This is a genomic window from Swingsia samuiensis (genome assembly GCF_006542355.1).
Lineage (GTDB): Bacteria > Pseudomonadota > Alphaproteobacteria > Acetobacterales > Acetobacteraceae > Gluconobacter > Gluconobacter samuiensis.
Window position 1 is genome coordinate 1,769,144 of the sequence record NZ_CP038141.1, and the last position, 57,671, is coordinate 1,826,814.

49 protein-coding genes (2 of these 49 running past the window's edge) are annotated in these 57,671 nt (G+C 45.4%); 29 read left to right on the forward strand and 20 right to left on the reverse strand.

Going from position 1 to position 57,671, the window contains the following annotated elements; all coding sequences use genetic code 11:
- Together E3D00_RS08415 and E3D00_RS08420 are read left to right on the forward strand one after the other, a co-directional pair.
- Nucleotides 1–783 carry the 3' portion of a cytochrome-c peroxidase gene (locus tag E3D00_RS08415; protein WP_181442022.1) on the forward strand. The gene continues 663 nt to the left of window position 1, outside the view, so 783 of the gene's 1,446 nt are visible here — the last part of the coding sequence; its start codon lies off the left edge, out of view; the stop codon is at nucleotides 781–783.
- 159 nt (nucleotides 784–942) lie between these two features.
- Nucleotides 943–1,470, forward strand: a complete 528-nt coding sequence (locus tag E3D00_RS08420; RefSeq protein ID WP_141461666.1) for a Smr/MutS family protein — start codon at nucleotides 943–945, stop codon at nucleotides 1,468–1,470.
- 15 nt (nucleotides 1,471–1,485) lie between these two features.
- Here the strand turns inward: E3D00_RS08420 and E3D00_RS08425 are convergent, their stop codons facing one another.
- Together E3D00_RS08425 and hemF are read right to left on the reverse strand one after the other, a co-directional pair.
- Nucleotides 1,486–2,583: a hypothetical protein gene (locus E3D00_RS08425; protein WP_246091409.1), complete on the reverse strand. Its 1,098-nt coding sequence runs from the start codon at nucleotides 2,581–2,583 to the stop codon at nucleotides 1,486–1,488.
- On the reverse strand, nucleotides 2,583–3,500 hold the full coding sequence (hemF, locus tag E3D00_RS08430) for an oxygen-dependent coproporphyrinogen oxidase (RefSeq protein WP_141461669.1): 918 nt from the start codon (nucleotides 3,498–3,500) through the stop codon (nucleotides 2,583–2,585). The genes E3D00_RS08425 and hemF overlap by 1 nt, the downstream gene beginning before the upstream one ends.
- Nucleotides 3,501–3,694: 194 nt before the next feature.
- Between hemF and E3D00_RS08435 the strand changes: the two genes are divergently transcribed.
- Nucleotides 3,695–4,579 (forward strand): S-methyl-5'-thioadenosine phosphorylase, encoded by an 885-nt coding sequence (locus tag E3D00_RS08435; protein WP_141461671.1) that lies wholly within the window; start codon nucleotides 3,695–3,697, stop codon nucleotides 4,577–4,579.
- Between the two features lie 53 nt (nucleotides 4,580–4,632).
- Here the strand turns inward: E3D00_RS08435 and E3D00_RS08440 are convergent, their stop codons facing one another.
- The gene (locus E3D00_RS08440) at nucleotides 4,633–5,328 is read right to left on the reverse strand and encodes a dienelactone hydrolase family protein (protein WP_141461673.1); all 696 of its coding nucleotides are present in this window, start codon (nucleotides 5,326–5,328) and stop codon (nucleotides 4,633–4,635) included.
- 41 nt (nucleotides 5,329–5,369) lie between these two features.
- On the opposite strand from E3D00_RS08440, the gene E3D00_RS08445 reads away from it, so the two are divergent.
- The 4 genes from E3D00_RS08445 to E3D00_RS08460 all read left to right on the forward strand — a co-directional run bounded on the left by E3D00_RS08445 (nucleotide 5,370) and on the right by E3D00_RS08460 (nucleotide 10,834).
- The gene (locus E3D00_RS08445; RefSeq protein ID WP_141461675.1) at nucleotides 5,370–5,552 is read left to right on the forward strand and encodes a DUF4169 family protein; all 183 of its coding nucleotides are present in this window, start codon (nucleotides 5,370–5,372) and stop codon (nucleotides 5,550–5,552) included.
- A gap of 141 nt (nucleotides 5,553–5,693) precedes the next feature.
- Complete coding sequence (gene groES, locus E3D00_RS08450; RefSeq protein ID WP_062027127.1) at nucleotides 5,694–5,984, forward strand: co-chaperone GroES; 291 nt, start codon at nucleotides 5,694–5,696, stop codon at nucleotides 5,982–5,984.
- Nucleotides 5,985–6,039: 55 nt separating this feature from the next.
- On the forward strand, nucleotides 6,040–7,680 hold the full coding sequence (gene groL, locus E3D00_RS08455) for a chaperonin GroEL (protein WP_141461677.1): 1,641 nt from the start codon (nucleotides 6,040–6,042) through the stop codon (nucleotides 7,678–7,680).
- Nucleotides 7,681–7,945: 265 nt separating this feature from the next.
- A complete protein-coding gene (locus E3D00_RS08460) occupies nucleotides 7,946–10,834 on the forward strand; it encodes a TonB-dependent receptor plug domain-containing protein (protein ID WP_141461679.1) in 2,889 nt (962 codons plus the stop codon).
- Nucleotides 10,835–10,892: 58 nt separating this feature from the next.
- Here the strand turns inward: E3D00_RS08460 and E3D00_RS08465 are convergent, their stop codons facing one another.
- Nucleotides 10,893–13,808 (reverse strand): ATP-dependent DNA helicase, encoded by a 2,916-nt coding sequence (locus E3D00_RS08465; RefSeq protein WP_141461681.1) that lies wholly within the window; start codon nucleotides 13,806–13,808, stop codon nucleotides 10,893–10,895.
- Nucleotides 13,809–13,994: 186 nt separating this feature from the next.
- Between E3D00_RS08465 and E3D00_RS08470 the strand changes: the two genes are divergently transcribed.
- Genes E3D00_RS08470 through E3D00_RS08480 form a run of 3 tightly spaced genes read left to right on the forward strand, consistent with a single transcriptional unit; the run spans nucleotide 13,995 to nucleotide 18,427 of the window.
- Nucleotides 13,995–15,620: a lysine--tRNA ligase gene (locus E3D00_RS08470; RefSeq protein ID WP_141461683.1), complete on the forward strand. Its 1,626-nt coding sequence runs from the start codon at nucleotides 13,995–13,997 to the stop codon at nucleotides 15,618–15,620.
- Nucleotides 15,621–15,623: 3 nt separating this feature from the next.
- A complete protein-coding gene (locus E3D00_RS08475) occupies nucleotides 15,624–17,723 on the forward strand; it encodes a lysylphosphatidylglycerol synthase domain-containing protein (RefSeq protein ID WP_141461685.1) in 2,100 nt (699 codons plus the stop codon).
- Complete coding sequence (locus E3D00_RS08480) at nucleotides 17,720–18,427, forward strand: MarC family protein (protein WP_141461687.1); 708 nt, start codon at nucleotides 17,720–17,722, stop codon at nucleotides 18,425–18,427. Before E3D00_RS08475 ends, E3D00_RS08480 begins: the two co-directional genes overlap by 4 nt.
- A gap of 2 nt (nucleotides 18,428–18,429) precedes the next feature.
- Here the strand turns inward: E3D00_RS08480 and E3D00_RS08485 are convergent, their stop codons facing one another.
- Entirely contained in the window at nucleotides 18,430–19,032 is a 603-nt protein-coding gene (locus E3D00_RS08485) for a uracil-DNA glycosylase family protein (protein WP_141461689.1), read from the reverse strand.
- Nucleotides 19,029–19,592 carry an RNA 2',3'-cyclic phosphodiesterase gene (gene thpR, locus E3D00_RS08490; protein ID WP_141461691.1) on the reverse strand — a complete coding sequence of 188 codons (564 nt, stop codon included), beginning with the start codon at nucleotides 19,590–19,592 and terminating at the stop codon, nucleotides 19,029–19,031. Before thpR ends, E3D00_RS08485 begins: the two co-directional genes overlap by 4 nt.
- 152 nt (nucleotides 19,593–19,744) lie before the next feature.
- Here thpR and E3D00_RS08495 point away from each other — a divergent pair, with 152 nt between their 5' ends.
- From E3D00_RS08495 to cyoD, 5 genes are all read left to right on the forward strand, one after another.
- Nucleotides 19,745–20,509 carry a Bax inhibitor-1/YccA family protein gene (locus E3D00_RS08495; RefSeq protein ID WP_141461693.1) on the forward strand — a complete coding sequence of 255 codons (765 nt, stop codon included), beginning with the start codon at nucleotides 19,745–19,747 and terminating at the stop codon, nucleotides 20,507–20,509.
- 441 nt (nucleotides 20,510–20,950) lie between these two features.
- Nucleotides 20,951–21,895, forward strand: coding sequence for a ubiquinol oxidase subunit II (cyoA, locus tag E3D00_RS08500; protein WP_141461695.1), 945 nt, complete (start codon nucleotides 20,951–20,953; stop codon nucleotides 21,893–21,895).
- Between the two features lie 7 nt (nucleotides 21,896–21,902).
- Nucleotides 21,903–23,891, forward strand: a complete 1,989-nt coding sequence (gene cyoB, locus E3D00_RS08505) for a cytochrome o ubiquinol oxidase subunit I (RefSeq protein WP_141461697.1) — start codon at nucleotides 21,903–21,905, stop codon at nucleotides 23,889–23,891.
- Nucleotides 23,892–23,907: 16 nt separating this feature from the next.
- Nucleotides 23,908–24,525 carry a cytochrome o ubiquinol oxidase subunit III gene (gene cyoC, locus E3D00_RS08510; RefSeq protein ID WP_141461698.1) on the forward strand — a complete coding sequence of 206 codons (618 nt, stop codon included), beginning with the start codon at nucleotides 23,908–23,910 and terminating at the stop codon, nucleotides 24,523–24,525.
- Nucleotides 24,525–24,860, forward strand: coding sequence for a cytochrome o ubiquinol oxidase subunit IV (gene cyoD / locus E3D00_RS08515; protein ID WP_141461700.1), 336 nt, complete (start codon nucleotides 24,525–24,527; stop codon nucleotides 24,858–24,860). The genes cyoC and cyoD overlap by 1 nt, the downstream gene beginning before the upstream one ends.
- 132 nt (nucleotides 24,861–24,992) lie before the next feature.
- Here the strand turns inward: cyoD and fdxA are convergent, their stop codons facing one another.
- From fdxA to E3D00_RS08530, 3 genes are all read right to left on the reverse strand, one after another.
- Entirely contained in the window at nucleotides 24,993–25,325 is a 333-nt protein-coding gene (fdxA, locus tag E3D00_RS08520; protein ID WP_141461702.1) for a ferredoxin FdxA, read from the reverse strand.
- Nucleotides 25,326–25,426: 101 nt separating this feature from the next.
- Entirely contained in the window at nucleotides 25,427–25,708 is a 282-nt protein-coding gene (locus tag E3D00_RS08525; protein WP_141461705.1) for an RNA-binding S4 domain-containing protein, read from the reverse strand.
- Nucleotides 25,709–25,711: 3 nt separating this feature from the next.
- On the reverse strand, nucleotides 25,712–28,249 hold the full coding sequence (locus tag E3D00_RS08530) for a helicase-related protein (RefSeq protein WP_246091410.1): 2,538 nt from the start codon (nucleotides 28,247–28,249) through the stop codon (nucleotides 25,712–25,714).
- 73 nt (nucleotides 28,250–28,322) lie between these two features.
- Here E3D00_RS08530 and E3D00_RS08535 point away from each other — a divergent pair, with 73 nt between their 5' ends.
- A complete protein-coding gene (locus tag E3D00_RS08535) occupies nucleotides 28,323–29,726 on the forward strand; it encodes a leucyl aminopeptidase family protein (protein WP_246091411.1) in 1,404 nt (467 codons plus the stop codon).
- 261 nt (nucleotides 29,727–29,987) lie between these two features.
- Complete coding sequence (locus tag E3D00_RS08540; protein ID WP_141461707.1) at nucleotides 29,988–30,395, forward strand: MarR family transcriptional regulator; 408 nt, start codon at nucleotides 29,988–29,990, stop codon at nucleotides 30,393–30,395.
- A 1-nt stretch (nucleotide 30,396) separates the two neighbouring features.
- Here E3D00_RS08540 and E3D00_RS08545 read toward each other — a convergent pair whose 3' ends face one another.
- Nucleotides 30,397–31,362: a glycosyltransferase family 4 protein gene (locus E3D00_RS08545; protein WP_141461709.1), complete on the reverse strand. Its 966-nt coding sequence runs from the start codon at nucleotides 31,360–31,362 to the stop codon at nucleotides 30,397–30,399.
- 117 nt (nucleotides 31,363–31,479) lie between these two features.
- On the opposite strand from E3D00_RS08545, the gene E3D00_RS08550 reads away from it, so the two are divergent.
- The 3 genes from E3D00_RS08550 to E3D00_RS08560 are packed head-to-tail and all read left to right on the forward strand — an operon-like array spanning nucleotide 31,480 to nucleotide 34,965.
- Complete coding sequence (locus E3D00_RS08550) at nucleotides 31,480–33,411, forward strand: polysaccharide biosynthesis protein (protein ID WP_246091535.1); 1,932 nt, start codon at nucleotides 31,480–31,482, stop codon at nucleotides 33,409–33,411.
- The gene (locus tag E3D00_RS08555; protein WP_141461713.1) at nucleotides 33,404–34,549 is read left to right on the forward strand and encodes a DegT/DnrJ/EryC1/StrS family aminotransferase; all 1,146 of its coding nucleotides are present in this window, start codon (nucleotides 33,404–33,406) and stop codon (nucleotides 34,547–34,549) included. The genes E3D00_RS08550 and E3D00_RS08555 overlap by 8 nt, the downstream gene beginning before the upstream one ends.
- Nucleotides 34,546–34,965, forward strand: coding sequence for a hypothetical protein (locus tag E3D00_RS08560; RefSeq protein ID WP_141461715.1), 420 nt, complete (start codon nucleotides 34,546–34,548; stop codon nucleotides 34,963–34,965). Before E3D00_RS08555 ends, E3D00_RS08560 begins: the two co-directional genes overlap by 4 nt.
- Before the next feature lie 63 nt (nucleotides 34,966–35,028).
- Here the strand turns inward: E3D00_RS08560 and E3D00_RS08565 are convergent, their stop codons facing one another.
- Entirely contained in the window at nucleotides 35,029–36,198 is a 1,170-nt protein-coding gene (locus tag E3D00_RS08565; protein ID WP_141462448.1) for an AI-2E family transporter, read from the reverse strand.
- 144 nt (nucleotides 36,199–36,342) lie between these two features.
- Nucleotides 36,343–38,262, reverse strand: coding sequence for an ABC-F family ATP-binding cassette domain-containing protein (locus E3D00_RS08570; protein WP_141461717.1), 1,920 nt, complete (start codon nucleotides 38,260–38,262; stop codon nucleotides 36,343–36,345).
- A gap of 111 nt (nucleotides 38,263–38,373) precedes the next feature.
- Here E3D00_RS08570 and ndk point away from each other — a divergent pair, with 111 nt between their 5' ends.
- A complete protein-coding gene (ndk, locus tag E3D00_RS08575) occupies nucleotides 38,374–38,796 on the forward strand; it encodes a nucleoside-diphosphate kinase (RefSeq protein ID WP_141461719.1) in 423 nt (140 codons plus the stop codon).
- A 70-nt stretch (nucleotides 38,797–38,866) separates the two neighbouring features.
- Here the strand turns inward: ndk and E3D00_RS08580 are convergent, their stop codons facing one another.
- The 6 genes from E3D00_RS08580 to purM form a co-directional block, all read right to left on the reverse strand.
- Nucleotides 38,867–39,733, reverse strand: a complete 867-nt coding sequence (locus tag E3D00_RS08580) for a DUF2071 domain-containing protein (protein WP_141461721.1) — start codon at nucleotides 39,731–39,733, stop codon at nucleotides 38,867–38,869.
- Between the two features lie 98 nt (nucleotides 39,734–39,831).
- Nucleotides 39,832–40,851 (reverse strand): LLM class flavin-dependent oxidoreductase, encoded by a 1,020-nt coding sequence (locus E3D00_RS08585; protein ID WP_141461723.1) that lies wholly within the window; start codon nucleotides 40,849–40,851, stop codon nucleotides 39,832–39,834.
- 73 nt (nucleotides 40,852–40,924) lie between these two features.
- Nucleotides 40,925–42,175 carry a hypothetical protein gene (locus E3D00_RS08590; RefSeq protein ID WP_141461725.1) on the reverse strand — a complete coding sequence of 417 codons (1,251 nt, stop codon included), beginning with the start codon at nucleotides 42,173–42,175 and terminating at the stop codon, nucleotides 40,925–40,927.
- A gap of 4 nt (nucleotides 42,176–42,179) precedes the next feature.
- Complete coding sequence (locus tag E3D00_RS08595) at nucleotides 42,180–43,415, reverse strand: hypothetical protein (protein WP_141461727.1); 1,236 nt, start codon at nucleotides 43,413–43,415, stop codon at nucleotides 42,180–42,182.
- Between the two features lie 4 nt (nucleotides 43,416–43,419).
- Nucleotides 43,420–44,001, reverse strand: a complete 582-nt coding sequence (gene purN / locus E3D00_RS08600; protein ID WP_141461729.1) for a phosphoribosylglycinamide formyltransferase — start codon at nucleotides 43,999–44,001, stop codon at nucleotides 43,420–43,422.
- Nucleotides 43,998–45,062 (reverse strand): phosphoribosylformylglycinamidine cyclo-ligase, encoded by a 1,065-nt coding sequence (gene purM, locus E3D00_RS08605; protein WP_181441956.1) that lies wholly within the window; start codon nucleotides 45,060–45,062, stop codon nucleotides 43,998–44,000. The genes purN and purM overlap by 4 nt, the downstream gene beginning before the upstream one ends.
- 79 nt (nucleotides 45,063–45,141) lie before the next feature.
- Between purM and E3D00_RS08610 the strand changes: the two genes are divergently transcribed.
- From E3D00_RS08610 to E3D00_RS08635, 6 genes are all read left to right on the forward strand, one after another.
- Nucleotides 45,142–45,858, forward strand: coding sequence for a DnaA/Hda family protein (locus E3D00_RS08610; RefSeq protein WP_141461733.1), 717 nt, complete (start codon nucleotides 45,142–45,144; stop codon nucleotides 45,856–45,858).
- Nucleotides 45,859–45,999: 141 nt separating this feature from the next.
- Complete coding sequence (locus tag E3D00_RS08615) at nucleotides 46,000–48,231, forward strand: RNA degradosome polyphosphate kinase (RefSeq protein WP_408909369.1); 2,232 nt, start codon at nucleotides 46,000–46,002, stop codon at nucleotides 48,229–48,231.
- Between the two features lie 5 nt (nucleotides 48,232–48,236).
- The gene (ppx, locus tag E3D00_RS08620) at nucleotides 48,237–49,715 is read left to right on the forward strand and encodes an exopolyphosphatase (protein WP_141461735.1); all 1,479 of its coding nucleotides are present in this window, start codon (nucleotides 48,237–48,239) and stop codon (nucleotides 49,713–49,715) included.
- The gene (locus tag E3D00_RS08625; protein ID WP_246091412.1) at nucleotides 49,715–50,473 is read left to right on the forward strand and encodes a CDP-diacylglycerol diphosphatase; all 759 of its coding nucleotides are present in this window, start codon (nucleotides 49,715–49,717) and stop codon (nucleotides 50,471–50,473) included. The genes ppx and E3D00_RS08625 overlap by 1 nt, the downstream gene beginning before the upstream one ends.
- Nucleotides 50,474–50,555: 82 nt before the next feature.
- Nucleotides 50,556–51,698, forward strand: a complete 1,143-nt coding sequence (locus E3D00_RS08630; RefSeq protein WP_141461737.1) for an MFS transporter — start codon at nucleotides 50,556–50,558, stop codon at nucleotides 51,696–51,698.
- 23 nt (nucleotides 51,699–51,721) lie between these two features.
- The gene (locus E3D00_RS08635) at nucleotides 51,722–52,369 is read left to right on the forward strand and encodes an HAD family acid phosphatase (protein WP_246091413.1); all 648 of its coding nucleotides are present in this window, start codon (nucleotides 51,722–51,724) and stop codon (nucleotides 52,367–52,369) included.
- A 61-nt stretch (nucleotides 52,370–52,430) separates the two neighbouring features.
- Here E3D00_RS08635 and E3D00_RS08640 read toward each other — a convergent pair whose 3' ends face one another.
- Entirely contained in the window at nucleotides 52,431–55,118 is a 2,688-nt protein-coding gene (locus E3D00_RS08640; RefSeq protein WP_141461741.1) for a DUF4175 domain-containing protein, read from the reverse strand.
- Entirely contained in the window at nucleotides 55,111–56,445 is a 1,335-nt protein-coding gene (gene lysA, locus E3D00_RS08645) for a diaminopimelate decarboxylase (protein ID WP_246091414.1), read from the reverse strand. The genes E3D00_RS08640 and lysA overlap by 8 nt, the downstream gene beginning before the upstream one ends.
- 67 nt (nucleotides 56,446–56,512) lie before the next feature.
- Here lysA and E3D00_RS08650 point away from each other — a divergent pair, with 67 nt between their 5' ends.
- Nucleotides 56,513–57,262, forward strand: a complete 750-nt coding sequence (locus E3D00_RS08650; protein ID WP_246091415.1) for a trypsin-like serine peptidase — start codon at nucleotides 56,513–56,515, stop codon at nucleotides 57,260–57,262.
- A 122-nt stretch (nucleotides 57,263–57,384) separates the two neighbouring features.
- Nucleotides 57,385–57,671: the 5' portion of a response regulator gene (locus tag E3D00_RS08655; protein WP_181441957.1), read on the forward strand. The gene runs 145 nt beyond the window's last position; 287 of the gene's 432 nt are visible here — the first part of the coding sequence; the start codon lies at nucleotides 57,385–57,387; its stop codon lies beyond the right edge, outside the window.

Sequence of the window (57,671 nt, forward strand, 5' to 3'; positions counted from 1 at the left end):
ACAGCAACGGGGATTAATGGTCAGAAAGGCCCAATTAATACGCCGTCTGTTTATAATTCGACCTTTAACCTAGAACAGTTCTGGAATGGTCGTGCAAAAGATCTGAAAGCTCAAGCCGCTGGTCCTGTGATGAACCCTGTTGAAATGGGCTCTCATGATTGGGAAGGCGTTGCGACGAAAATCCGTTCTTTGCCAAACTATGTTAGCGAGTTTACAGCGGTTTACGGTAAGGACGAAATTTCTCAGAACACCGTTACAGATGCAATCGCCGAGTATGAAAAAACCTTGATTACACCTGATAGTCGCTTTGACTTGTATCTGAAAGGGCAGTCAAATGCGATTACAGATCAGGAGAAAAGAGGCTATGAGCGGTTTAAACAAATTGGATGCTCAGGCTGTCATAGTGGCGTAGCTGTTGGTGGTGATGCATTTGAAATTCTTGGATTGGAAGGTCCATATTTTGAAGATCGTCATACGAAGTTGACGCCAGCTGACGAAGGTCGTTTCTCCTTCACGAAAGATCGCTCAGACTATCAGCGCTTTAAAATCCCTAATTTGAGAAACGTTGAGCTGACCGGCCCATGGTTCCATGATGGTTCAGCAAAGACGTTGGAAGATGCTGTTCGTAAAATGGCTCGGTATGAAACACCAGATCATGATATTTCAGATCAAGATGTGGCAGATATCGTTGCTTTCTTGAAAACCCTTACAGGGAAATATCAAGGCGTGCCATTGAAAGATGTAGAGGTTGAAGCTCCTTTAAAAGTGCCCCAGTCTCACTGATTCTTGATACAATTTAAAGAAAAAGCCTCGGATCTTCCGGGGCTTTTTTTATAGGGTAGATAATGAGTATGAATATGGTACAGCTTTTAGGGTATTTTGATTAAGAGGTAGGTGGTGGCAAAAAGGGCGCTTAGGAAAGATGAAATAACGTTATGGGAGATGGTTGTGCGTGATATTAAGCCGCTATCTTCTCCACGGCGCTCATCACCATCAATGGTAAAAACTCCTGAAAAAGAAGATGTTGTTTCGATTGCAAAGCTAAAGTCTCAGGGCGCATCTAAAAGAGATACGTCATTTGAAGTTGTTTTCCGGCAGCCTGAAAAGAAAGTAACAAAGTTACAGGAGTTGAGGGTAGGTGTGCGTGCTCCAGGTTTAGATGACACAAGCTGGAGACGACTATCGCGCGGTAAGGTACGGGTTGATGCAAAGTTAGATTTGCATGGATACGTGGTGCAAGAAGCCTTCGAAAATCTGTTGGAATTTCTACATCGTGCGCGTGTCAGAAACTGGAAATGTATTGAAGTGGTTACAGGCAGAGGAAGCGGACCATCGAGTGGGCTAATCCGTCGTGAGTTGCCAATGTGGTTACAAAGACAAGAGATTAGGCCCATGATTTTGGCCGTAGTGCATCCTCATGCTGCAAATCATGGCTCGGTGAGAATTTTATTACGAACAAAGAAGCACTAAAACAGGGTCAGTTATTTAAAATAATCGCGTTTCTTGATTATCTCTCCACCGGGGGCTGTTGAAAGAAATCCAACGCTGTAAAGCAAGGCGTGCATTTAAACTTGCCGTTGCACGGGAAAGGAAGGGGGAGGCATTATCGCCCACAGCAAGAGCAAAGTGATGCATCTCAGCCCAATGTTGGATGCTGCTGTTTTGTAAAACGTCACTCGATGCTTTGACCCAATCTGCAATAAAATTATGAGGCGTGAGCATCGGCAGAGCAACAGTGAGGGCTGTATAGGCACAGGCAGAAACAGCTTGCCATGCTTCGTATAAGTTCCCTTCTGGTGTTCGGTGGCGCAATTGTTGATGCGCTTCTAAGAAGTTGGGAATACGGTCAGTAAAAGTATCAGGCAAGGTGCCCGAGTAATAAAGGGGAGCGACTGTCGGCGGAAGCTGAGCTAAAAACTCTTCTAATGAAGTGTCTAGCGTATAAGGCAGAACCTGAAAGGCATCAATTTCGTTACGCTTCAATGCCTCAAGAGCATCAGATGTTTTAGTATATCCCGGAACGGCAATAGGCTGCAAACCCAAAAGGGTTAGTCCTAGTAGGGCTCCCAGTTCGAGGCCTGTTGGATGAGAAACTGCGAGGCGAACAGAATGGTCGATAAAAAAATTTCGTAATCGACTACGTAAGCCTGTGTGAGGACTATCTGTACGCACGATGACAATAGCTGCGGAATGAGCGGTGAGAAGAGGGATCCATCGTGTGAAATCATAATGCACACGTTGATCGCCTATTAGGGAAGCAAGAAGAGTATTTCCGGGGGCAACAATAGCGCAGAGTTCATCCGTGGGAACATTCGCATCAAAAAGATTAGCGGCCCGTATGCCATCTTGCTCTAAATCAGGGGTGATTTCGATAAGGTCTGGAAGCTTTAAGGATTTTGAATAAGGAACGGCTGCGAGTTTTGCAAATTGTCCGGCAGTTGAATTCAGTGTTCCTCCCAGCAAAAGGCGAGCATTTTGTAACCCCGACGCTTGAGCATTGAGGAATGAACCTAACATTCCTAATGCACCAGTGCTCAGTAAGAAACGACGTCTGCTTAGCTTGAGGGGATGTGAGAGAGACATTATGGCCAACGTACTTCAGGTGGCATGCTCATTAAAATGGCCTCAGTATTTCCACCGGTTTTGAGACCGAATAAAGTGCCTCTATCATGAAGTAGATTAAACTCCACATATCTACCACGTCTAATAAGTTGGGCGTCTCGATCTTCTTCAGACCAAGGGGTTAACATGCGGCGTTGGACAACTTTTGGGTATGATTCAAAGAAGGCTGTTCCAACATCTTTCGTGAAAGCAAAATCTTCTTCTAAATTGTCTGTTGAAAACTGATCATAAAAAATCCCCCCTAATCCTCGGGGTTCATCTCGGTGATGTAAGTGGAAATATTTATCACACCATTCTTTAAAGCGTGGATAACGAGATGGATCGTAATTTAAGCATGCTTCTTCAAATTTTTGATGGAAAAAAGCTGCGTCTTCTTGTGCTTCCTTGCTGTCGGGGAACATAGGGGTAATATCACCACCACCACCAAACCAGCCTTTAGTGGTTATAATCATACGGGTATTGAAGTGCGCCGCACTTACATGGGGGTTACATGGGTGGGCGACTAAAGAGACACCCGTAGCAAAAAAACGGGGGTCTTCTTGTGCGCCGGGAATATTTTTACGGAATTCAGGGGAAAACTCTCCCCAAACAGTTGAAACATTCACTCCGACTTTTTCAAAAACACGTCCTCGCATGATGGACATGACGCCACCACCACCCTCTGGCCGCTCCCATGCCGTGCGGGTAAAACGCCCTGCTTCTGTGCGTGAGTGAAGAACTTGAGAGTTCTGTTTAACAGCCTCATCTTCAATTTGTTCATAAGAAGCGCAAATCCGGTCTCGGAGGGATTCAAACCAGTTTTTTGCTTCTTGTTTGAGTGTATCATGTGGGACGTCGGGGCGAATAAGGTCAGCAAATTCAGTGCTGGTTTGGCTCATCGTGTTCTCCCGTCTGTCGACTTTACTCAAAAGAATTAAATAAGATCACCTTATTAGCAAATCGTTAAGGCAACGAATAGCCATGCTCTTTTTTATGCTGCTGGTTTAAAGTCTATTACGCAAAGGGTTGCATTAAAATCATTCTGCGTGTTCCTGATAGAATGATACACATTTATCTAAAGGTATAAGTTTTTATGTCTGCACATTCTGAAGTTCAGCCTGTCATCGGGATCGTTGGTGGATCAGGGTTGTATGATATTGATGGATTAGAAAATAAGGAATGGCGTAAAGTCGAAACTCCGTGGGGTGATCCTTCTGATGAGCTCCTTTTTGGGGTTTTTGAAGGCGTAAAGTGCGTTTTTCTTCCTCGGCATGGCCGTGGCCATCCAATCCCTCCATCACGATTGAATTTTCGTGCCAATATTGATGCTCTAAAGCGGGCAGGTGTTACGGATATTCTGTCATTATCGGCAGTCGGATCGTTAAAGGAAAATTTGCCCCCTGGAGAGTTTGTGCTGGTGGATCAGTTTATTGATCGTAGCTTTGCACGGGAGAAGAGCTTTTTTGAAACAGGGTGCGTGGCGCATGTGAGCATGGCAGATCCGGTTTCTGCTCGATTGCTTGATGTTTTGGAAGCAGAAGCAAAGAAGTTACAGATTTCGGTAACGCGCGGGGGTACGTATCTTGTGATGGAAGGGCCTCAGTTCTCTACACGCGCTGAAAGTGAACTCTATCGCTCATGGGGATGCTCTGTGATTGGCATGACGAATATGCCAGAAGCCAAGCTGGCTCGTGAAGCAGAAATGAATTATGCCACCGTTGCAATGGTGACGGATTTTGACTGCTGGCACACAGAGCATGATAGCGTAACAGTTGAAAGCGTTGTCAAAGTGATGAGCGGCAATGCGGATAAAGCACGCCGTCTTGTAAAGGCTGTTATTCCGGTTCTAGGACAAAAGCGTGGTGTAGATCTTTCTGCTGAAAGAGCGTTGGATCATGCTTTAATTACAGCACCTGAGAAACGTGATCCTGCCTTAATCGCAAAATTAGATGCTGTTGCAGGACGTGTTTTGAAATAAAGGGTATGAGAGCTCTGCCAAAATAAACAAGGCAGAGCTCGTGGCTTAACGTATTAAGCCAGATTTTGTCTTAAGAATTCGACACTACGCTTCCATGCAAGATCGCGTGCGTTTTTATCAAAATCTGCACGATCGCGGCAGCCAAAACCATGGCCTGCGTTATCATATACAAAAACTTCTACTTCAGGGCGTTTTTGGCGAATAGTTTGGATATCAAGATGAGGAATTGTATGGTCTTGATCGCCAAAATGAAGTTGCACAGGGCAGTGTGGAGCGTGCTCTACGTAGTCTGATATTCCACGCCCATACCAGCTGACTGCTGCGTTAACTTGATGGGTTTGTACCGCTTCAAGCCAAGCGATCAATCCACCCCAGCAAAAACCAATGATTCCTGTCTTACGGTTATGGTCTTCTTGGCGAAGGTGTTTGGAGCAAGCTGCTATATCTTTACGAAGATGCTCTGGTGTAATTTGAGCGCGGTATTTGAGGCCTTCTTCAATGCCGTGTTGGTCGTAATTTAAGACGGTATTCGGCTTAACACGGTCAAAAAGGGCAGGAGCGATAACGTGGAAGCCTTCTTGCGCGAGTTCTTCACACGTTGTTTTGATGTGATCTGTTAGTCCAAAGATTTCTTGAATAACGATAATGGAGTGTTGAGACTCCGCAGAACCAGCTTCCCAAGCATCGAAGCTATGACCATCATCAGTTGTGAGGCGAACGAGACGCCCTTGTGTTTTCTTGGTATTCATAAGGATATATCCATCACGTAGAGAGCCTGAAAGGCAAGACAATGACAGATGTTATTAATCTTCGGCGTGAACGTAAACGCCGGAAGTCTTTAGAGGACGCAAAGCAGGCGGAAACGAACAGGCTTCTATACGGGCGTACAAAAGCACAAAAGCAATCTGATTCTCTGGAAAAATTAAGGAAAAAGGCCCTTTTAGATGGGAAACGACTCAGAGAAGAAGATTAGATTTTTCTTGACGTAAAGCATTATAATGATTACCTATTTAGCACTCTCTATACGAGAGTGCTAATTGGCGCTGCTACTATGAGCGCATAACCTGGTTGAGCTGCTTTAGAACAAGGGCCAGCCTTATTTATGGAGCGATCCATGACGAAATTTCGTCCCCTTCACGACCGTGTCGTGGTCCGTCGTCTAACAGGCGAAGAAAAGACAGCTGGTGGCATTATTATTCCAGACACCGCAAAAGACAAACCAACAGAAGGTGAAGTTGTTTCTGTTGGCCCTGGCGCTCGTAATGAGCAAGGCCAGATTGTTGCGCTTGATGTAAAAGCTGGTGACAAGGTTCTTTTCGGTAAATGGTCTGGAACAGAGGTGAAGATTGACGGTGAAGAACTGTTGATCATGAAAGAAAGCGATATCATGGGTGTGATTGGCTAATTCAGCCTCCCATTGAATAGAGTATTTTCAGAAACCTCATTTAGGATTTAAACAAATGGCTGCTAAAGACGTCAAATTCGGTGCAGATGCACGTGAACGTATGTTGCGTGGTGTAGATATTCTAGCCAACGCAGTAAAAGTAACGCTTGGTCCAAAAGGCCGTAACGTTGTTTTGGATAAGAGCTTCGGTGCACCTCGTATTACAAAAGATGGTGTTTCTGTTGCTAAAGAAATCGAGCTTGCTGATAAGTTCGAAAATATGGGCGCACAAATGGTGCGTGAAGTTGCTTCCAAAACCAATGATCTAGCTGGTGATGGCACAACGACATCAACCGTGCTTGCACAAGCAATCATCCGTGAGGGTGCAAAGGCTGTTGCAGCTGGCATGAACCCAATGGATCTTAAACGCGGGATCGACAAGGCTGTCGAAGCTGTTGTTGAAGAACTTAAAAAGAACACCAAGAAAATCACTTCCCCAGGTGAAATTGCTCAGGTTGGAACAATTTCTTCAAATGGTGAACGTGAAATCGGTGAGATGATTTCTGCTGCGATGCAGAAAGTTGGCTCTGAAGGCGTTATCACGGTTGAGGAAGCAAAAGGTCTTCATACAGAACTCGACGTTGTTGAGGGTATGCAGTTCGACCGTGGTTATATTTCTCCATACTTCGTAACCAACCCTGAGAAGATGACAGCTGATCTGGATAATCCTTATATCCTGATCCATGAAAAGAAATTGTCTTCTCTACAGCCAATGTTGCCACTTCTTGAAAGCGTTGTGCAGTCTGGCCGTCCGCTCATGATCATCGCAGAAGATGTTGATGGTGAAGCTCTTGCAACCTTGGTCGTAAACAAGCTTCGTGGTGGACTAAAAATTGCTGCCGTTAAAGCGCCTGGTTTTGGTGACCGTCGTAAAGCAATGCTTGAAGATATTGCTGTACTTACCGGTGGACAAGTTATCTCTGAAGATATCGGCATCAAGCTTGAATCTGTAACGCTTGAAATGCTTGGCCGTGCCAAGAAAGTTCATATCGAAAAAGAGAACACAACGATCGTAGAAGGTGCTGGTAATGGCGACGATATTAAAGGTCGTTGCAACCAGATCCGTGCTCAGATCGAAGAAACAACATCTGACTATGATCGTGAAAAACTTCAGGAACGTCTTGCTAAATTAGCAGGTGGTGTTGCTGTTATTCGCGTTGGTGGTAGCACAGAGGTTGAAGTTAAAGAACGTAAAGACCGCGTGGATGATGCTCTTCATGCAACACGTGCCGCTGTTGAAGAAGGTATCGTCCCTGGTGGTGGTACAGCTCTTGCTCGTGCGTCTGTGGTTCTAAAAGGCCTTGATTTTGCAAATGATGATCAGCGTATTGGTGCTGATATCGTTCGTAAGGCTCTTCAGTCTCCTCTTCGTCAGATCGCTGAAAATGCGGGTGAAGATGGTGCAGTAATTGCTGGCAAGGTTCTTGAAAACAACACGTATAACTTTGGTTTTGATGCTCAAACCGGTGAGTATAAAGACCTTGTTGCCGATGGTATCATCGATCCAACAAAGGTTGTCCGTACAGCTCTGCAAGATGCGGCATCTGTTGGTGGTCTGTTGATTACGACAGAAGCTATGGTTGCAGAACGTCCAGAAAAGAAAGCTCCAGCTGGTGCTCCAGGTGGTATGGGCGGCATGGGTGATATGGATTTCTAATCCATCGTACCCAATAGTTTCTGGGCATTATGTCCAGAAACAGCTAACGGTTATGAAACCTGCTTCGTTTGACGGAGCAGGTTTTTTTGTTGATTGCAGTAGAAACTATTTAAAGAAGCATAGCAGATGTGTTGCATTTGCAACGCTTTCTCAAAAATGTGATGAAAATATGTTAGAATCGTGTTGAGAGTAATGACATTTCATTAATGCAACGTTTAAAGTTCAAGACGAACCCGTTGTTGAGCTTTGAATAAAGAATACTCGAATGAACGCTTCTCGCCGTAATGTGCTTTTGTGTGCATCAATTTTAAGTGTTGGTGCTTTTTCATCTCCTGCAATTGCAGCCGCAGAGCATGTTCATGCGAAGCGTCATCTCTTGCATCATAAACCCCAATTACGCTCACGGGCTGTGAGTAATGCGCCTGTGGTCTCTGGGGTAACTCCTGCTTCTTCGGTGGGAACGGTTCAGAGAGCAAGGGTAGGAAAAAACACCTTGGCATCTGTTGAAAGTACGCATGCTGAAGAAGTGACAGTCACTGGGTCAATGTTAAGCACGTCCAGAAATGCGAATGCTAACCCCGTCCAGATCGTGACGAGTAAGCAGATTATGCAATCTGGTTCGACAACGATGGGAGATTTTTTGGCACGCTTGCCTTCCATCGGGTCTAATTCCACAAATAATACCAACACAAATGGTGGCGGTGGCGTTAGTTGCGCTGATATTAGAAACCTAGGTCAGCAGCGTGTGCTTGTGCTGATTGATGGGAAACGTACTGCTGTTAATGGAAGCAGCAACTGCGTAGATATGAATACGATTCCTGTGCAGTTGGTTAAGCAAGTTGAAATTCTGAAAGATGGTGGGTCAGAGCTTTACGGAGCTGACGCTGTCTCCGGTGTGATTAACATTAAACTAAGGCATGATATCAGCACGGGTAATATCACCATGCGAGGGGGTATTGCAGGCCAAGGTGATGATAAAACGGGAATGATTTCAGCGTATAAAGGTTGGAATTTTGATGATCGTAAAGGCAACATAACGCTTTTCGGCTCTTACATGACGCAAGGCGGTGTAAGGCAGCGGAATCGTTCTTGGGCTGATCCAGTGCAAAATGATCTGGGAGGATCTTCTTTTGGTTCTGCCTATACCCCACAAGGGCGTGTTTACGATGTTTCGGGCAATTTAATGCCGGGGCAGAAAACAACCCGGTATGATTTTTCCCAAGATCAGATGCTTTTGAATCGATTGCAAAATGCCACCCTGTCAGGTGATGCGCATTATAAGTTTGATAAACACTTCAATTTATATTCAAACGTTTTGTATAGTCACCGTAATAGCTATACGCAGATGGCAGCAGAGCCGAGTGCGGGAAGTATTCCTCCCTCTAATTATGCAAGCCTATTATATATTAATAAAGAAAATCCGTTTAATACCTATGGTCAGGATGTAACGTTAAGAAAGCGTTACAATGAATTTGGGCCACGTAAAACGGAAGATGCATCTGACACCTATACGGCGAAAGTCGGGTTAGACGGAGAAATTATCCATAACTGGATGTATGATGCGTCTTATACATATGGATGGAACCAAGATACTTCGCACATGGTCAATATGGGGAATTATGCCCATTTGATGCAGGTTTATGGGATGGATCAGCTTGACCCTAATGATCCTAATAGTGCGATTATGTATAATCCTGGGGTTTGCCAAGGTTCTGCCGGTTGCGCGTTAGCTAATCCGTTTGCCCCTCTGAGTGGGCAGGCTTTAGAATATGCAAATGCTACGCTGAATAATCATTCTTATTATCAGCTGCGTGATTGGAACGTGCGCATTCATAATAACAAGGTGGCTCGTCTTCCGTGGAAGAATGGTGGGGATTTTGCTGTTGCGATGGGGATGGAACGGCGCAGTGAATCTGAGACATTTAAACCAGACCCTTTAATTACTTCGGGCCAGAGCATGACAAACACTCAGAATTATACGGGTGGGGGCTTTCATGTGTGGGAAGGTTATCTTGAAGGTAAGTTAACTCTGCTCAAAAACACAACGATGGCCAAAGATTTATCGATTGATGGTCAAGGGCGTTATTCTTCCTATAATACATTCGGAAGCGCCAAGAACTGGAAAGCTGCTATTAACTGGTCCCCCGTAAGAGATGTGCATTTTAGGGGAACATTAGGAACTTCTACGCGCCAACCATCAGTCTATGAATTATATGGTGGGCAGAGCATGAGCTATGCCACGGCAATGGATCCTTGCGATATGAATCAGGTGGGGACATATGGTGCGCAATCTTCTACAGTAGCGCTAAACTGCGCACAGCAAGGAATTAACTCACAAAATTTTCAGATGGCGACGAGTTCGCAGGTTCCGTCTATTGTGGGGGGGAATTCGAAGTTAAGGCCAGAGCTTGGAAGAACCTATACCTTCGGTGTAGAGTTAACCCCTCGTTGGGTTCGTGGCTTCTCAGCATCTGTTGAATATTGGCACACACGCGTTAAAAATACAATTTCTGCTATACCAACGCAGTATTTGCTTGATCAGTGCTATACGGGTGCAAATACGGGATACTGCTCAAGTATTCTTAGAAATTCACAAGGGCAAATTCAAACCGCAACGACGCTTGATGCTAATTTGGGTGGGCTGAGAACAGGCGGTATTGATTTTGATATGGATTATCATCTGCGGGTAACCCCCCGTGATATGGTTCTGTTATCAAATAATCTTCAGGATACTATTAGCTACCAGCAGCAATATCTACCTGGTGGAGAGTGGTATAATTATACAGGCCGTTTGCAGTATAATAATGCTGTTGGTTTCCCGCGTATACGTGACTACGCAACGTTGACGTGGCAGCATGGCCCAATTGGACTAACTTACATGATGCAATATACTAGTGGGATGGTTTGGAATACTACTCAGCAAGATGTTGTACCGGGGAATGGGGTTGGCCGTTGGAAAACGCCCGGAATGTTCCAGCATGATGTGACGCTGAATTATCGTCTTAATCGGTGGAATTTTGAAGCAGGTATTCAAAACATTGCCAATAAAAAACCACCATTTGTGGCAAGCGGACAAGATAACAGCATGGGTAATCTTTACGGAGGGTTTTACCCAGGACGGTATTTCTTTACGCAGGCTGGTTTGAATTTCTAAAAGTTGTATGTGTTTAAGAAGGGCGGCTGTATAGGCCGCCTTTTTTGTGGTTAGAGCATTAGTTTAGAAATTCTTTAATATGCTCAAGCGCGTCAGTTAAAGAAAGGCGCTCGACCTGTACTCCTTCGGGGAAGGCTGAAAGCAGGCGAGAGGGCATACGTCGATCCAGCATAACGAAAACCCCGCGGTCATCACTGCGTCGAATAAGCCTTCCAAAAGCTTGACGAAGGCGCATGCGTGTAATGCGGTCGTCATATTCGCTTGGTCTCCCTTCCGATAGTAGTTTGCGGCGTTCACGATGAAGGATATCGGGGCGAGGCCAAGGTGTTTTCTCAAAGACAACCATACGCAAGGCATCACCGGGAACATCTACTCCATCTCGCATAGCATCTGTTCCGAGGAGGCAGCTTTGTATTTCGGTGCGGAAAATATCCACTAAAGTTGCGTTATCCATTGCATCAACATGCTGGGCGTAAAGAGGAATACCTTCTGTTTCTAGAGGTTCCTGAATGCGTTTATATACTTCGCGTAAACGCCGAATTGCGGTGAAAAGGCCAAGCCCGCTTCCCCCTGAAGCAGAAAAAAGGGAGCGAAAAGCATGTGCTAAAGACGCAATCTCGGAAGAAACATCCGTAATGATATAGGCGCGAGTTTGTTTGCTGTAATCAAATGGGCTCATCAGAGAAGCCCGGATAGGGGGCTTTATAAAATGTGTGGCTCCGAGCCGGAGTTCGGCGGCGTGCCATGTTTCCTCTCCGCTGGTATTTTGCGGTTGATCTCTTAGGGTTGCGGAGGTGATTAACAATCCGTGTGCGGGTGTTTGGATGGTTGAAACAAAAGGGATCGTTGGGTCGAGCCAGTGTCGATAGAGACCGATATCAAAGCTCTGATGAGGGCTTTGTTTTTGAGGGAGCGGCTCAGAACGAATAAAATCGATATAAGTTGGGATCGTATCAGGAGCTGGAGGAGTTTGAAGAGAATCCAGCATACTAATCCAGCTGGATACAGGGCTAATGGCGCGCCGATGTAAGGTGCGCAGCGTTGATTCGATGCGCTGACGCAAGGTAGAATCTATCTCATCATTATCTTCAATCTGGTGTTCGAACTGTTGGGAAAGTTGTTCTAAAGGGCGCAGAAGTTGTCTGAGCTCTTGAGCCAGAAGTTCTGAATGTTCTTCAAGAGGTGGATTAATCGGGTAAAGGTCACATTCATTCGAAAAATACTCTTGAGAACGGGAAGATGGATGCTCTGCTGTGCGGGCTTTGAGCTGATGCGCCAGTAATTTAAGAAATATTTCGGATGGGTTTTCAGGCTGTGGTGGAGCAGGAAGATCAAGAGGGAAAAGTGTCTCTGTCTCTTCGGTTGCCGGGAGATTTTCTGGAGCGGGTTGGGGTGAGGGAGATGTTTTTTCTTTGAGGCGTGCGGACCATCCCGGAGCGGGTAAAACGCGCGCTGCGTTGAGGACAGCGTGTAACGGTTTTTGGATGGAAGGGATGCGCTCGATCAGATCATCAAGGCGCCTTTGAAGGCCGCGTGCGCGTGAGCGACTGCCTTCTGCACCAAGGAGCCAGCGGCGAAGCTCAGCTGTTTCCAAGCCGGAAAAAGCAATGGAGAAAGCGCTGTCAGCTGCTTCTGGGATATGATGTCCTTCATCAAAAATATATCGGCTTGGGATGGTATCTTCGTCGGGTAAGTGCGCAGGCGTAAGGGAGTTCCACGCGGCTTGGGCCATAACTAAAGCATGATTGGCTATGACGATATCTGCCCGGCGTGCCCGGCGAATGCCGTGTTCAACAAAGCAGGTTTGATAATGGGGGCAAGAGGCGTGAATACATTCCCCGCGTCGGTCAGCAATGGCCGCAAGAGAACCGTGGCCAAAAATTTCACCAAACCATCCGGGGAGATCCCCTCCCATGAGATCTCCATCTCGGCTTTTTTCAGCCCATCGTGCGAGCAGAGATAGGGGAAGAAGAGAGGCTGTCGCATCTTTCCCGCGGGAGGTTACGGTATTAACCATATCTTCCATATTGAGAAGACAGAGATAGTTTTCGCGTCCTTTACGCACGACCACCTTTTCTCGCCGTACGGTATCATTGGGGTAAACGCGGTGTAATTCCTGCTCGATCTGCCGTTGGAGGTGGCGTGTGTAGGTACTTACCCAGACAGCCCCCTTATTTTCTTCAGCCCAAAGCGTGGAAGGAGCAATATAGCCGAGTGTTTTTCCTGTCCCTGTGCCCGCTTCTGCTAGCACTACATTGGGTGCACCAAGGGTTTCTCTCGGTTCAAATGCAGATGTGACCACAGAAGAGAAATCAGCTTGTCCAGGTCGTGTTTCTGCATGCTCGCCCAAGATATCACGGAGCCGTTCTCGGGCTTTGATAGGAGAAACGGGATAACTACTGGGGGCTGGGCGAGGGGCTTCCTCCTCCCATCGGGGGAGACGTTTCCATATGCGAAGGGATTCGTAGGAGTGGGATGCGCCTTGTGTGGAAGGTGGGCCAATAACATCGGATATAATATCGCTCCACACCCATCCCGAACGTTGGAGGGGGAGAAGAAGTGAGCGGAGGTGATTTCCTTCAGGAGCATCTTTTTTCGTATTTAGTTCTGACAGAAGGGCTTCACACAATGTGGGAAGAAAATCAGCCGTAATCGTTTTTTGAGGGTGAAGGCCAAGTGCTAAGGCTAATCCCCTAGGGGTTGGTGCGATGGTTTGGGCGGGGCGTACAAATAAAAAAAGATCTAACAGATCAAACCATGGGACGGGTTGAGAGAGAGGGGTAAGATCGAGAGCCTTCAGTGCGGCTGGGCCATGAATGAGTAAGGGGGGAGGTAATGAGCGGAGTAACTCACGTGTTTGGGGTGCCGGTAGATCCAGTAACTCTCCATCAGGCGTTAAAATAGAGGATAGACCGCGGCGAGCGATTAAGGCTGGGGCATCAAAAGGCGATAAAAAGGGAGGTGAGGCTGGCATTGAGAGGGAGTTTAAAACGAACCTGCATCGTGTGCGAGCTTTTTTCTAAGGTGATTGAAAAAAGAAAGATGTTTCATAAATGGCTGAAATGTTGAGAGTTGAGAAGAATATTCACTATAATAATGAGCCTTTAATACTTGTATTGCTTGACCTGAAGGCTTTGACTGCTTAATTTTTCAAGCAATCATGCAAAAAACACAGACACATACCCCTCTCGATGCTCTTGCTTCTGATGCGCCTTTGCCAAAAGCATGGCCTTTTGAAGAGGCGCGTAAGATTGCTGCCCATGTGCAGACAAAAGATGCTGCTGAGCCAGCTTTACTCGAAACAGGCTACGGCCCTTCCGGGTTACCTCATATCGGTACATTTGGTGAGGTTGCTCGAACCTCTTGGGTCCGTCAGGCTTTTGAGGCACTAACGGGGCGTTCAACGCGTTTGCTCGCATTTTCAGATGATATGGATGCGCTTCGTAAAGTGCCAACGAATGTTCCGCAGCAAGAGATGCTTGCGAAACATCTGGGTTTGCCTTTAACGCGTATTCCCGACCCTTTTGGCGAGTATGAGAGTTTTGCAGGGCATAATAATGCGCGTTTGCGCCAGTTCCTAGATAGCTTTGGCTTTGAATACGAGTTTGCTTCTTCTACAGATTATTACACATCCGGTATTTTTGATGCGGCGCTGCGCCGTATGTTGGAAGTTCATGACGAAGTCGTAGCAACGATTGTTCCGACACTAGGCCCAGACCGCCGAGCAACCTATTCTCCTGTTTTGCCAATTCATCCTGAAACCGGCCAGGTTATGCAGGTACCTGTAATCAAGGTTGATCCAGATGCTGGAACGGTTGTTTGGAAAGATGAAACCGGAAAGACATTTGAGACCCTCGTAACGGGTGGTCATGCCAAAATGCAATGGAAAGCTGATTGGGCCATGCGTTGGTATGCTTTGGGGGTCGATTATGAAATGTCCGGGAAGGACTTGATTGATAGTGTCAAACTCTCTTCCAAAATTTGCCGTATTCTAGGGAAAGAGCCTCCCGCAGGTTTGACGTATGAATTGTTCTTAGATGCTCAAGGGCAGAAAATTAGTAAATCAAAAGGAAACGGCCTGTCGGTTGAAGAATGGTTGAGATACGGAACACCTGAGAGTTTGGCTCAGTACATGTTTCAGCAACCTGCTCGTGCGAAGCGTTTGTTCTTTGATGTTATTCCACGCGCTACAGATGATTATTTGACGCTGGTTCAAAAGGCAGAAACGCAGGAAGACGCAGATTTAATGGCGAATTCAGCATGGTTTATTCATGCTGGGAAAATTCGTCCACAAGATACAAGTCCGGTATCTTATACAGCCCTGTTGAATCTCGCTAACGTCGCAAATGCAGATAAACCGGAAACTCTTTGGAAGTTTTTGCGTCGTTATGATTCAACGTTAACTCCTGAAACCCACCCTTATGTCGATAAGTTAGTGCGCTGTGCGTTAACGTATTTCAAGGAGCAGGTATATCCAAGTAAGGTATACCGCGCCCCTACAGACAAAGAGCGTAAAGGCTTGGAAGATCTAGCGGATGAGCTGCAGAAGCTTCAAGGCGATACGTCTCCAGCAGAGGTGCAGGACGTGGTGTTTGAAGTTGGAAAACGCTATTTTGAAAAGTCCGAACTGAGGTCATGGTTCGGCTGTCTTTATGAAGTTCTGCTCGGTCAGAAAGAAGGTCCTCGATTTGGGATTTTTGCTTCTTTATTTGGCCTTCCTGAGACAGTCGATCTAATTAAAGGCGCTTTGGCACGACCAGAAAGTGCTGAAGCTAATCAGGCATAAAATATGTCTTTACGGCAGGGTAATGAAGAGCTTGATTTTTCTTCTGACGTAGAAGAAAAACCATCTGAGAAAACGAAATGGCATGCGCTTTTGGCGCGTGCTCCGGCTCTTGTCGGGGTCGTGTTGCTTGTTGCTGCTGGGTTTGCAGTTTGGCGCGAATTACAACATCTTTCTTTGCATGATATTGTAAAAAGCCTTGAAGGGATTCCAACTTCTTCGCTTTTAGCTGGAGCCGGCGCAACCGTTCTTTCTTACTTTATTCTGTCTTTTTATGATCGCCTTGCCTGTTTACATATTCGTGTAAAAGTATCGTACGCTCGCTCTGCTTTTGCAGCATTTTGTTCGTATGTACTTTCTCATAACTTAGGGCTTGCTGCGATTTCTGGGGCGGCAGTTCGCTTCAGACTATATAAAAGCTGGGGGGTATCTCCAGCGAATATCGCTCAGATTATTGCCTTTTGCTCTGCGACATATTTTTTGGGGACATTAGCACTGGTAGGTTCAATACTTGCTCTTGAACCTCATAGTATTCCTGTTTTATCTCACTTGCCAGCTTTTGTGGTGCAGTTATGCGGGGTGGCATGCTGGGTTGTTTTGGGAGCGTATGTTTTTCTATCGCGTGCCAAACAGCACGTGAAAATTAAATCATATGAGATAGAAATTCCCAACACTAAAATTGCGCTGGCTCAGATTGTTGTAAGTGCCGCTGATATGGCCGCGACTGCGCTGATTGCTTACAGTGTTTTGCCACCATTGCCCCCAGAGGCTCATTTTGGGTTTGGTACTTTTCTGGCTATTTATATTGCATCCTACACAGCAGGACTGGTCGCAAGTGTGCCGGGTGGGTTGGGTGTCTTTGATACGGCTATGCTCTTAGCGCTCAAGCCGTATTTGCCTGTTTCTCAGATTATGGGTGCCATTTTAGTTTTTCGTTTGTTTTATTATATTATTCCTCTTGTTCTAGCTGGTGTCATGTTTGCTGGGCATGAGCTTTTCTTGAGAGGCGAACAGGCACTCGTTGAGGCCGGGCAGGCGACGTGTCGTGTAAGGCCAAGCCGGGTTATTCGTGAATCTGAAGCTGATTTCTCGGTTATTGTTGCAACAAGTGTGCAAGCTGTAGTTGGGATTGCCCTTGTATTTTATGCCATTATTGCAAGGCTCCCTGTTTTTCACAGCCCTTTTTGGTCTGCTGTTTCGCAGATTTCTGACTTGTTTTTAACGGTTATGGGTGTTGCCCTTGTAGGGCTTGCTCTGGGGTTATCAGAGCGTGTCACATTGGCATGGAAAGTATCGTTAGGCGTTTTAAGTTTTTCTGTTGCTTTGTTGATTTTAAGAGGTGCGCCTTGGGAAGCGTACCTGACGGTCTTATTGGTGATCTTACTGATTGCACCGTTTAGAGGGTGCTATTACCGCCGTGCTCACTTGTTATCTGCACCCTTAACGCCTTCTATGTTAGCTCCTTTTTCTATATGGGGCCTTGGGCTGGTCGGAATGGCTTGGGTTGCTGTGCAACGACACTTGGGCCCAATATGGTGGCGCTCCATGATTTATGATGCTCATACCGCGACAGGACGGTGGTTTTTGGGCGCTTCGGCTTTGTGTGGGGTCGTAGCTTTATGGATTGGGATGCGGCGGGCGCGTATTCGATTTGATGCATGGAATAGTGAGAATGAACACCATTATAAAAATCTCGCACATGCTTTGCAGGATATAGGGCCGCGCCGACCAAGTGGGCTATTATATGATGAGGCAAAGCGGGCTGCTGTCCCGTTTATCCGCTCCGGCGATTTTATAATCGGTCTTGGGGATCCTGCAGGACCAGAGCGTAATTCTATGGCTGCCATTTGGCGTTTGAGGGATTTTGCTGTTCAGGAAGGACGTAAGCTTGCTTTTATTCGCGTGGGAGAGTCATTCAGTGAAATTTATAGTGACTTGGATTTGATGGTATGGCCCGATGGGAGTGGTGAAAGTATCTGTTGTAGTGCGGGGGATTATCGTGGTATTCGGGCGTTTATAACGTCTGAGGAACGTCAGGCTCGAAAAAGGCGATTAGCATCTATGGTGAATGTCTCATCATTTATTCCTGACGTGGTGGATCCATGACTTTCCCGTCGAGTTTGGAAAATGCTGTAAATAGTTGGCTGATAGCCTTTCCAGCTCTTTTCTCAATCATAAATCCTATTGGCGCTTCCTTGATTTTTGCTCAAGCAACAGAAGGAAGAACCCGCAAAGAAGTTGTTGATCTTGCCCGGAAGGTTGCATTGAATTCACTGGGAATCATTCTGGTTTCTATGTGGTTCGGGAATGTGATTTTGTCCTTTTTCGGGATCAGTATGAATGCTTTGCGTATAACAGGTGGTTTGGTTGTAGCCTCTCGTGCATGGACACTTTTGCAGGCTCCGGCAGAACGAACAGAAGCGGTTAAAGAGAAACAGGCTTTGCAAGATGGAAAGACTGTTGCAGCACCTGATTTGATGGAACGGGCATTTTTTCCATTGGCTCTTCCTTTTACTGTGGGGCCGGGAAGTATATCCGTTGCGATTGCATTGAGTTCTTCTATTCCTCCGCATATGCCGTTAGCTGATTATTATATGGGCATTTCAGCAGCCGGAACAGCAATGGGAATTGTGATTGCTGTTGCATATACCTATGCAGAGCGAATTGTAGCGATGCTAGGTGTTGGCGGAGCACGAATAGTTAGTCGATTAGCCGCTCTGATTTTGCTTTCGATTGGTATTCAAATCCTGATTACGGGAATTCAAGGCTTTTCAGTAGATACAATACATCTGGCTCATAAAGAGCTTTAGGATCAATCGCGTAAAACGCGATTTGTCAGATCGCGCAGGTGGGGAATAACGAGGCCTTGAAACCACGGGTTTTGTTTTTCCCAAGCCGTTGTTCGCCAAGATGGGTGCGGAAGAGGGAAAAAACCTTTCTCAAGATGTGTACGAAAATGGAACACACGCTCGGTGACAGTCCCGCGCTCTAGGAAATAATTTTGAGCGTAGCTTCCAACAAGCAATGTTAATTTTATATTTGGTAATAGGTTTGTAACTCTTTGCCGCCATAATGGAGCACATTCGGTGCGAGGAGGGAGGTCTCCTCCCTTCGGGGCTTTCCCAGGGTAGCAAAGCCCCATTGGGAAAATAGCAATTTTATGTTGATTATAGAAATCTGTAGTAGAAAGATCGAGCCATTTTCTTAGACGATCTCCTGAGGGATCAGAAAAAGATTTGTTATTATGATGTGCTTTAGTGCCTGGTGCTTGACCTATAATTAATAGGCGAGCAGATGCGGCTATGTGAATGATTGGCCGTGCCCCCAAGGGAAGAAAGGGGGCACATACGCGACAGAGACGAATTTCTTTCTCAAGAGCAGAAAGGCGTTTTTGAAAAGATGGAGTATCAATCATTCATCTTCAGTGGGTAGGATGAAGTTGGGGTCCCAAGCGTAGCGTGCTTGAGGAATATAAACGGAATCTCCTCCAGATTTAACGCTTTCAAATAAGGTAATATGGTCAACGTCCATCGGTGGGCTACGAAAAAGATTATGCCGCTGGATCCAATGGGCTGTTTCTTCACGTAGAGAGGGTGCTGTATAGCCGATACTTATATGCGGATAGAACCGATTTTTGATGGGGGGGTACCCTGCTTTTCTGAAAAGAGTTTCGAGTTTGTTTTGGAGAGACAGGAGTGCGTCAGAACGTTCTATATTAATGATAAGTTTATCAGACACATCTCCCTCGAGGATACCAACCCCTGATAAAGAGAGAGGGAAAGGTTTCCAGTGGAGGGTGTTCAGCGCAGAATCCATGTCTTCTAGTAAATGGCGGTTGGTAATTTCTCCTGCAAAGCGCAGGGTAAGATGGTAGTTCTGAATGGGAACCCATTGGACATTTGGCATGGAGCCACGAAGTAGCGCGATGGATTGTTTAATTGGAGCGGATAGATCGATTGCGACAAATAGTCTCAAAGGAAGTTTTCCATTAACAAAAGTTTAAAGACACCGTAGGTTGGCTTGACCGTTTTGGTAAAATCACCACATTATTATTTAGAGTATAGTGGATTGGTGATTTAATCCACTTAATCGTTCGTTCATGCGGATGATTTTCTGGAAAAGGTGTTATGGCTTTTAATTCCAATTTTACCAAAGCTGGCGTGCAATCTGGGGCAGGGGCTCTTGATGCTGGGTTAAGGGCTTATATGTGCCGTGTCTTTAATTGGATGGCACTGGGGCTTTTGATAACCGGCGTAGTTGCTTTTGGCGTAGCTGAAACCTCTTTACGAGGATTTTTCTTTCACGCTGTAGAACTTTCGAACGGCAGTATTATGCTCCGTCCAACGTTGTTGGAGTGGGCTGCAATATTCTCCCCGCTGCTTTTTGTGATGAGCTTATCCGTTGGGATCAATCGTTTTTCACGGACTGCTGTGCAAGGGATATTCTTGGCTTTTAGCGCTGTAATGGGCGCGAGTATGGCCGGGATTTTATTGGCGTATACTGGGGTTTCAGTCGCACGTACTTTTTTTGTGTGTTCTGTTATGTTCGGTGGAATGGCTTTGTGGGGATATACCACAGGCTCCAATTTAATGCGGTTTGGTTCTTTTCTAATAATGGGCGTTTGGGGGATAATTATTGCGTCGTTAGTTAATATCTTCCTGCATAGTTCTGCGCTGTCTTTATTGGTTTCCATCATTGGAGTTGTGTTGTTTACAGCCTTAACGGCCTACGATGCTCAACGCATTAAAATTAACTACCAACAAAATTTGAGCTATGCTTCAGCAGAAGATATCGGCAAGTTCAGTATCTATGATGCTTTGAATATGTATCTGAACTTTGTGAATCTATTTCAGTTTTTGCTTCAGTTTACTGGTGATAGAAATAGCCGATAAGTTAAAAAAATATTTAGAAATACTCATAACAAGAAGGGAAGTTCTTTATGGACTTCCCTTTTTAGGACTAAAAAAGTCTTGATTTATTTGAAAATGCTTCGAAAATAAGATTAAAAAAAATTAATTTTATAACTTAAAATCTTTTATAAACTTTGTAAAAATAGCGATCTACAGCCATTCTTTCTGCTGTATAGGTTTTCCCCTCTGTTATTTGATGAAGACAAAGCCTTGTATTCTAAGTGATTCAGGCGGAATAGTTCCAAGTTAAGGGGAGCGTATTGCTCCCTACTGTTTGAAAGAATTTCAGGAGCAGATCGTGGATCTTGTTTTTGATTTCATAACGAGAATGAGAAAGGGAGCAGAGATGGCCACTGTTGGTAGCTTTGATGCGCACCTTATCTTGTCAAACCGCTACCGGTTTCAGAGACAGTACCGGATGGGATGATGAAAGCAGGACCGATGAAAAAACTCTGGCGATATCTTCCAGCGTTGCCGGCGCTGATGCTATCGGGATGTACGGTTGATCTTTTGCAACCGGCGGGTCCGGTTGGTGAACTGAACCGCAATGTACTTGTGATCGAATTTGCGGTCATGATGTGTATTGTGGTTCCCGTTTGCATTGCGACAGTATATTTCGCTTGGAAATATAGAGCATCGAATACAAAGGCAGAATATCTTCCTGATTGGAGCCATTCTACAAAAATTGAATACTTCATTTGGGGTATTCCAACAGTTATAGTGGCTATTTTGTCCGTTATGAACTGGTGGAGTACACATGTTTATGATCCTTACCGTCCTCTCCCCGCAGAGGTCGCAGGCACAAACAAACCTCTTAATGTTCAGGTTGTTGCATTAGACTGGAAATGGTTGTTTATTTACCCAGATTTGGGAATTGCAACAATTAACCAGCTTGATATTCCAACAAAGACAGCGTTGAATTTTCAAATTACGTCAGATTCTGTTATGACGGCGTTCTTTATTCCACGTCTTGGCTCAATGATATATGCGATGCCAGGAATGCAGACGCAGTTGCATTTGTTAGCTAGTCAATCTGGAGATTTTCTGGGGGAAGCATCTCAGTATAGTGGAGGTGGTTTCTCAGATATGAAATTCCGCGCTATCGCGATGCCTCAAGCTCAGTTTAATGAGTGGGTTGAGAAGGTAAAAAGCGAAAACAGCAGCTTGGATGCGACAACGTATTCTAAATATGCTGCACCACAGATTGCTGCTCCAGTACATTATTTTGCGCATGTTCAGCCTGAATTGTTTGATGGCATCGTTGCTAAATATAATAACGGCATGATGGTTGATAAAACGACAGGTAAAGTCATGCATATGCAGTCTGTATCAGATGCTGCATCGTCCGACACTGGCATGAAGGAATAACCGACAGATGCTGGGAAAACTCACATGGTCAGCTGTGCCGCTGGATGTGCCTATTGTTATGGCCACATTCGCTGGTGTAGCTGTTATTGGCCTCGCTGTGCTGGGGCTTATTACCTATTTTGGAAAATGGGGATATTTGTGGCGTGAATGGTTAACAACTGTTGATCATAAACGCCTTGGTGTCATGTATATTGTTGTGGCTCTGGTGATGCTGGTCCGTGGTTTTGCGGATGCCATCATGATGAGAACACAATTAGCAATGGCTTATGCAGGTAACCCCGGTTATTTGCCGCCACATCACTATGACCAGATTTTCTCTGCCCATGGAACGATCATGATTTTCTTCATGGCCATGGCATTTATGACTGGTCTTTTGAATATTGTTGTACCTTTGCAAATCGGTGCACGAGACGTAGCATTCCCATTCCTGAACTCCCTTAGCTTTTATATGACGCTAACGGGTGTTGTTCTTGTAATGGCATCATTGTTTATTGGTGAGTTTGCTCAATGTGGTTGGCTTGTTTATCCACCACTGTCAGAGATCCAGTTTAGTCCTGGGGTAGGTGTTGATTACTACATCTGGGCTGTTCAGATTTCTGGTGTTGGGACTTTGTTAACAGGTGTTAACTTCTTTACGACACTTGTGAAGATGCGGGCGCCTGGCATGGGTTGGATGCAAATGCCAGTTTTCTGCTGGACTGCATTGTGCACCACAGTGTTGATTATGACATCCTTCCCAATTTTAACGGTTGCGCTTGGCCTGCTAAGCCTTGATCGTTATTTGGGAATGCACTTCTTTACAAATGATGCTGGCGGTAACGCCATGCTGTACCTGAACCTGATTTGGGCATGGGGTCACCCAGAAGTTTATATTCTGATTATCCCAGCTTTCGGTGTTTTCTCAGAAGTTACAGCAACATTCTCACGTAAGCCGCTTTTTGGTTACAATACGATGGTATATGCGACATGTTCGATCATGGCGCTTTCTCTCGTCGTTTGGGTTCACCACTTTTTCACCATGGGTGCTGGAGCTAACGTAAATAGCTTCTTTGGTATTATGACGATGATCATTGCCGTGCCTACAGGTGTTAAAATCTTTAACTGGTTGTTCACAATGTATAAGGGCCGTGTTGAATTCACAGCTCCGATGTATTGGACGATCGGCTTTATGATCACATTCTCAATCGGTGGTATGACAGGCGTTATGATGGCTATGCCTGCTGCGGATTGGATCGTGCATAACTCACTGTTCCTGATTGCTCACTTCCATAACGTTATTATCGGTGGTGTGTATTTCGGTTATGTCGCAGGGATGGATTATTGGTTCCCGAAAGCATTCGGTTTTAAGCTGAATGAAAAATGGGGCAAACGCGCATTTTGGTGCTGGTTCTTCGGTTTCTACCTTGCTTTCGGACCTCTTTACATTCTTGGTCTTGAAGGTATGACACGCCGTCTTAACCATTATAACAATCCACAATGGCATCCATGGCTTCTTGTTGCTGAGGGTGGCGCAATTGTTGTTGCTATGGGAATTATTTGCCAGCTTACGCAAATTTACGTTTCCATACGTGACCGTAACCTTCCAGAAAACAGGGATCTTACGGGTGATCCATGGAATGGCCGTACGCTTGAATGGTCTATTTCTTCACCACCGCCTGCCTATAACTTTGCTGTTATGCCAAACATTCATGGTTTGGATACATTCCATGAAGATAAGAAGTTAGGCCGTCCAGCAACAGGGCATGCGATTGAACCTATTCATATGCCAAAGAATACAGCTGTAGGTGCAATTATTGGTGCCTTTGCAATCCTGTTTGGTTTTGCTGCGGTATGGCATATTTGGTGGGTCGTTGGCTTGTCATTCTTCGGGATCATTGTGACGGTAATTGCACGTAGTGCGAACCGTGATATTGATTATTACGTACCGGTTGATGAGATTGAGCAGCATGAGAGAGCTTTTGATCAGCGCATTGCTGCAGCTCAGCCAGCAGAGTAAAGGAGGCACATAATTTATGGCTCACGAAGCGTCTATGTCGCCTTTGGCACATGCCGATGATCATGGGGGAGAGCATCACGAATCCCCCGTGGTGTTTGGTTTCTGGCTTTACCTGATGACCGACTGCGTTCTGTTTGGTTCAATTTTCGCAGCATTTGCTGTCTTGCGCCATCAGTATGCTGGGGGTCCAACAGGGAAAGACTTGTTTGATCTTAAGAATGTTGGAATAGAAACAGCAATCTTGCTTGTTTCCTCCATTACCTATGGCTTTGCTTCACTCAGTGCGATGGCAAAGAAAAAGGGAATGGTTTTGTTATGGTTGCTAGTAACATTTCTTCTTGGCCTTTCATTCGTAGGGTTGGAAGTAACTGAATTCCATAACATGATTGCAGAGGGTAATGGGCCAGATCGTTCAGCGTTCTTGTCAGCATTCTTTACGCTGGTGGGAACTCACGGTCTGCACGTTAGCTTTGGTCTGCTTTGGATGGTGGTTTTGATGTTCCAGATGTGTGGTGCACAGGGCTTGTCCGAACGGATGATGAATAAGCTGGCTTGCTTAAGCTTGTTCTGGCACTTTCTTGACATTGTCTGGATCTGTGTTTTCTCCTTCGTTTATCTGGCAGGAGTAATGTAATGACCCAAGCTCCAACAACGACAATGACAAGTGATAGCCACGGTTCGTATGGATCGTATCTTGTTGGGTTTATTCTAGCTGTTATTTTGACCGTCGCGTCATTTGCAGTTGTTATGAGCCACGCATTCTCTCCAACAGTTACTATGTCCCTACTTGGGGTTTTGGCTGTTGTGCAGATTATCGTTCACTTGATCTTTTTCTTGCACTTGAATACGAGCACAGAGCAAAGCTGGAATTTGTTGGCTTTCTTTGTGGCTGCAGCAACGGTGGTTATCGTTGTAGGTGGTGTGCTCTTTGTGATGCACGACACAGCCGTCAATATGATGTCTCGTTAATTCTTTTGTAGAATTATAAAAGAGAAAAAGGCCGACAGAATTAAATCTGTCGGCCTTTTTTGTATTAAGATGTATGGTAAAAAAAATACCGGACATAAAAGCCCGGTACTTTAAAGAGCGCTTTATAAGATATTAGTCTTTGTGAGGGTTTTCAGACAAAAGCTCAGCTTTGTTGGGTTTGTCTTTCCATTCTTCTGCATCTGCTGGCTGTTCTCCCTTGCGGGTAATATTAGGCCATTGCGCAGAGAACTTAGCGTTAATTTCAATCCATGGTGTAGAGCGGTTATCGCTGTCTGGGAAAATCGCTTCAGCAGGGCATTCTGGCTCACAGACCCCGCAATCAATGCATTCATCAGGATTGATCACAAGAAAGTTTTCGCCCGCATAAAAGCAGTCAACAGGACAAACTTCAACGCAGTCCATAAACTTGCACTTGATACAGTTCTCTGTAACGACGTAACTCATCGGTTTCTCCAGTAATTTTAATGCTTGCTTGGGTTGGTTTTACCACAAAATTTAAACTGTGCTTGATGGTATGCGAATGTTTGCCGAGAGATGCAAGGTTCTTAGCACATTTCTTCAATAATTTCGTATAATAAAGCAGCTTCTTTTGCTGGCCCTCGACGCTCACCAAGGGCTAAAACTCTCCATACTCGTACAGATTGATGAGGGGAAAAAGGTGGGAGGGTAAGAATATCCCCCACACGAAGTTTTGCGTGTGGTTTATTGGTGGGTTGGTTATTAATTCGGATACGTCCTTTTTGAATAGTGGCTGCGCAGATGGCACGTGTCTTTGCAATCCGTGCATAATAAAGCCATTGATCTAAACGTTGATAAGGTTCGCTCATATATTATTTGATTGTAAGGGTGGCCAAGGCGGCGAAAGGACTATCAAAGTGGTTTTTTCGAGAAGGCTTTCTTTTGTTCTGCAAGGCTTGCGGAGGTCGCCGGGAACTGCGGGTCTGTTGATGGGAAAGTAACATAAGAGGAGATGGTGGCCCAAAGAGATTTGGCTTTAAAACGGCTGGAGGGTGGTGTGCTATTCCCAAGCTTGAGAGGGTAGAGGAGATAGCGGTATTCTTTATGCCTAAACGCGAGGCGATGTTATTAGGAGCAACATGATGGCGTTTATGGGTTAAGGACGACATTTCTCGGATAAATTTTTCAGCAATATCAATGCGCAGACCATATCCTCCGGCTTTTAGCCATCCAGGCATCTTGGATACGGTTTCCCAAGGGAGAGATATACGGCTTGCTGGTGTGAAGCTAATGGGCTGATTTCTATGAACATGATTTAAAAATGTAAGAATATTGAGAGGTCGTTCTCGGAAGAAAGCGGGAAGAAAAATAAAAAAACGGCCAATCATGATGCCCATTTTATGAAGGTATTTTCGGTCTCGACTAGAAATTTTATGGTCACTAGGCAGAGTTGGAGTGATGGCTCCATCTTCAAATAAACGATGTAAAATACCTCGCAAGACAGGCGTATCCGTAGCTGCTCTGTTCGCTTTGAATAATAGGTTGAGCTCATTGCGCAAGAATGACGTTATAAAGTGTTGCAAGCGTTGCTCGACAAGGAGTTTTTGGTTGCTATCAGCAAACTCTCCCGCAAAAAGTTTAATCTTGGGGTCAAGAATAGCTGGTCCAGAAATAAGCTTCCCTAACGGCTTTCCATTCCAGGAAATAACCCCTGATGTAATATCTAAATTGAGTTCCTGATCGGGTGTGTTTTGCAATAATTTGATGCGGCGTGGAATTTCTTGCAGAAGGGCTTTGCGTCCTGCACGTAAGATTAATTCTTGATCAGGGCCGTGTGTGACGTCTGTTTGTAACGTGAAGCCTTCAATTTTCCCAATATTATGGCCTTCTACTATGACGTGCCCATCCGCCGTAACAGCAGAAAGTAAATTTTGGTCTGTCTCTGCGTCAAAGCGTCTTAAAAGTGTGGTGGCTCGTCGGTCCACAAAGCGTGCAGTAAGGCGTTCATGCAAAGCATCTGAAAGGAGGTCTTCCACTTCACGGGTGCGTTCTTGCCATATTGTGGAATGGCGGCTCCATTCGCCTCGTGCTGCAACATAGGAGCACACGCGTACACCTGTCAGGCGGTGCATGAGTGTATCAATATCACCATCTGTTCTCGAAAAACCACGAATATGGCTTTCAAACCATTGGGCAGGAATGGTGCCGTCTTTGAGGATATGAAGAAATAACCGACCACATAATCGTGTGTGGCTGTCATCTCCGAGTTTACGGAAGTCTGGAATTTGGCAGACTTCCCACAGAAGAGAGGTAGCACGTCGGCCTTTAGCGACAGCTTGTATGTCAGGATCGAGAATAAGGTTTTCTAATGTTATGACATCAGATGCCACGCGCCCGGCAGTCAAACCACGCGTAGGTGGTGCAACGGTAAGACTTGCTAATAGAGCACGTGGGTTCGTGAAGTCTAATTGGCTGTTGCGCCAATAGAGACGTTGAAGAGGGTCAAAACGGTGCTGCTCGATCGCCTCTACGGTTGCGCCTGACATGGGAGGGCAGTCTGCTGTGGTACCGAAAGAGCCGTCTTTCATTCCTCTTCCCGCACGGCCTGCAATTTGTGCAATTTCTTGAGGGAAAAGTGGTCGAGGTGATGTTCCATCAAACTTGGAGAGTTGAGCGAGCGCAACATGGTCGACATCCATGTTTAAACCCATGCCAATGGCATCTGTTGCGACAAGATAGTCGACTTCACGATTTTGATAGAGCTCTACTTGCGCGTTCCGGGTTCGGGGGCTGAGCTGCCCCATGATGACAGCACATCCCCCACGGCGCCTACGAATGACTTCTGCTAGAGCGTATACTTCCGCCATTGAGAAAGCGACGATGGCGGAGCGGGGAGGAAGGCGGGAAAGTTTTGTCGGCCCCGTATTGCTCAGATTGGATAGTCGGTTTCGAATGTCAATTTCAATGCCGGGAATAAGTCTTTGTAAGAGGGGGCGTATGGTTTCAGCGCCGAGAAAAAGTGTTTCGACCGTTCCTCGAGCGTTAAGAATGCGATCAGTAAAAATATGGCCGCGGTCTGGATCAGCAGCGAGTTGTATTTCATCAACAGCGACAAATTCAGCTTTTCGGTCCAAAGGCATTGCTTCAACCGTACAGGAGAACCATTTGGCTCCTGGAGGAATAATTTTTTCTTCTCCAGTAATAAGAGCGACAGACCGCTCTCCCTTTGCTTTGACAAGGCGCTCGTAGTTTTCGCGTGCGAGTAGACGTAAGGGAAAGCCGATAATTCCAGATGAGTGCGCCATCATGCGTGTTAATGCATAATGGGTTTTACCGGTATTGGTTGGACCAAGTGCTGCACGTATAGTGCTTGGCATGGTATGGTGTAGTGTGTGAGATGCACTCTTCATAATCTCATGGTCGTGGTCTTAAGGAAGAAAAGCAAGTTCTAGAACAGCATCAGACATAATATTTTAGGAAAAAATGATGAAAAACACCCCTGAATTACCATTTGTATCCCTTTCAGATGCTTCTTTCGTAAGGGACTTGCATATTGTTTCAATACAGAATGACTTGGTCATTAAGAATCTTACGGCTCCTTTTTCGGAATTTTTGGCAGGACAAGGATTTTCCGTTTCTGCAGGTTCTTTCGTGCTTATTCCCGGTGGGAACGGTGTTGACGGCGCGTTGTTCTGTATTGACCCATCTGAGCAGAATGATCCGACTGTTTTTGGGAAATTAGGGAGTGCTTTGCCGAAAGGTGACTGGCGTATTGTGTTGCACGATCTGGATGAAGTTGTTCGCCAAACAGCTTTAATTGGATTTGGTATGGGGGTGTATCGTTATCATGTTGCTGAACGTACAGAATCTCAAAAAGTTAGAATTGTTATTTCTGAAGTAGATTCGAAGGCAGTATCGGTTCTTAGGGCTAATTGGTTGGGGCGAGACCTCATCAATACACCTGCAAATTTGTTAGGCCCTCAGGAGTTGGCACAATGCGCGCAAGATGAATTGGTCGCACGTGGAGCCGAAGTTTCTGTTGTACAAGGGGATGACTTAGAGAAAGAATATCCTTGTCTGGCTGCGGTGGGGGCTGGTTCGGACCGTGCATCTGCGGTTGTTATCGCACGATGGAAAGCACGGGAAGGGGCACCAAGAATATCACTCGTTGGAAAAGGTGTATGTTTCGACACGGGTGGGTATGACCTTAAACCTGCGTCCGGAATGTTACGGATGAAAAAGGATATGGGTGGAGCAGCGTTAATGCTGTCTGTGATGGCTGCTGCCATCGATATGCAACTGGACGTGGATTTGGAGCTCCGCCTTGGGTGTGTTGAAAATAGTGTTTCTGGGCATGCTATGAGGCCGGGAGATGTGCTTCTGACACGCAGCGGTCGTTATGTTGAAGTTGGCAATACAGATGCAGAAGGCCGCTTAGTTCTTTGTGATCTTTTAGCAGAGGCATCAGAAAGTCACCCAGATTATATTATCGATGCTGCCACTTTAACAGGAGCAGCTCGTGTGGCTCTTGGCCCTGATTTGCCAGCTTTATTTAGTAATGATGATGTTTTGGCTGATTGTCTTTTAAAAGCGGGGGAGAAAGCGGCTGATCCCCTATGGCGTTTGCCTTTGTGGAAAAAATACGATCAGTGGTTGGATAGCAAAATTGCAGATTTAAATAATGTAACATCCAAACCTATGGCTGGGGCGATTACCGCAGCTCTGTATCTTCAGCGCTTTATTCCCGAAAGTCAGAAATGGGCTCATATTGATACGTATGGATGGAATGATTCGACAACATATGGCCGGCCTGAAGGGGGTGAAACTTTGGCACTTCATGCCGTTTTGGGAATGATTTCAGACATCAAGCCGGTATTCGCAAAATGAGGGGCTGCATTGCACTATAATTTTTAACACATCGAAACGGATTTATTGTAAGATGGTTACGTAAGGGCAGTTAAGTATCATTTATTAAATTGCGTGCAGCTTGTTTTGATAACACCACTTGTGAAATTGTTTCGGAGCACCAAGATAAAGCAAACTGCGCTTTGATCTTGATATTTGATGAAGCCCGTATGTCTAATTTGCCGCAGAGGCGGTTTCATTCCCTCGCTAAAACAGGGGGGAATATAATTTATGGAGAAGAAAATGCCTCAGGCTAGCAATGATCAATTGTTAAACTTGTTGTGCGATACAGTTTCATCAATGGTTCGTCGTGATGGACCAGATCTTTCTGCGCGTCAGCTTGCTGTTTTTTTGACGTGTTATTTGAAAGAGGGAGCGCATACCGTTCGTGGTTTGGCATCAGATTTAAAAGTCTCTAAACCAGCCATTACACGTGCATTGGACCGGTTAGGGGAGCTCGATCTCGCTCGTCGTAAGGTGGATCCTTTGGATCGTCGGTCTGTTTTGGTTCAGCGTACGTTAAAAGGTTCTGCTTTCTTGCGTGAAATGCGTGCTGTTATGATTGAGGCAGCCGATGGGCGCAGCCTTGTTCAGGAAGAGCGCCTGGCTACATCTGTGGAGCGCATTACACCCCGTCGCGCTGCGGGTTAATTTACCACCGTTCTTTCACGCGGGCTTTGGCTCGTGTGAAAATATATCCTGTCCAAAGGAACTGTGGGATCATAATTGTAATAAAGGCCGTTGATAAAGGGAGTGTTAGAAACATGATTGCTCCCCATATCGTAAAGAGCCAGTAAATGAGTGTAACGAGAGGCATCGGCAAACCAGAGCGCACAGCAAGCTGGTAGAGATGCCCACGATGGGCATGGGCCAGTTTATCTCCTGCTAGCGCTCGCCGAACGAGCGTAAAGCTGACATCCCATAAAATTCCAGCCAGTAATGCGATAACGAAAAGTGTTACCTCGTAATCTTTGGACATTGCAGCCCAAGCCATAATGAGTGCACCGGCTTGGCTGCCAACATCTCCCATAAAAATTTGAGCTTTAGGAAAATTCCATGGAAGGAAGGCTGCAAAACAGAGGGCCAGCAAATCCAAGGGAATAGAATGCACATTGACGGCGGCCAGAAGAAAGGCAGCCAACATCATTGTGCCAGCAGCAAGGCCATTAATGCCGTCGATAAAATTGAGAGCATTTGTGATGAAGACAGATAAAAGCAAAATAGGAATAATGTAGGCCCAAGGTACAGATGTGCTCATAAAGATGAGCATGCTCGCAATGAATTGTGCAGCTAACTTATAACGCGCTGGAAAAGAATAGATATCGTCAAGCCATGAGATCAGCGCTAAAAAGGCCACGCCACACATAAGACAGAGTGTAGGGATATTAAAAGCAGACTGGCCTGTTGCAATATGACATAAAGGAAGACAGATCAGAAAAGCACCAATGATCCCGATCCCTCCACCTTTTGGTGTGGGGCGTGTATGAGAACTACGATGGCCGGGATGATCCATGACACCAGCCCGGATCATCACGATTATGAGGGCTGAACAAATTAATATTGCAGCACAGTCTGGTAGTACAAAACCAGAAAGAAATGAGTTTAACGAAAAGAGCATGATCTGACTTTATGGTATTTGGTGTTTTAGCGCTATAAGGGAGATGTGAAAGTGACGCTATCTCCCGACTCCCATTCTTTATTTGGCTCATCCTCAAAGAGTAAGAGCAACACGACGGTGCGTGCGCGTCGTATTGCTCTTAACGTTTTGTTTGATGGTGTTGTTTCTGCACTAGCAGCGCCTTTCGCTCGCTGGCTTGCGGATCCTCATGGTGGGTTGTTGCATCCTTTATGGTTTATTGCAGGAGGGGGGATTACGCTTTTAGTGAGTGGTGTTCCTTTTCGGATGCCGCAGCAATATTGGCGTTTTTCAGGAGTAGCAGATCTTTTTAGTATAGCTTGTGCGTCGGCTTTAAGCGCAATTCTGTTTACTCTTTTGCTTTGGGTAACGGGATATCCTGATCCGAGTCTGACCTTCCCTATCATTTATGCTCTTGTTTTGCTGACATCCTTAGGGGCCATCCGGATGGGATGGCGTCTGGCGGCACGTCGAAAGAATTTTTTTGCGGAGAGAGAGCGCGTTATATTGCTGGGTGCTGACTATGAGGCAGATCTTTTTATACGCGCGATGGAGAGAGATCATCAAAAGGCTCGGCGTGTCATTGGGCTATTAACAGGGCGCCATCAGGTGGGACGCCGTATCCATAGTTCGCCGATTATGGGAACGATTGATGAAGTGCCGAGTATTTTGGAGAAGATGGCACATAATCATAAGTTGCCAGATACGTTGGTTATTACTTCTCCGGAGTTAAGAGGCGCTAAACTCTCACAAATTCTGGATGCTGCACGGCAGTATGGTGTGGATGTTCAGAGAACGCCGTCTCTGACGGCCTTAAAGCCTGCGGATAGTGTTGAGCTTCGCCCTATTGCTATTGAAGATTTATTAAACCGCCCACAGGTTGCTCTTAACTCAGAAGGGATGAGCCGTCTTATAGCGGGGCAGGTGATTGCTGTAACAGGAGCAGGTGGGAGCATTGGTTCAGAACTAGTTCGGCAAATTGCCCAATTTGAGCCGCAAGCTATTCTTTTAATTGAGAATAGTGAATATGCGCTTTGGCAAATCGATCTAGATCTCTTAGATCGTGCCCCGAATATTCAAAGATATCGTATCATTGCAGATGTCCGTGATCGGAAAAGGATTGCGGAGGTTTTTGAGCAATATCGTCCGCATGTTGTTTTTCATGCGGCTGCACTGAAACATGTTCCTCTTGTGGAAGCCAATCCAATTGAAGGCGTGCTGACCAACGTTATTGGGACACGTATTGTACTGGACGAATCTGAGCGGGCCAATGTTCAGGCTCTGGTGATGATTTCAACAGATAAGGCTGTAAATCCATCGAGTTTGATGGGGGCGAGCAAAAGATGTGCTGAAATTTATGGTCAGGCTCTGGATATGCGCGCCCGTGCAGGTCAGGGCGGTTTGCGTTGTGTGACTGTGCGGTTCGGGAATGTGTTGGGTTCGACAGGATCTGTTGTACCGTTATTTCGCCGGCAGCTTGAACAAGGTGGGCCTTTGACGGTGACCCATCCAGATATGACGCGGTATTTTATGACTATTCCAGAAGCCGTCGGCTTAGTGCTTCAAGCCGCCGTGCGTGGAACACAGGATACAGCAGGCGAACAAGCAACAGATTTGCGTTTAAAGCAGGGTGGTATTTTCGTTTTGGATATGGGAGATCCAGTTCGGATTATGGATCTGGCTTATCAAATGATCCGCTTGGCTGGTTTAAAGCCCGAAGTTGATATTGAAGTGCGCGTAACAGGCTTGCGTCCTGGTGAAAAATTGTATGAAGAACTTTTTCATGGTCGAGAAGCCCCTGTGCCGACCGATGCTCCCGGCTTGCGTATTGCCTCTCCTCGGACAGTGGACTTTGAGATTGTTTCCCAAGCGATGGATGATCTCGAAAAGGCATGCGCTCATGAAGATATAACAGAAGTGATGTCCATTCTTTATCGACTGGTGCCAGAATTTAATCATAATTGGGAAGGAAAGGTATCGTCGGGTTTGGTCGATACACCTTCTGAGAAAGAGGTAGAACCGCATGAGTAATCCAATTGCCTTCCTTGATTTGCCTCGCCAACAAAAACGTTTGCAAGGTACAATTCAACGCCGAATTGATACCGTTCTTCAACACTGTCGCTTTGTGATGGGGCCTGAAGTTGAGGAGTTAGAACAGCGGTTGGCAGCCTTCGGCGGGGCTAAATATGCTATTGGTGTTTCTTCGGGAACAGATGCATTGTTGATGGTTTTGATGGCCGAACAGGTTGGCCCTGGAGATGCTGTTTTTCTTCCTGCGTTTACTTACACGGCAACGGCAGAAGTTGTTCTTCTTTTAGGGGCAACGCCCGTTTTTGTGGATGTTGATCCGAACACTTTTCAAATCAGTTTGTCTTCGCTTGCGCAGCGGGTTGAGGATGTAAAAAAAGCGGATGAACTGGATCCAAGAATTATTATTGGTGTAGATTTATTTGGGCAGCCCGCTCCGTGGAATGAACTGAAGTCTTTCGCTCAAAAGGAAGGGCTGATTTTAATTGCAGATTGTGCACAGTCTTTCGGTGCTTCTTATCAGGGGCGTCGCCTTGGGCATGAAGCACGTGCAACAACATTATCTTTCTTCCCATCCAAACCCTTAGGTGGGTATGGAGATGGGGGTGCTATTCTAACAGATGACGAGGATTTAGCCGCACAATACCGCTCTTTGCGCACGCATGGAGAGGGGAAAACCCGATATGAAGTTGAAAAGATCGGGATTAATGGTCGGCTTGATACGTTGCAGGCTGCTGTTCTTCTTGCGAAGTTAGATGCATTCGAGGGAGAGTTGGAACGGCGTGAGCAAATTGCCACAATGTATGATGCAGGAATGCCAGCTGGTATTGTGGCTCCTGCGCGTGTCCCCAATAGCAAAAGCGCTTGGGCCATTTATACGGTCTTGTTGCCGAATGAAGAAAAAAGGAATGATTTGCAGTCTTTTTTGAAAGAAAAAGGGATTCCGACGGCTATTTATTACCCTAAACCATTACACTATCAGCCTGCATATCAAGAACACCATGATGGGGCTTCTTTACCTGTATCGGAAGGTTTGGGAGCGAAGGTTTTAGCGCTGCCTATTCATCCTGAATTAACAGATGATGAGGTAGAAAGAATAATAAAAGCGTTGAATGAATGGTCTAAAGACAATCTGTCATGAGACGTGAGCATAAGTTTTTAATGTTATTTGGCGTTGCTGTTTTCGTTCCGGTAAGCGTGATTTGGTATGTTGCTTGGCCGCTCATTCATCCGTGGGATTTACCTCAGGTGGATCAGGGAGAGATGGTTAAGCCGATCAAACATCGTTTAACGGATGACGAAACTAGGCAGGTTAATACGTGGATTCAATCACATAAGACAGGGTGGGGGCCACAAGGAGAGCTGCCGCCTTCGCAAGGGAATATTGTTATTTCAATGCAAGGGGCAGATTTGAAAAAATCGGTTATTCTCTCGATTTGGAAAAATCGGCATCAGCCTTATGTACTAGGTATTCAGCTTATGGAGCATGGTCCATATAGGATGCATACCTATGACAAAGAAGATTTGAAAGATCTGAAAGTGTTGGGTGTTCAGTAAGGTTTAAGACATCATATATTATTTTGGCACTCATAATAACGAGAGCCAAAATAATAAACCAATTTATGATTCTTTAGAATCTGCTTCTGAGGTGTCTGAATTTTCATCCTCTGGAGAGATTTCGCCAACAATGCGGCGTGTATGATCTTCATCTTCCAATGGTGCTGTTGCTTTATTTCCCATTGCGAGAAGGGCAGCTGTTATTGGAGACGCAAGGATTAGACCGGGTAATCCGAGGATAGAACTGAAAACCGTCTGAGACAGAATGGCTAATGCCGGAGGCATATGCACGGCGTGCCGTTGAATGAAGGGCGCTAGAACATTTCCTTCAAAGAACTGAATGACGCTATATAGGATCGCAACGAAGAGTGCTTCTTGTGGCCCTTGGGAGAAACCAAGTATGATGGCTGGAACAGCCCCCATAATAGCCCCAATATAGGGAATAAAGTTACACAACCCAGCGACGACGCCTAGCGCCAGCGCTAAGGGCACACCAATAAGGCTTAGTCCAATCCCTGATAATAACCCGACAACAAGCATATCGAGCGCTTGTCCTGCCGTCCAAGCCCATAGGGTGGAACCTGCTGCCATTAAAAGCTCGCGCGTACCATTGCGATGCGGAGGTGGAACGAGGCGCAATAGGCCATCAATATAAATGGCTGGTGAGAGAGCGAAATAAAGACCGGCAATTGCAATAACAGCAACGGTACCGATTACACCAAAAGCACTGCTTAAAAGGCCTGTAACAGAGCCTGCAATTCCAGAACTCCAAGAGGTAAGACCGGCTGTGGTTTTATCGTTTCCACCTAAAGCTGCGGGCCAATGATCGAGAATCATTTTCCCAAGAGTGTTGTTTGAAAGCTGTGTTTTCAGGTCACCCGATTGCTGAGTAAGGGCGTCTTTTAGGCGGATAAACTGATCGCTAATTTGTGGCCCGCTGCTCCAGAAAAGAGCAACAATAGCAAGCAGAATGACGAGGGTAACTAATCCAACCGCAGCTTGATAAGGGATAAAAGGCAGGCGACGTCGTAACATACGCGCCAAGCCATGCAGAACAATAGCAAGGAGTGCCGCAGCGAAAACGACAGCCAGAACGTCTTTCATGAGCCATAATGAAAGCATAATGGCAGCGATAGACAGCGTTATGCGTAATAACCCTGCAATCTTCCCCAGCTCTCGTGCAGGAGGGTTTGTTTCGCTTTGTTCTTGCGGACTAGAAAAAGAAAAGTGGATCAAATCGAGGGGAATCCTTTTTAATCGAGGCTGAAGAAACAGTCTTGAATCATGAAGGCTTTACGCTTCGAGTTTGGAAAACGTTCATCGCCTTATGATAATTTCTTTGTAAGGTTCTTATGGATCAGCCTCCGAGTAGGAACATTATTGCATTAATGAATTCTCTAATTCGGTTTGTATTTCAAGCCAAACCTCCTCGATTTCTTCTTGTTTCGCATTTAAAGCACTTAGATGTGTATTTAATGCTACAATCTCATCAGAATTACTTGTTTCATAAAGGTTAGGATCTGCCAGCTTTGTTTCGATTTGTTGTTTTTCTTTGGCAATACGCGTGAGTTGTTCTTCCGCATCCCGACCTTTTTTGCGTAGTGGGGCAAGAGCACGAGTTTGTTCTTTGCGTTCTTGTCTGCGTTGGGCTGCTGAGAGTTCAGGTTTGTGCTCTGATTTTTCTTTCTGATTGGTTTTAATTCGTTCTGAATTTTCTGAACGTGCTTTTCTCGCCCGTTCAGTCAACCATTCTTTATATTCAGCCATATCACCTTCGAAAGGCGATATGGTTTGATTTTCGACAAGCCAAAAGCGATCTGCAACAGATTCGACGAGATGGCTATCATGGCTAATGAGAATAACTGCACCATTAAACTCTGCCAGAGCACGAATAAGTGCATCACGTGCATCAAGATCAAGGTGGTTGGTGGGCTCATCCAGAATGAGTAAATGAGGGGCTTCTCGTGTGGAAAGGGCTAAAAGCAAACGGGCTTTTTCCCCGCCAGAAAGCTCAGAAACACGGTTTTCAGCGCGGTCAGCATCGAGGCCAAAACGTGCGAGCTGTGCACGAACTGCAACGGGTGTTGCGTCAGGCATGGCGCGGGCCATATGATCGACAGGTGTATCGGTCAGAACAAGTTCATCCGCTTGATGCTGAGCAAAATAACCGATTTTGAGCTTTGAAGAATGATTATAGGAGCCACTCATAGGCTCTAAACGGCCAGCAAGAAGCTTGGCGAATGTTGATTTTCCTCGCCCATTTTGACCAAGAAGCGCAATTCGATCTTCGTTATCAAGCCTTTGATTTAATCCTTGAAGAACGACACGGCCGTCATATCCAAGGGTTACCTGATCTAGCGTGATCATTGGCGGGGGGAGAGGTTGAGGTTCGGGAAAAGAGAAGCGTGTTGGCGTATCTTCAACAACACTGTCGATTTGAGGAAGGCGCTCTAAAGCCTTTAAACGAGCTTGGGCTTGTTTGGCTTTTGTGGCTTTTGCACGGAAACGGTCTACGAACGATTGCATATGAGCGCGTTGAGCGGCGACACGCTCTGCCATACGATTTTGTTGGAGCATTTTTTCTGTACGGATCCGCACAAAATTATCATACCCACCAGGCGTTAGGCTGAGTTTGAGTTGATCGAGGTGGGCAATTGCATCAACCGTATTATCAAGCAGTGAACGATCATGGCTAACAATGATCGCTGCTCCAGAAAATTTGGCGAGCCATGATTCGAGCCAAAGTGTTGCTTCGATATCAAGATGGTTGGTCGGTTCATCAAGCAGCAGAAGGTCGGGGTTCAGGAAAAGAGCGGTTGCTAATGAGACGCGCATTCTCCACCCTCCCGAAAAGTCTGAGACGGGTTTTAATTGTGCTTCCTGATCAAAGCCAAGGCCAGAGAGAATCGCACCAGCTCGGGCAGGAGCCGTGTGTGCATCAATGGCGATTAATCTTTCATGAATATCCGCGATACGGGTTGGATCTGTTGCTGTTTCGGCTTCGTGTAATAGTTTTGTACGTTCGATGTCACCTTCAAGAACCGTATCAATAAGGGATGTATTTCCAGAAGGGGTTTCTTGCTTAACACGCCCCATTGTTGCGCGGTTGGCGAGAGTAATTGTGCCACTATCTGGAGAAATATCTCCTGCAATGGCGCCTAGGAGTGTTGATTTTCCTGCACCATTTTTGCCGATAAGACCAATTTTACGACCGGGATCGACACTGAGAGAGGCATCTTCCAGAAGAGGGCGACCAGCGATACGAATGGTTAAATCTGTAATGGTGAGCAGGCTCACAAATGCCTCAATCAATTATAGATGTGAAAAAAGTGTTATAGATCTATCAGGAACGATCATTTTGCTCTAGTGGATGGGTGGATTTTCGTTTTATCTCGTAGGAGAAAAAAGATGGCTGTAGAACGCACACTTTCAATTATTAAACCAGACGCAACAAAGCGTAACCTTACAGGTAAAATTAACGCTGTTTTTGAAGGCGCTGGCCTTCGCATCGTTGCTCAAAAACGTATTCACCTAACAGAAAAGCAAGCTGGTGCGTTTTATGCTGTGCATAAAGAGCGCCCTTTCTATGGTAGCCTTGTTGCTTCCATGATTGCTGAGCCAGTTGTTGTTCAGGTTCTTCAAGGTGAAAACGCTGTTGCGAAAAACCGTGAAGTTATGGGTGCAACAAACCCAGCTGATGCAGCAGAAGGAACAGTTCGTAAGCTTTTTGCGGAAAGCATCGAAGCAAACTCTGTTCACGGTTCTGACAGCCTAGAGAATGCTAAGAACGAAATTTCTTTCTTCTTTGCTGAGACAGAAATTCTTCCATAATTTTTTGGATTATTTGGTAAGAAGAGGCCCCAGAGTTTTGCTCTGGGGTTTTTTATTTATAGACTTATTTTTAAATGATTGTTTCTGATAATGCTTTGAATTTTACAGATGGAATAACAAAGCAGAAAGGGAGTTCTGTGGCGCCAATAGAGGTTAGAAAGGCTCCTGGTTTGTAATGGGTAACGTCAATAGGTATGGCAGAAGCAATATTTATTGGAAGATCAATGTCAGCTGACGAAAGAGTTTGTAAATTTTCAACTAGTCTTACAGCTGTATCTTGGTAGCAGAGTTTATCAAGAGCAGTCTCATACGAATTAAAAAAAGTAGAGAATGGTTTGGGCAAATTCTGAGAATGGCTTTTTATTCCCCCAATAGCCCAGTTTGGAGAGCTTCCATTGTCATTTACTCCACTGATCCAGCGCTCTTTATTACCAGATGACGTGACTATATGCTGGAAGGGTTTACCGTAGTGTGAATTCATAACGTCGCTGAAAAGACGTGTCCCTACGGCATATAGAGGGTTATTGAAGGTATTATTGAGAAAAAGGACTGTTGGTTTCGTGACAGGCTTATGATTGACCTCTTCTAGATATAGTCGCCAGTTGCTTTGTAAGGGAGAAGGGAAGAAATGCCGCGCCTTGCCTAATGCTGAAGGGCCAAAATGGCCATGTTGATAGGTCAAAATTGTAAGAATTGTATAGCCATTGTGTTGTAGTAAAGAACAGTTATTGGGAACGAGGTGAGCGATATTTTGGATAGGCACAATCCAATTGGCGTACAGGATATTACGGACATCACTTTCCAGAACGAGAAAAGGCAAGTGCTTAAAAAGTTGACGTATTTTATTTCTTAATGAGATATTATTGGCGAGAGTATTTTGAATCATCCCAATGAAATTATTGGATGGCGATATATAACGAGAGATAATATTAGACATTTAATTAGCCTATTTGATCGTCACTAAATATCTGACTTATATAGAAGATATCGCTTCTAAAGAAGCCTCGACAATTAATATCGAGGCTTAAGAAAATACTATCTCCAGCCTAAAGTAGGTGCAACATGAGTTAAGATCGACTCAATAACGTGTATATTATATTTGACACCCAATTGGTTGGGTACAGTCAGTAACAGCGTATCAGCTTCTGCAATGGCTTCATCTTGGCGAAGTTGCTCAATGAGGGATTCAGGTTCAGCGGCATAGCTACGGCCGAAAATGGCACGTGTTTTTTCATCAATAAGGCCAACTTGGTCTTGTGAGTTTCCGCGTCCAAAATAGGCACGGTCCATATCATTTATAAGAGCGAAAATACTACGACTGACGGAAACGCGTGGTGTACGTGTATGTCCTGCTTCTTTCCATGCTTGACGATAGGCTCGGATTTGCGCGGCTTGTTGAATGTGGAAAGGCTCACCCGTTTCGTCATCTTTAAGGGTTGAACTTTGTAGGTTCATGCCATGTTGAGCGGCCCAAATGGCTGTTGCGTTTGATCCTGCCCCCCACCAAATTCGGTCACGTAAGCCTTTTGAATGAGGTTCAATTCGGAGAAGGCCGGGTGGATTAGGGAACATTGGCCGTGGATTAGGTTGGGCAAATCCTTCTCCATCAAGAAGTTTTAAAAAGGCTTCAGCATGATGACGCCCCATATCAGCATCTGTTTTTCCTTCAGGTGGGGCATAACCGAAGTGACGCCAGCCTTCGAGCACTTGCTCGGGGGAGCCGCGGCTAATTCCGAGTTGAAGTCGTTGACCGGAAATCAGGTCTGCTGCGCCAGCATCTTCTGCCATGTAAAATGGATTTTCGTAGCGCATGTCGATCACGCCAGTACCAATTTCGATGCGGCTCGTTTTGGCACCAATCGCGGCTAAAAGTGGGAAGGGGGAACCTAATTGTCGAGCGAAATGGTGTACACGGAAATACGCTCCATCAGCACCGAGTTCTTCTGCTGCCACGGCAAGGTCTATGGATTGTAAAAGCGTGTCTTGTGCTGAACGTGTTTGAGAATGTTCAGATGGTGTCCAATGACCAAAGGATAAAAAGCCAATTTTTTTCATATATTATCACGCCATTAAAACAGTTCGTTTCATCAAATATGTTAATTTTTTTTGTTGATTAAAGGAGTAGCTTTTATTTCGTGATTTTCTGGGAGGAGTTTGGGCGTACGGGGATTGTGATGGTTGTCCCGATAGGTGCTTTATCAAATGCATCGGCGGCAGATTGGAAGTTGCGATCAGGTTCGGTAGGGATAGAATAGTCTGTCGGTATTCCAATAAAAAGGCCTATAAGGAGTAGACCAAAACTGATTGCTCGGACGAAAAAAGGTCCTGAAAAAGCGGCAATCGTTAGTGTGGTGCTCCATGCAAATAAAGGAATGAAAAAATACCGCATTCCTGTATCGGGAATAAGAAGAGCATTCCATTGAGGAGTAGTGGTGCTCACAATCGGGTTCATTAAGCTTGCGGTAAGAACGAGGGTCGCAAAAAGAAGTAAATACCTTACGAAGGATGATTTTTTTGCCATTCTTAGACAAATATACAAGCATAATATCGTGACGAAGAGAGGAAATAGTGGTCCTTTCCAAAAAAAGGACTGGTATAGCCGGTTAATATGATTGTGGCCAATGATCGGGCTTAGGAAGAGTTGTGAGGTTAGTAATTGTAAAAGAGTACCAATCCGTGCACCAAGAACTGTATGGATACGGGTCGTATGGCTGGTTGTAATAAGAGGAATAAGCTGAATAAAAGTGCTGGATATTAAAATAATTAATCGTTGAATGTTGGTTTTGTTTTTTTGGAAGTAGGTATGAATAATTGCTAGAGGAAGAAGAAGAAGACAAAAAGGCCCGCTTAAAGAGGAAAGGGTTAAAAAACTATAATCAAAAGTTTTTTCAAATAGATTTTCAGGTGGGCTGGAGAAAATAATTAAGAAAGCCAAAATAGCTAAGTGCCACTGACTATTGGTTAAATTAACATAGACTTCGTTTGTATTAGGAAGCGTACATAGCAGGCAGGCTAAAAAAAAGCGTAAACTATCGTTTGGAATAAGGTTTTTGCAGCGTGTCGAGGTTATAAAAGCTGCGGGTAAAAGCTGGAATATGAAGGCGCATGCGGCATAAAAAGTAGGATTCCACCTTAGTGGAAATGCTTGCCCTATGAGTGCGATGAGGCGGCTAACAGTTTGAAAATATCCAGTATGAGCCATTATTAAAGAATGAATTTTTAGATGATAGGCATCAGGAAACCAAACCCAACCGTCTTCTCCCCAAAACTGAGCGTGTAGGAGAGTGCTTGGTGAGCGAAAGAAAAGGAGACCGCTTAAAAAGAGAAGCTTAATAAGAAATAATGGTTTTAACCGGGAATAGGATGAGAAATTATGCATCTTATTATTTCGTTATTGTGACGAACGTACCTGGTCGGATTGGAAGAGTGACAATGGTCCCAAGAAGGGCGGTATCAAAATAATTTGCCCGTTCTGTAAAGCCGCGGTCGTTCTCTTTTGGATAGTGCCAATCCCGTCGAAATCCAAAAGATAATGCACAAAAAAGAATGAGCCCAGAAGTAAAACGTATTGGGATAGAACCTTTAAAGGTCAGGGTGGCAAGCGTTATAATCCATATGCATAAAGGAATATAAAAATAGCGCATACCCGTATTGGGAACAAGGAACGCATCCCATGCTGTAGTGGAACTGCCTGCGGGATGAGTTAACCCAGCCGTTAAAACGATTGTTGCAAAGATAAGAGGAAGGCGTAGGGCAGAGATTTTTTGGAAAGCGTAAAGGCACAAGAGAAGCCCAACCAATGTAATGCCCCATGGAAGCCACCCTGTTTGCCAGCTATGTAAAAGCTCAAGTTGTTTTATATGATCTCGCCCAATAACAGGAGAAAGAAAAAGCGGCCCACCAAGTATCTGTGTAAATTTAGAGGGAGATGCTCCAAGGTTAGGGAGCATGTGGGTACGCTCTCCTGTTAGAAGAATTGTGGTGCATTGGATGATAGCCGTGCTCATGACGATGCAAAAACGAGTAATATTCGTTGATGAGCGCTCTATCGCCGTGCGCAGGAATGCGACAGGAAGTAAGAATAAGCAGAATGGCCCACTTAAACCCGAAAGGATAAGAAAGCTGATATCGAAGAGTTTGTCGGCTATCGAACGTGGTGGTGCTGAGCAAACAATTAAGAGTGCTAAAAAAGCGAGGTGCCACTGACTATTTGTCAGATTGACATATACCTCCCATGAGTTGGGGATAAGACAAACAAGGGTTGCTATAAAAAATCGGAAGATGGTCGAAGGAAACAGGTTTTTACATCTGGGAGAGAGTAAAAAAGCGCATGGAAGCCATTGAAAGAAAAAGGCCATAACAGCAAAAAGAGTTGGGATATCTCTTAAGGGTAAGAGTAAGCTGCTAAAAGCTACAATCCGATCGTCAGTTTGAAGGTATCCGGTATGGGGTAAATAAAGAGACGATATTCCATAATGGTACGCATCAGGAAACCAAAACCAACCATCTTCTCCCCAAAATTGAGCATGCAGTAAAACATCCGGTTCTCTTGAGAAAAGCAAGAGACTAAGGATTAAATAGCCTAGAGAATAGAATAGAGTTTTACTGCGAAGAGGCATGCAGTTATTTTCTTTCTATAAACTCTTTGAGGATTTTTGGATAAAGTGTGTGCTCTTCTACGAGTACGCGCCCAGCAAGACTTTCAGGAGTGTCATCTGCCAAAACAGGAACACGAGCTTGACCAAGGATGGGACCTTCATCAACACCGCTGGTTACAAGATGGACAGTGCAACCATGTTCGTGTGCGCCTGCTTTAATCGCGGCTTCATGGGTATGAAGCCCGGGAAAGGCCGGTAGTAGGCTAGGATGAATGTTTAGCATTTTGCCGTACCATTTTTCTACAAGCCATGGCGTTAAAACGCGCATATACCCTGCCAGACAAATCAGTTCAGCGCCTGAAGCTTTGACCGCTTCATGAACTTTTCGTTCATGTGCTTCTCGGTCTTTACCAAAAGTTTTGTGATCAATAACTTGCGTTGTTAATTGAGCATTGCGAGCAACGTCTAAGCCTATAGCATCAGGGCGGTTGCTTAAAACCAAACTGATGCGCGCAGGGAAGTCTGGCTTTTCACATGCTTCAATGAGAGCTTTCATATTGCTTCCGCGGCCACTGATGAGGACCGCGATCGGTAGTTTTTGTTTCATGAAAAAGAAACCGGGCTTTCAAGTCTATAAACCGTATCGGATTGAGTAACTTTTCCGATACGATAAGCTACTTCGCCACTGTTTTTCAAAGCAGTTAATACTTTATCGGGTTCAGATGTGACAAGAACCATGCCGATACCACAATTGAAGACACGCAGCATTTCATCGCTAGCAACATTGCCTGTTTTTGCGAGCCATTTGAAAACATTCGGTACAGGCCACGCAGAACCATCAATGGAGACACCTAAGCCTTCAGGAAGGACGCGAGGGAGATTCCCCGGCAAGCCACCGCCTGTAATATGGGCGCAACCGTTGAGAAGGCCTTGCTGGTGCAAGCTTAGGACTGTTTTCACATACAGTTTTGTTGGTGTCAGAAGGGCCTCGGCAAGAGTGCGGCCTGTTTCAAATGGCGCGGCATCCTTCCATGATAATCCAGAGCGACGCACAACTTCACGCACAAGGGAGAAGCCGTTGGAATGCACTCCAGAAGAAGGGAGGCCAATGAGAGTATCGCCAGCTTTGATGTTGGTTGGTAATAAATTACCGCGTTCTGCAGCGCCAACACTGAATCCGGCCAGATCATAATGGCCTTTGTCATACATGCCGGGCATTTCAGCTGTTTCACCACCTACTAAAGCACACCCAGATTCAGCACATGCCTGAGCTATTCCTTTAATAACGGTTGATGCGTCTTCAATAGACAGTTTGCCAGTCGCAAGGTAATCAAGGAAGAACAAAGGAGTAGCTCCTTGAACGACAAGGTCGTTGACGCACATAGCAACCAAGTCAATTCCGACTTCGTCATGTTTCCCGGCTTCAATCGCAACCATAAGTTTTGTGCCGACACCATCGGTGCAACTGACAAGAACAGGGTCCTTAAAACCGGCCGCTTTTAAGTCAAAAAGAGCACCAAAACCACCTAATCCTCCCATTGTTCCAGGGCGGTCTGTTGCTCTGGCTGCGGGTTTGATAGCATCAATAAGAGCGTCTCCAGCGGCGATATCAACACCGGCTTGTGCGTAGCTAGTGCCTTTGGAAGTATCGGAGGTTGGCTTGGTCATGATAGAAGATCTCATAGTTAACGTAGCGTTGTTTTAAAGCATCCTGAGCGCTGGCGGAATGCATGGTAAAGAAACAATTATGAAAAAAGAGCAAGAAAAACCAGTAAATGTGCACGATGCTGCTTCACAAATAGCATTTCCCTTACGTTGTGTGTCCGCCATGACGGCGGATCGTTTTATTGTCAGCCCATCAAATGCGGCGGCTCGAGCATGGTTAATGCGGAGTATATGGCCAGATGGGCGCTTATGGCTATGGGGGCCAGCCGGCACAGGAAAAACACATTTATTAACAGTTTGGGCGTATGAGCATGATGCCACAGTGCTGGATGCTCGTCTTTTTTCACGGTCTTCATCAGGAGGGCGTGTTCGGGTTCAGGGTAATTTGGCACTTGATAATGCCGATTCGCCCGGTGATGAAGCCACGATGCTGCATTTATTAAATGATGCTGTGGCGCAAGGGGATCATGTTTTAATGGTGGGGCGTATGCCTCCTTCTCGGACGCATTTTGCCCTTCCTGACTTGGCCAGTCGGTTAAGGGCGACTGCAACAACGGCGACTGAAAACCCAGATGATGAGTTGAGAGCAACTTTGCTTTTATCTTTGTTGGCAGATCGGCAGCTTGTGGTTTCTCAATCCGTTACAGAATGGCTGTGGAAACACTTGCCTCGGACGGGAAGTGCCTTAGTTCGTGCTGTAGAGCGATTGGATGAAGTGGCTTTAGCGAGAGGGATACCAATTACACGCGGGTTAGCGCAGGAAATATTACCTGATTTGCTTTTGCCTGATCATGAATAAATGGCTGACAATTGACAGAGTTTTGTAAAGATTCGATGCTGTAACAGTGTTCCTGTTAAGATTTTTGGAAGAGTGCACGTGACGACCGACAAAGACCAGTCATCCTCCTCACGCCGTAATCGTCAACCACGTGAGGGGAAAATGACGCCAGCAGCAAGCCGGGCAAGGCGTCGTCGAATGGTTGTGCCTACGCGACAGGATTATGAAGATATTGTTCGCTCTCCATATCGATTTATTAATCGTGAGTTATCATGGTTGGATTTCAATCAGCGCGTAATTGAAGAAGCAGAGAATGCACGAAATCCGTTATTGGAAAGGATTCGTTTTTTATCAATCAGTGCCAGCAATCTGGATGAATTTTTTTCTGTGCGCGTTGCCGGGCTGGTTGGGCAGGTTCGTGAAGGAATGATCGTGCGTAGCCCGGATGGAGCAACGCCTGTTCAACAGTTGTCCGCGGTTCGTAAAAAGGCTCATTTTTTAATAGAAGAGCAACAAAGGGTTTGGAAGCTTCTTGAGGTAGAACTTAAAGAAAAGAATATTTCAATTGTAAATAGTTTAGACGCTCTGGATGAACGTGACCGTCAGGAGCTGTCGGCTATTTTTGATGAGCGCGTTTTTCCTGTTCTAACGCCATTAGCTGTTGATTTATCCCATCCGCTGCCTTTTATCCCAAATATGGGATTAGCGCTGGTAATGCGTTTGAAAGATCCTGTCACGCTTAATCATGTGATGGATGGGCTTGTTCTTCTTCCAACACAAGTGTCTCGTTTCTTGCGTTTGCCCGATCGTCTTGATGAAAATGGTAGGGCATTGGGTGAGATACGTTTTATCCTGTTGGAAGATCTTATTCGTTTGTTTGCGGATCGCTTATTCCCAGGCTTGATGATTGGAGCAGCTGGGGTATTGCGCGTTATCCGTGATACGGATGTTGAGTTTGAAGATGAAGCGGAAGACCTAGTCCGTTCTTATGAAACAGCATTAAAACAGCGCCGGCGTGGTGTTTGTATTTATTTGGCGTTGGATCAAAATTTGCCAGAAACTCTCGGGCGCGAGATGGGAGAAGAGCTTGGCGTCGGTGAGGAAGATATTGTCACTGTGCCTCATCTGGTGGGAATTAGTGATTTAAAGCAATTGATCGTTGATGATCGGCCTGATCTTGTTTTCCCATCCTATACGCCACGCTTTCCAGAGCGTATTCTGGATTATGATGGGGATTGCTTTGCGGCTATCCGCTCGAAAGATATTCTTGTTCATCATCCATTTGAAAGTTTTGATGTTGTCGTACAGTTTTTACGTCAAGCGGCGCTGGATCCTAATGTCTTAGCGATTAAGCAGACACTGTACCGTACTTCTCGTGATAGCCCCATTGTTCATGCCCTTATAGAAGCTGCGGAATCAGGAAAATCTGTAACGGCGATGGTTGAGCTTAGGGCTCGTTTTGATGAAGAAGCTAATATCCGCCTAGCGCGTACTTTAGAGGCCGCCGGCGTGCAGGTGGTCTTTGGATTTGCTCATTTAAAGACGCATGCCAAAATGAGCTTGGTTGTTCGACGGGAAGGCAGCACATTAAAGACTTATGCTCACTTTGGAACAGGGAACTATCACCCCATAACAGCGCGTATTTATACTGACTTATCGTTTTTCACATGTGACCCGCAGTTATCTGCTGATTCTGCTCGTTTATTTAACTATATGACGGGTTACGCGACGCCTGCTAAAATGGAGGCTCTGGCGTTTTCTCCTGTAACTATTCGTTCTACTTTAGAGCAATTGATCCGAGATGAGATTTCTTTTGCCAAAGAGGGTAAGCCTGCAAAAATTTGGCTGAAAATGAATAGTTTGGTAGATGCAGAACTGATTGACTTACTTTATGAGGCTTCTCAAGCAGGAGTTAAAGTGGTCGGAATTGTTCGAGGGATTTGCTGTTTGAGGCCGGGTGTTGCAGGACTATCTGAAAATATTGAGATTAAGTCGATTGTTGGTCGTTTTCTCGAACACTCTCGTATTTTCGCTTTTGGGAACGGCCATAGAATGCCTTCTCAAAAAGCAAAGGTATTTATCTCATCTGCCGATTGGATGGTCAGAAATATGGATTGGCGGGTAGAGGCAATGGTTCCGATTACAAATCCGACCGCTCATACGCAAATTCTTAGCCAGATTATGACCATGAATATCAGGGATAATCTTCAAAGTTGGATTTTATCTAAAGATGGATGTTGGCATCGTATGGCAAGTAGTTCTCATCCATTTTCAGCGCATGATTATTTCATGCATAATCCGTCTCTTTCTGGGCGAGGGTCGGCTGCACGAGATAAAGCCCTTTCAGAAGTAAACCGTCCTCGTGCACGTCCAGACCGTATTTTGGAAGACTAATTGTTATGTCCTTAACAGCGCAGCGCTCAGCTATTGTTGATCTTGGTTCAAACTCTGTTCGGATGGTGGTGTTTGAAGGGGTTTCACGTAATCCTCAACCCATTTTCAATGAGAAAGCCACTCTGAAATTGGGAAGAGGGTTGGATTCAAGCGGTCGTTTGAATGAAGATGGTGTTACGTTAGCTATGGACGTTCTAGGGCGGTTTCATACTGTTGCACGGGCGATGGGAGCCGAACCTTTTGAGGTGTTAGCGACAGCAGCCGTACGGGATGCGACAAATGGGCCAGATTTTGTCGCAGCAATCAGGGCCAGAATGCCAGGTGTCCCAATTCGTGTTCTGGAAGGTGAAGAAGAAGCAGATTATTCCGCAAAAGGTGTTTTATGTAGTCTTCCGCAAGCTGATGGTTTGGTAGCTGATATTGGGGGAGGGTCTTTAGAGCTTATTCATGTGGCCGATAAGCAATATTATGAAGCCGTTACAACGAAATTAGGCGTTATTCGGTTACATGATCGAGCCAAAGGCAGTGTTGAGCAAGCAGGGCTGATCGCAAATGAAATGTTAGCAGAGGTGAAGTGGTTGCCGGGTATGACGGGGCGGCCTCTTTATCTTGTCGGAGGGGCATTTCGTGCTTTGGCGCGTATCCAGATTTCACGGACACAATACCCCCTTAATTTAGTTCATTTGTTTTCACTCGCAGAGAAGGAAGCCCGAGACCTTACAGATTGGGTAATTTCTTCCTCGAAAAAGACACTTGAAAAACTTCCCAATGTACCGCGGAAACGTATGGCAGACGCGCCTTTTGCTGCTGTTGTTTTGCGTGCATTGATTGAGCGTGTGAAGCCATCCAAAATTGTATTTAGTGCAGATGGCCTGCGGGAGGGGTGGTATATGAAACATATTGCTTCTTCTGTGGCGCAAGAAGATCCAATGGTTGCACTAACGAATGAAATGTCTTCGCGGTTGGCGAGAAGTGCTTCTTTAGGATATCCTTTGGCGCGTTGGACGGATTCATTATTCCCCGATGAGACACCGATGCAAAAATATTTGAGATATTTAGCATGTGATTTGTCGGATATTGGGGCTTATGATCATCCTGAATATCGTGCTGAGCAAACCTATAAACGTATTTTGCATAGCAATGGTGTTGCTTTTGAACATTCGGCGCGAGCATTTATTGGGTTAGCGTTGGCTGTTCGATATGAGGTGGATATTAATTCAGCTCTTCTTGAGCCATCGCGCAAACTTTTGTCTCGTTCAGAAATTGATCGAGCCATCCGGTTAGGTTTGGCCTTGCGGCTGGCTTATACCTTGTGCGCAGGAACCAAGGTTCTTCTTGAGGAATGTCGTATACTGATAGAAGACAAGAAATTAGTGCTTATCTTGGGGGCAAGAAGTGTACGTGCTGCTGGAGGGGCTGTTCTGCGTCGTTTTGAACGCTTGGCAGATGTTATGGCGCTTGAACTTCAGGTTCGGGAAGAATAGTGCGTTTTCCCATAAGGGGATCGTGGTTAAAAGCGATTGCTTTTCTTGGTCTGGCTGTCGCTTTTATGATCGGAGGGATTTCAGTTTTTCATAAAAGACTGATCCATAATAGAAATGCATTATGGCAGATCGTGGATGGTCGATGCCGAGTAGACCATCTTCATGCGCCTTGTACAGAATATGATGCTCAACAAGGCTTTGCTCTTTTAAAAGATATTAAAGGGCGAGGGCAGTACCTGTTAATTCCTACTCAAAAAACTTTAGGGATTGAGGCGGCAAGTTTATTAAAACCAGATACTCCTAATTATTTCTTACAAGCCTGGTTAAAACGGTCTTATGTCGAAAAACGATATGGCTTTAAGATCCCAGATCAAGATTTAGCATTAGCTATTAATTCGATTTCGGGGAGAAGTCAGGATCAGCTTCATATTCATATTGATTGCTTAACGGCCTATACGCGTGCGAAGTTGGATCAGAATATGTTTGGTTCAGAGTGGAGTGATATATCGCTTTACGGGCATCTTTATCGTGCCAAGCGAATATCTTCTCTTACTCCATCTCCTTTTCAAGATTTGGCTGAACCCGAGGATATGGGAAAGCATACACTTGTTGTCACTCCCGCAGCACAAGGTGGCTTTATTTTACTGGATGATCAAGCACGCGCACTCGATTGGGGCGCAGGGGAAGAACTACAAGATCATCAATGCCGGCTTGATAACCCCAAATATCAAAGAACATCTGGTAATGGTCGCTTGTAACATTCTTGTTGGTTGCGTCATAAATGCAAGTGAGGCATATGTTCGAATTATATCAAACTAATATATTGTTGGAGATTTATTAATGAATTGGTCCTTATTTGCTCTGGCTGTTGGGGCCTTTGCTATAGGCACAACTGAGTTTACCCCTATGGGGCTTTTGCCCAGTATAGCTCATGGCTTGTCAGTAAGTGTTCCAAAAGCAGGTGGCTTGGTAACGGCATATGCAACCGGTGTCATGCTTGGAGCGCCGTTTGTTACAATTTTGATGGCTCGTTATCGTCGTAAGACAGCTTTAATGCTGCTGATGGGGATTTTTGTCGTCGGGAATTTATTATCATCATTTGCAAATACATATACTTTATTACTGATTTCGAGAGTCCTAACCAGCCTAACGCATGGCGCTTTTTTTGGTCTGGGAGCTGTCGAAGCTGCTTCTGTTGTCGCGCCGAACCGGAAGGCTAGTGCTGTAGCCACTATGTTCATGGGACTCACAATTGCCAATATATTTGGTGTGCCTTCTGCAACATGGCTAGGTATGAACTTTGGCTGGCACAGCGCTTTTGCCATTACGTCTCTATTGGGTATTTTAACGATTATTGCTGTAAAAATATTTATTAAAGCCGGAGAAACTGGGCCTTTGCCGAACGTAGGCAATGAACTCAAGGTGTTAGTAAGGCCCAATGTTGTTTTGGCGCTCCTTACAACCGCTGTTGGAGCCGCGGCAATGTTTGTATTATACACATATATTACTCCAATTTTGCAGCATATTACCCACGCTAATGCAACAATCATTACAATTGCTCTCGTTTTAACAGGAGTGGGATTTACTGTTGGGAATGCCATTGGGGGAAAAAGTGCAGATAGGTCTTTAGATGGGAGTCTGCTTATGTTTTTCCCTGTCCTTGGGGGGCTAACTCTTCTTTTCCCTTGGCTGGCTCAAACGGTTCCTGGGGCATTGATCATGGCCTTCCTGTGGTCCGCAGCGACTTTCTCTCTTATGCCAGCGCTTCAAATGCGTGTTATGCAAGCGGCACATGATGCGCCAGCTTTGGCCTCGTCTGTGAATATAGGTGCTTTTAACTTAGGGAATGCAATCGGTGCAGCCGTAGGGGGAATAGCTCTATCTGAAGGCTTTGGTTATGTTGGTCTTTCTATTGAAGGAACTGCACTTGCATTAACGGGCGTTGCAATTGTTTTATTTTCTAGAAAAGTAGCTCCTCCATGAAGCGTATATGCTCATTATCAATAATGACGGTTCTGTGCATTTCTACCGCTTATGCAAAACCGCCTGAAAATATAAGCGATGTTGTTTCTGCTGCTATCGCATATCATGATAGTGGTGCTTATCAGCGTGATTTTGCGGATGTTGTCGGGCAGGCTCAACAATGGATAAAAGAGCAAGCAGGTAAGGTTATAAAGCCCGCAATCGTATTGGATATTGATGAAACAACTCTTTCTAATTGGGAGGAGTTAAGAGCTAATCAGTTCGCTTATTTTCCTGATGGAACTTGCGATCATCTTCCGCAGGGGCCATGTGGCGTTCTTTCATGGGAGAGGAGCGGTCGATCTTCTGCTTTTCCACCTATGAAAGCATTAATTGATGAAGCGCAGCGATTGAATGTCTCTGTGTTTTTTGTAACAGGACGTCATGAAAACGAGCGTATTATTACGTCAGATAATCTAAAAAAATCAGGCATATCTCATTGGGACGGATTAATATTGCGACCAATGAATTCTTACACCAGTGCAGCGTCTTACAAAGCGCCTGTGCGTGCAAGCCTTGAGCAGAAAGGCTATACCATTATTGCTAATATTGGAGATCAGGCGTCTGATCTAGCAGGTGGGCATGCTATGAAAAGTTTTTTACTGCCAAATCCCTTTTATCGGATCCCTTGATCGTAATAAGAAATTACATCTGATGTGTCGAAGGCCTCCCTGTAAAGGGAGGCTTTTTTATTTAGAAAGATTTTAGAAGTCTATTTAAGTAGTCAAGTTCAGTTTGAGGCCGAGTGCGGTCTGCAGCACGGCGACGCAGTTCTCTTTCAATATCACGCGCGCGATCACGAGCATTGCTGTCTGGAATATGCATATTTGAATCATTTTTGCTACGTCCTTCACCAAGTTTTCGACCAAGCGGATCTTTGCTTTTGTCTTGCTGGGTGTCGTCGTCACTGTCGTCATCTGGCTCAGCGTCATCTCCATTGTCGCCTTGTTGGCCGGCCGCGCCGTGTTTAGGCCCAGTTTTATTTCCCATGCCGCCTGAAGGAATGAAACTCAAACGGCCATTTTTACCACTGCCAGAACCGCCAGATGCTTGATTTTTTTGCATCTCTTTTCCAGCATCGGACAAGTCTTTTAAAACCTTTTGTTCGGCTGTAATGGCCTGACTATCATTGCGATCGGCTAAACTCTTTTGAGCAGAAGCCATGTCTTTTGCAGCTTGATCAAATGCTTTAACTGGTTTTTGTGTTAACTCTTTTACTCGTTGCGCCAAAACCTTATTTACACGCGCTAAGGCCCGTTGCGAAGCATGATCCATTTGTCGAGCAGGTGATTGTTGGGCAACGGTTGCAGGATCTGTCGGAAGGTTTGACGGGGCTTCATTCTGTTCGATACTTTTAGAAGGCTGCTGTCCAAGTTCTCGAAGCAGATCAGAAGTTGTCATCTGGCTAATATCTGTCTGAGCATTATTGGCTGATGGATTTTGGGCTTGCGCAGCTTTTTGTGCTTCGGATAGACGAGCCTGTGTATGGTCAAGAAGGGCTGTTTCTCGATGAATCAGATCGCGTAGAGCGGAATGTTGAGCATGAGCCTCTTCACGGGCTTGCATTTGCTGAGCTAGGGCTTTTAAGTCTTCAGGAGTGGCTTGGCGCATATGCTCAGCCATATCTTCCATTTGTTGAAGACGTTTCAATGCTTCGTCCCCGTGCCCTTGGGATGCATCAGATTGAAGGCGCTGCATTTCTTCCGACCATGGGTCGGCGGTGCTTGCTTGAGACTGAGGCATAATAATCCCGTTTTGAGCTGCTTTTTGGAATAAAAGCTGCATCCGGCGATTAAGAGCGTCTTTGAGTATTTGGGTTCTACGTTGAAGTTCTTTTTGCTCGTCGAGGGAACGTCCTTTTTCTCCTAAATCATGCATATGATTGAGTTGTTGCTGGACCCCTTGTTGTGCAGCCCGAACGGCTGCTGCTGAATCTGCAATTTCAGGCCCATCGTGTCGTAAATCATCAAGATAAAGAGCTAAAGCCCAGAGCTGGTCGGGGATTGTTTCGGGAATGTCTTGTGTTTTCTGGTGCTGTAGAGTGGCGATATTGAGGGCTAGAGCAGCCCAAATGCCACGCACATCGGTGGTTTGCGTGAGGAGTTGTAATTCATATGCAGCTTGAGAGGGAGTTTCTTGGTTGAGCATTAAGCGCTGCCGTACAGCGATAATAGCTTTGGCAAGAGGGTCAGAAAACTTACGAGCGCCTAAAGTGAAGTGGATTGGTGTGCTACGGTTTTCTTTTTTGGAAATGCTTGTTGCATGCAAAATACCAACAACATCCATTCCCGCAAAAGGACTTGAAGATAAGTCAGGTTGAGCTGTTCCTGTCGCTTGTTTGGGGGTTCCATTTAAAGGGATTGGGATGTGAATAATGTGATTATTATGAGAGTGTGGCAGGTGTATTTCTGCTTCTAAAGAAGCAACACCAAAAGATTGATGCACTTTCCAAGGTAAAACTGTTCGGAAATCATCTTTTTGAGGAGATGGTTTTCCATTCCAAGAGACATCCGGTGGCAAATCTGCAATGATAGTAATAGGCCACTGACCTAAAAGATGCCCTCTAGAACGTATTTTTAGAGTAGCATTATTTTGAATTGTTGCTTTTGCAGTCCAGCTTTTTTCATCTAACTGATGACGGTTAAAAATCTGAGCACCTTGAATAGAAGGTGAAGAGACCGCCCCTGTTACGATAATATTTAGAGTAGCGCCCTGTGGAACAGTAAATGTGGTGTTAGCTGTGGTTTGAGAAAGAAAAATAGGAGCGCCGGGAGCAAAATCTGGTTGTTCTATCCACGCTTGTAGAGTTGGCAGGGGCACGCTGTCATCATCAACTCCAGGTACAAACCCCGCATAAAGCCTTGAAATGGAGTGTGATCCACTGATCGTAAAACCCAGCAGCAGGGCGAGAACTATTATGAGACTACTGATTTTTTCACGGAATGTGAGTTGAATGTGCGGGAAGCCAGTTCTCAAAGGGCCAAGAGAAGAAATAATGCGTTGAACATGAGTTGCCCAGATGTACTTTTGTTCAGCGCTACCAGCATATGCAGGCTGATCAGTAAGGGTGAGTAAAGGCTGAGCAGAAAAATGCGATGCGTGTTCAATGCGTCGATCTAGTTCTGCTGTGCTTGGGGTCGGTAAAGATCGTATCCCTCGGATGCATAGCCATACGAATGCGATGAAGCATACAATCTCAAATGTAGCATGGATCCAGTCGGGAAGGGATTGAGGGATACGTGCTAATGTTGAAAGAATAAATAACATTGCAATCACAAAGGGCCAACGCAAAGCAGGCAAAGCTTTTTCCCACCACATGATATGGCGGGCTCGGCGGCGTGCAGAGGTGAGGCGTGTGATTGCAGATGTTAAATCAGGCATGATGGGAGTGTAGCCATTCAGGAACAGTTTCGGAAGCGATGAGCTCTTCAATTGTTTGACGTTGGCGAATGACAGCCCATTTGCCATTATCGATAAGAACTTGTGTTGCAAGAGGTCTAGAATTGTAAGTGGAACTCATAACAGAGCCATAAGCGCCAGTATCGAGCAACGCAACAAGATCCCCACGCTTTAGATTTTCCGGTAGGAAACGTGCGCGGGCAAAGATATCACTGCTTTCACAGACTGGCCCGACAACATGCCATGGGGCTGTGGGAGTGCTGAGGGCTGTTGGTGCAACCGGTACAATACCATGCCATGAATCATACATAGCAGGTCGGGTAAGATCATTCATGGCAGCATCAAGAATGATAAAACTGGGTGAGCCAGCCTTTGTTTCAATAACACGAGAAAGTAAAATGCCGGAAGGAGCGGAGAGCCAACGGCCAGGCTCTAAACTGAGCTCAACGTCCAAATCACCGAGTGTCTCAGCAATAACGCCTGCAAGCATATCTGGTGAGGGCGCGATTTCATTTTTATAACAGATCCCAAGACCTCCGCCACAATCAATACTTTCAACGCTATGTCCCATGGAGCGAATTTCTCTTACCATGTCCGCCAAGCGGCTATATCCTTTGCGGAAAGGCTCTGCGGTTAACATTTGGCTCCCAAGATGGACAGCAAGCCCAACGAGGTGAATATTTTTAAGAGATGCCCCTTGAGCGTATAATTGTATTGCTTGGTTATGCTCAATGCCAAATTTATCGCCAGCGCGTCCTGTGCTGATTTTATCATGGGTCTTTGCATCCACATCCGGATTTACGCGGAGTGCAACTCGAGCGATCTTCCCGCAGGTGGCTGCGATGTTATTGAGGCGGAAAAGTTCTTCAGCACTTTCAACGTTAATTTGACGAATGTTTTTCTCAATAGCGAGGCGTAATTCTTCATCAGATTTCCCGACCCCAGAAAAAACAACCCCTTCTGGTTGAATACCTGCACGTAAGGCGCGGATCATCTCTCCGCCGCTTACGATATCCACACCATAGCCGCAATGATGCAAGACTGTGAGGACAGCTTGGTGATCTTGCGATTTCATCGCAAAGTGAAGATGCATATTGAGTTTATGCGCTTCAAAGGCTTGTTTTAACGTTTTTGCACGCTGGCGGAAGGTATTAGCGCCTGTAATCCAGCATGGGGTGCCGACTGACGCCGCGATTGTATGGAGCGGGACACCTTCAAAAAGAAGACCATCTCGCGCGTCCATTTTTAAAGAAGGACGAGCGGCAAGGAGATCATTCAAGAGTGGTTCTGATGCGTGTGTATTATTCATGATGATCTTACCGTATCCTGCTCTTTCTGATGTTCCAAGCGTTTCAAGTGAAAGTAAGGGCTAAAACATGAAAAAAAGCATGAAAGGTCGATTTATTTTTCAAATTTTTTCTCGGCTATGGGACAGAGGCATTTTTGTTTTAGCTCTGAGTGTATGTTTTGCTTGGAAAAACGTGAATGCACAACCGCTTCCACACCTACCTGGCATAGGGAATAACCATTCTCGCGAAGTGATTGATCCTAATACGATGCCATGGAGTATTCTGGGGCGTGTACAGACAGAGTTGGGCGTACGGTGTACCGGCTTTGCTATTGCGCCAACGGTTATGATGACAGCAGCTCATTGTTTATGGCTTCCTGCAACGGGGCATTATATTCGGCCTCAGGATGTTCATGTTTTGATGGGATATGAGCGGGGACGTTATCGTCAGCAGGAGCGTGTTCAGCAGTTTATTATACCGTCCGGCTATAATCCTAGGAACGAAGCTGGAACAGTTATGAATGATCGAGCGGTTTTGATTTTAAAGCAGCCTGTTATTCGGATACAGGAACGGCCGATGTTATTATCCGCAAAGTCTGGAGAGGCTGCTCGTTTGGTGGGGTACTCTCAGGATCGGGTTGAAGTTCTTTTGGGAGATCTTCATTGTCACACTGTTCTGGTAGATTCAGGTGGGCTTATTCATCATGATTGTGAGGGAACACATGGTGTAAGCGGGGCACCATTATGGTCACAAAATGAAAAAGGCCAATGGGGCGTGAGTGGAATAGTGGTTGAAGCGAATGTTGGGAAGGGCGGAGAGGCAATCCCAGTTCAATAAAATGAATATCACAAATATTTTTATAAATAAAAATAGAACCTATCGTAAGATCTGCGTTTAAATAGAACAAGCATAGTTGATATTTTGTAGGTCATCGTAACCGGGAGGCGAAGATGTATTCTATGGCAGAAAAGGGTGTTATATTTAATAATGAACCCTCGCAAGGTTTAGATTCACTTTCTACCTTCAGCAATAAAGTAAAAAGAAAGATACTTATTGTTGAAGATCAGCCTTTGTTGCGTTTTTTAGCTGCGGATCTTTTTGAAGAAGCTGGATTTGAGCCATTCCTTGCTGAAACAGCAGATGAAGCAGTTGAATTTTTAGATAAAGGCGAGATGGTTGATCTTGTTTTTACGGATGTTGGTGTTCCAGGTAATTTCAATGGGTGGGATCTTGCTCAGAAAGTAAG

Coding starts and splice junctions, on each gene's coding strand:
- E3D00_RS08585 (WP_141461723.1), bottom strand. CDS start 40,851: ATGAAAAAAATTGGCTTTTTATCCTTTGGTCATTGGACACCATCTGAA.
- E3D00_RS08535 (WP_246091411.1), top strand. CDS start 28,323: ATGATGAAAAACACCCCTGAATTACCATTTGTATCCCTTTCAGATGCT.
- E3D00_RS08650 (WP_246091415.1), top strand. CDS start 56,513: ATGAAAAAAAGCATGAAAGGTCGATTTATTTTTCAAATTTTTTCTCGG.
- cyoD (WP_141461700.1), top strand. CDS start 24,525: ATGACCCAAGCTCCAACAACGACAATGACAAGTGATAGCCACGGTTCG.
- E3D00_RS08480 (WP_141461687.1), top strand. CDS start 17,720: ATGACTTTCCCGTCGAGTTTGGAAAATGCTGTAAATAGTTGGCTGATA.
- cyoB (WP_141461697.1), top strand. CDS start 21,903: ATGCTGGGAAAACTCACATGGTCAGCTGTGCCGCTGGATGTGCCTATT.
- E3D00_RS08635 (WP_246091413.1), top strand. CDS start 51,722: ATGACGGTTCTGTGCATTTCTACCGCTTATGCAAAACCGCCTGAAAAT.
- E3D00_RS08560 (WP_141461715.1), top strand. CDS start 34,546: ATGAGACGTGAGCATAAGTTTTTAATGTTATTTGGCGTTGCTGTTTTC.
- E3D00_RS08440 (WP_141461673.1), bottom strand. CDS start 5,328: ATGAATACCAAGAAAACACAAGGGCGTCTCGTTCGCCTCACAACTGAT.
- E3D00_RS08485 (WP_141461689.1), bottom strand. CDS start 19,032: ATGATTGATACTCCATCTTTTCAAAAACGCCTTTCTGCTCTTGAGAAA.
- cyoA (WP_141461695.1), top strand. CDS start 20,951: ATGATGAAAGCAGGACCGATGAAAAAACTCTGGCGATATCTTCCAGCG.
- lysA (WP_246091414.1), bottom strand. CDS start 56,445: ATGAATAATACACACGCATCAGAACCACTCTTGAATGATCTCCTTGCC.
- ppx (WP_141461735.1), top strand. CDS start 48,237: ATGTCCTTAACAGCGCAGCGCTCAGCTATTGTTGATCTTGGTTCAAAC.
- fdxA (WP_141461702.1), bottom strand. CDS start 25,325: ATGAGTTACGTCGTTACAGAGAACTGTATCAAGTGCAAGTTTATGGAC.
- ndk (WP_141461719.1), top strand. CDS start 38,374: ATGGCTGTAGAACGCACACTTTCAATTATTAAACCAGACGCAACAAAG.
- groES (WP_062027127.1), top strand. CDS start 5,694: ATGACGAAATTTCGTCCCCTTCACGACCGTGTCGTGGTCCGTCGTCTA.
- purN (WP_141461729.1), bottom strand. CDS start 44,001: ATGAAACAAAAACTACCGATCGCGGTCCTCATCAGTGGCCGCGGAAGC.
- E3D00_RS08630 (WP_141461737.1), top strand. CDS start 50,556: ATGAATTGGTCCTTATTTGCTCTGGCTGTTGGGGCCTTTGCTATAGGC.
- groL (WP_141461677.1), top strand. CDS start 6,040: ATGGCTGCTAAAGACGTCAAATTCGGTGCAGATGCACGTGAACGTATG.
- E3D00_RS08525 (WP_141461705.1), bottom strand. CDS start 25,708: ATGAGCGAACCTTATCAACGTTTAGATCAATGGCTTTATTATGCACGG.
- purM (WP_181441956.1), bottom strand. CDS start 45,062: ATGACCAAGCCAACCTCCGATACTTCCAAAGGCACTAGCTACGCACAA.
- E3D00_RS08595 (WP_141461727.1), bottom strand. CDS start 43,415: ATGCCTCTTCGCAGTAAAACTCTATTCTATTCTCTAGGCTATTTAATC.
- E3D00_RS08465 (WP_141461681.1), bottom strand. CDS start 13,808: ATGCCAGCCTCACCTCCCTTTTTATCGCCTTTTGATGCCCCAGCCTTA.
- E3D00_RS08530 (WP_246091410.1), bottom strand. CDS start 28,249: ATGAAGAGTGCATCTCACACACTACACCATACCATGCCAAGCACTATA.
- E3D00_RS08435 (WP_141461671.1), top strand. CDS start 3,695: ATGTCTGCACATTCTGAAGTTCAGCCTGTCATCGGGATCGTTGGTGGA.
- E3D00_RS08540 (WP_141461707.1), top strand. CDS start 29,988: ATGCCTCAGGCTAGCAATGATCAATTGTTAAACTTGTTGTGCGATACA.
- E3D00_RS08545 (WP_141461709.1), bottom strand. CDS start 31,362: ATGCTCTTTTCGTTAAACTCATTTCTTTCTGGTTTTGTACTACCAGAC.
- E3D00_RS08425 (WP_246091409.1), bottom strand. CDS start 2,583: ATGTCTCTCTCACATCCCCTCAAGCTAAGCAGACGTCGTTTCTTACTG.
- E3D00_RS08610 (WP_141461733.1), top strand. CDS start 45,142: ATGAAAAAAGAGCAAGAAAAACCAGTAAATGTGCACGATGCTGCTTCA.
- E3D00_RS08640 (WP_141461741.1), bottom strand. CDS start 55,118: ATGCCTGATTTAACATCTGCAATCACACGCCTCACCTCTGCACGCCGC.
- E3D00_RS08590 (WP_141461725.1), bottom strand. CDS start 42,175: ATGCATAATTTCTCATCCTATTCCCGGTTAAAACCATTATTTCTTATT.
- E3D00_RS08475 (WP_141461685.1), top strand. CDS start 15,624: ATGTCTTTACGGCAGGGTAATGAAGAGCTTGATTTTTCTTCTGACGTA.
- E3D00_RS08470 (WP_141461683.1), top strand. CDS start 13,995: ATGCAAAAAACACAGACACATACCCCTCTCGATGCTCTTGCTTCTGAT.
- E3D00_RS08445 (WP_141461675.1), top strand. CDS start 5,370: ATGACAGATGTTATTAATCTTCGGCGTGAACGTAAACGCCGGAAGTCT.
- E3D00_RS08615 (WP_408909369.1), top strand. CDS start 46,000: ATGACGCCAGCAGCAAGCCGGGCAAGGCGTCGTCGAATGGTTGTGCCT.
- hemF (WP_141461669.1), bottom strand. CDS start 3,500: ATGAGCCAAACCAGCACTGAATTTGCTGACCTTATTCGCCCCGACGTC.
- E3D00_RS08555 (WP_141461713.1), top strand. CDS start 33,404: ATGAGTAATCCAATTGCCTTCCTTGATTTGCCTCGCCAACAAAAACGT.
- cyoC (WP_141461698.1), top strand. CDS start 23,908: ATGGCTCACGAAGCGTCTATGTCGCCTTTGGCACATGCCGATGATCAT.
- E3D00_RS08420 (WP_141461666.1), top strand. CDS start 943: ATGGTTGTGCGTGATATTAAGCCGCTATCTTCTCCACGGCGCTCATCA.
- E3D00_RS08460 (WP_141461679.1), top strand. CDS start 7,946: ATGAACGCTTCTCGCCGTAATGTGCTTTTGTGTGCATCAATTTTAAGT.
- E3D00_RS08580 (WP_141461721.1), bottom strand. CDS start 39,733: ATGTCTAATATTATCTCTCGTTATATATCGCCATCCAATAATTTCATT.
- E3D00_RS08495 (WP_141461693.1), top strand. CDS start 19,745: ATGGCTTTTAATTCCAATTTTACCAAAGCTGGCGTGCAATCTGGGGCA.